Origin of the sequence: Pseudomonas izuensis (assembly GCF_009861505.1) — a bacterium.
GTDB lineage: Bacteria > Pseudomonadota > Gammaproteobacteria > Pseudomonadales > Pseudomonadaceae > Aquipseudomonas > Aquipseudomonas izuensis.
This window is the reverse complement of sequence record NZ_WTFT01000026.1, coordinates 113460-170357: the sequence shown is the minus strand read 5'-3', so window position 1 is coordinate 170357 and position 56898 is coordinate 113460. Positions and strand designations below refer to the sequence as shown.

Below are 56898 nucleotides of genomic sequence, written 5' to 3'. Positions count from 1 at the left end.
AGGAGGTGGAGCCCATGCATGCCGGTCAACAGATAGAAGAAACTGTTGGCCGGGTTACTGGCGACAAAGTAGCCCCAGGCGACAAACTGCTGCCAGACCCAAAGCTGCCCCGCCAGAAAGGCAATGGCGAATACGCCACCCAATGCAAAGCCCATCACAGTCGGACCCGGTCGAGCCTGCCGAACAGCCATCCGCGACCACTGCAATGCGATGCAGCTGCACACCAGAAAAACCGAATTCACCCAGAGTTGCCATGGATTGGCCAACGGCGCCAAGGGCTCTGTCAGGGGCAACCAGTCAGCCATTTGCGAGCGGGCGAGAAAGGCAATCAGGAAGAGAAAAAACAACGAACTCACGACGGCCAAAAACAAGCGCAGGCCTGTCTTGGCGATTTGGCTCCTGTCGGCCCCCTCGGTGGCCCGGGTCCCTTCAGGACCACGATTCCAGCTGCCACCGGGGTCAGCACCGTCGGCGTTTCTCAAAAACAACCTGTTCATGTTTTAACGTCCGCTATTTTGGTTTGGGCACTGTGTTGTCGCAGTTGCTCCAACTCCTCGGCGGAAACCGTTTGCGGCACGAAATCCTGCTCTATCCCCGGCACGCTGTAGTCATAGGCCCAGCGATGCACAACCGGCAGCTTCTCTCCCCAGTTCCCGTGCTTGGGCGGGGTGTCCGGTGTTTGCCATTCCAGGCTCGCCGCGCCCCAGGGATTACTGCCAGCGGGTTTGCCCTTGAATACGCTCCAGGCCATGTTGAACACGAACAGTAACTGGGAAACGCCAACAATCAATGCGACCACCGTAATGAAGGCATTCAAATCGTGCGCTGATTGCGGAATGAACGCGTAGTTGTCATAGGCGTAGTACCGCCGAGGCATGCCCTGGAAGCCCAGATAGTGCATGGGAAAGAAGATGGCGTAGGTGCCCAGGAAAGTTATCCAGAAATGCAACTTGCCCAGGATGTCGTTGTACATGCGCCCGGTGATTTTCGGGAACCAATGATAAATACCGCCGAACACCACCAATACTGGCGCGACACCCATGACCATATGAAAATGGGCGACGACAAAGTAGGTGTCCGAGAGCGGAATATCCACAATCACATTGCCGAGAAACAACCCCGTCAGCCCCCCCACCAGAAAGGTAACGATAAAGGCCAGGGCAAACAGCATCGGCACGGTCAAATGAATGTCACCCCGCCACAGGGTCAGCACCCAGTTGTAGACTTTCAGCGCAGTTGGCACCGCGATGATCAAAGTAGTGACAGCGAAGAAAAAGCCGAAGTACGGATTCATTCCGCTGACATACATATGGTGCGCCCAGACCACAAAGCTGAGTACGCCAATCGCAATAATCGCCCACACCATCATTCGGTAGCCGAAGATATTTTTACGCGCATGGGTGCTGATCAGGTCGGAGACCAGGCCAAACGCGGGAAGAGCGACGATGTAGACCTCCGGGTGGCCGAAGAACCAGAATAAATGCTGGAACAGTATCGGGCTGCCACCCTGGTGATCGAGCGGTTGCCCCAGCGAGATCATCGCCGGCATAAAGAAACTGGTGCCCAATAGTTTGTCGAACAGCATCATGACCGCACTGACAAACAATGCCGGGAAGGCCAGCAAGGCCATGATCGAGGCCATGAAGATGCCCCATACGGAGAGCGGCATGCGAAACAATGTCATGCCGTACGTACGTGCCTGCAGCACCGTGGTGACGTAGTTCAACCCGCCCATGGTGGCGGCGACGATAAAAATCGCCAGTGAAACGAGCATCAGCACAATGCCCCACTCCACGCCCGGTGTTCCCTGAGTAAGGGACTGTGGCGGATAGAGCGTCCAGCCTGAACCGGTGGGGCCGCCAGGGACAAAGAAACCGGCGAGCAACACCAATACCGCCACCAGGTAAAACCAGTAACTCAGCATGTTGACGTAGGGGAAGACCATGTCGCGGGCGCCCACCATCAACGGGATCAGATAGTTGCCGAAGCCCCCCAGAAACAAGGCTGTCAGTAAGTAAATGACCATGATCATGCCGTGCATGGTCATCGCCTGATAGTAAGCACTGGCGTCCATGAACGACAAACTGCCGGGGAAGCCTATCTGGATGCGCATCAAGTCAGACAGCACCACGGCGATAAGTCCCACGAACAGAGCCGTCAGGGAATATTGAATGGCTATGACCTTGTGGTCCTGGCTCCAGATGTATTTGGTCAGGAAACTCTTGGGCTCGTGCAGTGCTTGTGTTTCGGCTTGCTCCGCATAGGCCATCACGTCATCCTCCTGCCGAAGTTTCAGTGTATTTCTGGCGGCTTTACGGCTGCTTCCCTGGCTCAGCCTTGCTCGCGTCAGCGTCGGCATTCGCTTTGGATTTGATAAAGGCGATCAGGGCGTTCAACTCCTTATCGCTTGGCGCAAAGGCAGGCATGACGGGTGCGTAGCCCTTGACGATTTTGGCACCGGGATTAAGCACCGATTCTTTTACATAGCCTTCATCGACCTTTATCCCCGTACCGTCGGCAAGGGTTTCCGTCTTGCCATACAGGCCCTGCCAGGTGGGGCCGACACCCTTGTTACCATCGACACTGTGGCAGGCCAGACAGCCAAGTGATTGCGCCAGCTGTTGTCCCTGCGCCACAAGGTCCTCACCCGTGCCCGACGCTTGCGGCGCAACACCCAGTGATTTGATCAGGGCGACCAGAGCACCCAGTTCATCGTCATTGAGAGTATAGGCCACCATCACTGGCGGGTAGCCCTGTACCAGGCGGGCCTGCGGGGTAAGGATCGACTCTTTCAGGTAGGCCTCATCGACCTGCACGCTGGTGCCATCGGCCAGTTGCTCAGTGCGGCCGAAAAGCCCCTTCCATCCCGGGCCAAGGCTGGTGCTGCCATCCTGGCTATGGCAGGCACCGCAGCCATATTTTTCGGCCAACTGACGGCCTTTTTCCAGCACGCTGTCCTGACTGGGCCTGGCCGCTCTCGCCAATGTCTGCGCAAACGTCGGCTGGCCCTTTAGCCATTGATCGAAGACGTCCTGTTCTTCCACGATCATATTGCCGCGCATGTTGTAATGGCCGACGCCACAATATTCAGCACAAAGGACTTCATACTTTCCGGTTTTAGTCGGGGTAAACCAAAAGTACGACACCATCCCTGGCACCATGTCCATCTTGCTGCGAATTTGCGGCACATAGAAATCGTGCAAAGTGTCTTTAGAGCGCAGCAGAACTTTCACCGGCCGATCGAGCGGAAGGCGAACTTCATTACTCATTACCAGCACATCGTCCTGTCCTGCAGGATCCTTGGGATCAAGGCCGAGAGGATTGGTGGAATCAATAAACTTGACATCCGACTTGCCCAACTTCCCGTCTTGTCCGGGAAATCGATAGGCCCACTGCCACTGCTGGGAAATCACTTCAAGTTCATAGGCATTTTTCGGCACCCGGATGAAATCGTTGTAAACAACCAGACCGGGCGCCAGCATTGCGGCAATACCTATCGAAGTAACGACAATTAACCAGAACTCCAATTTTTTACTTTCTGGCTGGTAGTGCGCCCTGGATCCCTCCTTGTGGCGATAACGCATCACAGCGACCGCCATGAATACCGTGATGGCGACGAAAAATATTCCGCTAATGATCAGGGTAATGAACAGTGTGGTGTCTATTGATCCCCAGTTGGACGCTGCCGGAGTTGCATGCCAAGGCGCTAGTATATGAAAGAGCACTGAGCCAATAACGATTAGAATCAAGATAATTGCTATTGCCATTTTCTCTTCATCCTATTCCTGTTGCTCATTGGTCATGCGCAAGCATCGCCACTGACGTCCAGGCGGGGCAGACAAGCCACCCGAGGCGGCAAAGCCAGTGAAAGTATAGTGTCATCAGGTTGTGCCGTGAGGTCGGCGAGCGGGGCCCGGTTGCCAGCTATACTCAGTACGCATGGCAGAGTTCGGCCAGAAGCGACTGCAGAAGACGAACCCTGCCTATGCCTGATAGTCAGATAAAAAATGGCATTGAAGAGACAAGAGCCACAGAATCCAGCAGTCCGCGACGGAGATTTCGTCATGAGCGCCCTGACCATCGAAGGCTGGTGCAAAACCAGCCCCGACCAAAAGTCCACCCCAACGGGTGAAATTCACTTTTACGTCGATGGCCCCCTCCATCGGCGCCTGGAAGAAGCAGAAGAACGTTTGCAGACGACCCATGAGCGTGAAGCCATGGTCGATGTCGACATGAGCACTTTGGATTTGACCTTGCCAGGGGACTACGCCCCCTTGTCCGACTGCCAAATGCGCGTCTATCTGCACCACGAGCGTGGTCAGTTCCATTTGGTCGGACACCGTGCGAGCGATGGCAGCTTGATCTACACCAACGCCGTTTTGATTGATCAACTGATTGAGTGAAACGCTGGAAACAGAGATGGGATCGCCCGCCTTTGGCGGATTTCAAAAGGATCAGGACTCGGGATCGTCGTCTTTCCAGGGCGCCGAGAGATAGCGTGTGCGATTGAAGGTCTCCAGCCATTCCGGGCAGAACACCACCAGCGCGCTGACCACCATGCCGTTGATGAATGCCTCCGGAAATATGAGCAGCCACAGATAACCGACAAAGTCTTCGAGCCAGTACGGCATGGCGAAACGTTCGTCATACCACAGCAACGTGAGCGACAGCACCAGGCACAGCAACGCCGACAGCGCAGCCGCGAAGAAACCGGAAACGAAGATATACACGAAGGGATTACGCGGCTGCGCCCGCTCCACCGCGATCGCGCAGCACTCGGTGACCAGCACCGGCAACAGAATCAACAACCCGCCATTCACGCCCATCGCGGCCATGTCCTGACGACCGAGCAGCACCAGCCCCGTTTGCGCCACCAGCCCACCGACGATTGCCAATGGCCAGTCGAGCAACAGCGTCACCGCGGTCATGCCGATGAAGTGATAGGACACGCCAGTATCGAAATCCCGCCGCACCAGCCATAGCACGAACAGCGCGAACACCGTGCCGAACAGTAAATGCTGACGCCGGCTGTCACTGAACAGCTCAACCCAGGGTGCTCGCGCAATGGCCCAGATCAGCACCGGCACATAGATCAGCCACCCCACCGTGAGGGATTCGGGTGACAGCAACTCGGCGCCGATCATGGCGGGGTGGGCTCCTTTTTCGGGAGGGATAGGTTTTTAGTCTACACCGGGCTTTGGAAGCGCTTCGATTTTGCCGCGGCGGGGACGTGAATGAATGAAACATCTACGGCTGACACAACACCTGTAGGAGCCGGCTCGCCGGCGAAGGCGTCCTGGTTGGTCGATGCAAGGCTCAAGACCGTTTTCGCTGCGGTGCGGCGGTCCGACAAGCCAGCTCCTACAGGGGGGAATGAGCCACCGAAGGGATATGTCTCAATCACGTGATTGTTACGTTTCCTGCAACGCTGAATCAGCCTCAGGCCCCTTTATCAGCCATGTCCAAAGACTAAACTTCAAAGCATCAGAACCACCCCCGAGCCCACAAAAATGAAAACGCTGACCACCCTGCTTCTGACCCTCATCGCCACCTCGGCCATGGCCGCCACCAACGAACCGGCAGCCACGCCCTACAATCCGGCGCAGCCGCTGGACATCGCCAAGGTGGTTTCCGTGTCGAATACCGCGACCGCGTGCGGGGTCGTACCGGCGACCATGGTGTATGTCGATCATCAGGGTCAGACCCGTCGCGTGACCTACGAGGTCATGGGTGATTGCACCAGCGACCTGTGATCAGTGGCTCATAGCAGCGTCCAGGTGTAACTCAGAATCAGACGATTCTCATCGATATCACTGCGGTAGTTGGAACGCGCCATTGCATTGCGCACACGGATGCCAAGGCCTTTGAGGCTACCGCTTTGCAACACGTAACCCATATCCAGGTCACGCTCACGGTCCTTGCCCTCAAATCCCTTCCCGGTGTCGACGTTGTTGCCGGTGATGTAGCGCACGGTGCTGGTCAGCCCCGGCACGCCGAGGGCCGCAAAATCGTAGTCGTAGCGCGCCTGCCATGAACGCTCGTCGGTGAAGGCGAACTCGTAGGTCGGCACCTCGTTGCCAAGTGGGGTGATGTTGGCGAAGACCCGTGGGAAGGCGCTGTCGCCGTACATGCCCTGATAACCGACATAAAATGTGTGACCGCCGCGCTTGGCCGACAGCAGGGAAAAGAACGCCCGGTTATCGATGTTGCCCAGCAGCTTTTTGCCGTCTTCGCGCGAATCGTAGTAACCGAGATTTGCACCCAGGGTCCAGTCGCCCATCGGCTGGCTGTGCTTGAAGCCCAGGAAACGCTGGTTGTAGATATCTTCCAGTTGCCCGAACCAGGCGCTGACCGAACTGCGCTTATCGTTGAAGGCGTAATCGACTCCGACAAAATTGAAGCCGTCGCTGCTGACCTGACGTTGCGGTATGTGACCGAGCATGGCCTGCATTTTTTCGTCGCCGGCTTCGTTGCGCAGGCTGGTCGAATTCAGATGTCCGCCCTGTAGTGTCAGGCCATTGATCTCGCTGGAGCTGATGCTTGCACCCTGATAGCTGGGAGGCAGCAAGCGGATATCGCTGAATGCCAGTACCGGCAGGTTGGGTTGCAACTCACCCACCTTCAATTCGGTTTTTGAGTAACGCACCTTCAAGGCCGCCTCGATACGGCTGTAATCATTCGCCGCGCGCCCATCATCCTGCACCGGCAGCAACCCGGTATTGACCCGGTCCGGACTGCTGTCGAGCTTGAGGCCAAGCAGGCCGATCACATCTACGCCAAAACCGACGGGCCCTTGGGTATAACCGGATTTGACGTTAAGAATGAAACCCTGCGCCCACTCTTCGGCCTTCGATTGTTGATTCGCCCCGACGATGTCGGAAAAGTCCCGGCTGAAGTAGTAATTGCGCGCTTGCAAGGTGGCGGTGGTGTCTTCGATGAAGCCAGCCTCGGCGGCCGTCGCGCCGGTGGAGAAACTTGAGACGATCGCCATGGACAACGCTGAACCGGTTGCTGGAAGAATCTGTTTCATCGTTTTTTCTCTTATTTTTATTGATCGACAGGTAAAAGTGCCTTTGCCGCAGCGCTTTCGCTGCGAGGGGTGGGGCGACGGGCGTTTAACAACAGGTGGGTGACCATGCCGAAAATCAGTCCCCAAAAAGCCGCGGACAAACCCAACAGCGACATGCCCGACGCCGTGGTGAGAAAGGTCACCAGTGCGGCTTCGCGATCACTTGGCACGGACATCGCACCCGCCAGTGCCCCGGCAATCGCGGCGAACAGTGCCAGCCCGGCCAAAGCCGCGATCAGCTCTTTGGGAAACGCCGAAAACAGTGAGACCAGCGTGGCACCGAAGATGCCCAGCAGCAGGTAGCACAGGCCACCCACGACTCCGGCCACATAGCGTTTGCCGGGATCTTCGTGGGCCTCGCGGCCAGTGCATATGGCCGCGGTAATCGCCGCCAGATTCAGCCCGTGGCACCCGAAAGGCGCCAACAACGCCGTGCCCAGTGCGCTGCTGGCAATGATCGGGCCGGACGGCGTTGCATAACCGCTGGCGCGCAATACCGCCATGCCGGGAACGAACTGGCCGGTGAGTGCCACCATCACCAGCGGCAAGGCGATGTTCAGGGTTGCGCTCAGGCTGAACGCAGGCGTGATCCACACCGGCGTGGCCAAACCGATGACCAAGGCTTCGCTGTGCAGATCTCCGGCGAGAAATGCCATCGAACAACCCACCAACAGGACCATCAGCACCGCATAGCGCGGCAGCAGCCGCTTGCACACCAGGTACGTGGCAAACATCGTCAGCACCAGCAATGGCTTGCCCTGCAGCGAGACGAACAACCCGGTACCGAAGCTGAACAGAATCCCCGCCAACATCGCCGCTGCAACGGCGGCAGGCAGCTTGCCGATGATCCGGTCAAACGCCCCCGACACCCCGACCAGGAAAATGATCAGGCTGCTGACCAGATAGGCACCCACCGCTTCCGGCATGGAAATCCCCGGCAACAATGCCACCAGCAACGCCGAGCCCGGCGCCGACCACGCGATGATCACCGGGACGCGGTAACGCAGGCTCAAACCGATGCCAAGCACGGCGCTGCCGATGGAAATCGCCCAGACCCACGACGACAGCACTTCCCGCGACAGGTGTGCGGCGTTGGCGGCCTGGAAAATGATCACCAGAGGGCCTGCGTAGGAAATCACCGTGGCGATAAATCCGGCGACGGCCGCTGACAGGGAAAAATCCTGGGCTAACGCTCTCATGAAGCTTCGCCGACAGACCCGTCAACCGAAACGCGGCTAATATCCGCCACCACTTGTCGGGCGCTACGCCGACTGCTAACGGCGAACACCGTCATGGCGATGGCCGCTATCGCACCGGGCAAGGCAAACGCCATGAAGTTCAGTTGCAGTGGCAGGCTGATCCCGAGCAAGGCACCGCCCAGCAACGGACCGACGATTGCGCCGTTGCGTCCGATACCCGAGGCCCAGCCCAGGCCGGTGGAGCGAATGGTCATGGAGTAGAACTGCGCGGCGCAGGCGTACAGCAGAATCTGCGAACCGATGGTGGTGGCACCGGCAATGGCGATCAGCAGGTACAACACTGGCATCGGGCTATTGAAGCCCAGCAAGGTGATCGATACCGCCGCCAGGGCGAAGAACACCGCCAGGACGCGCGGCAAATTGAGCCTGTCCCCCAGTACGCCACCGCCAACCGCGCCGAAAATGGCGCCGAAGTTGAGCACCAACAGGAACGACAGGCTCGAACCGAGGCTGTAACCGGCGTTGGCCATCAGTTTCGGCAGCCAGGAACTCAGGGCGTAGACCATCAACAGGCAGCAGAAAAACGCCAGCCACAGCATCAGCGTGCGCAGCGCCCGGCCCTCGCGAAACAGTTGCAACACCGGCGTGCCGATTCCCTTCACTTCGCTCATTTGCAGTTGATCGCCGGTTTGCGCGATGTACGCCGGATCGACCCGCTGAAGAATGGCGCGCGCTTCTTCATTGCGCCCCTGACGCAACATGAAGCCCACGGACTCGGGCAGGAAGTACATGATCAACGGCAACAACATCAACGGCAGCACCGCCACGTAAAACACCGACTGCCAACCGAAGGCCGGAATCAACATGATACCCAGCCCCGCTGAGAGCATCCCGCCCACCGAGTAGCCGCTGAACATGATCGCCACCAGCGTGCTGCGGATTTTTTTCGGCGCGTATTCGTTCATCAGCGCCACGACATTAGGCATCACCCCGCCAATGCCCAGGCCGGCAATGAACCGGCACACGCCGAACTCGGTGGGGTTACGGGCGAAACCATTGAGCACGGTAAAACCGCTGAAGAGCATCACGCAGATCGTGATGGCTTTCTTGCGACCGATTCGGTCTGACAGCGGGCCGAAGAACAGCGCGCCGAACATCATTCCGAACAATGCATAACTGCCCAGTGCGCCGGCCTGCAGGGGACTGAGCCCCCACTCCTTCATCAGCATCGGCAGCACCACGCCGTAGATCACCAGATCGTAACCGTCGAAGATGATGATCAGGGCACACCAGAACAGCACCATCCAGTGAAAACGGTTGAATCGTGCGTTGTCGATAACCTCATGTACGTCGATCTTGCGCATGGCATCTCTCTCTTGTTGTTGTTTTTCAAGAGGCTCGCAAATGCGGCGAACGTCCCGTACAGCCGAGGGTAATGACGCCAGGCACGCGCCAATATCCGCGTTGCGCAGATCGCTATCCGTTTTGTGCAATGCTCTGGACCGGGCGCGTGTGAAGGATGGGTGCAGGGTTGTCGCTTAAGGCTTTTGCTCGTCTGCGACAAACTGTTTTCTTTGCGATCACATTTGAGCGCTAAGCTTGGGCCTATGGATGACTCAGATTATTTACGCCTGCTGACCATCGCGGCCGAGCAAGCCAACGCCTTCCTGTCCAATGCCCGCAAATGGGAGCGGGAGCGTTGGGTGTGCCAGCGCCTGCTGCAAGGCTTGAATATTCCTTATCGCGCCGATGAGTTCGCCCCCGCCGGCGAGCCACCGGACGTGCTGTTTCGCGACGCCAGTTTCGAGGTGTTCTTCGTCCTCGACGAAGGCCGGCGCCTCAACGACGAATGGCGCGACGAGCTGCAACGCCGACGTAGCGCGTTCTCCCTCAGCCAACTGGTACGGCGCGAGGCCAAGCCCCGGCGTATCCCGGCGAACGAATTCCTGCTGCGGCTGGCGCCGACCTTGCGCAAAAAAGCGCACAACTACAAAGAACGCGGCATGGATCTGGGCGAACTGGACATCATTGCCTTCGCCAGCCTCAAGCGCGAAGTGCTGGACCTCAACAGCCACTTCCCGCCCCCTACCGAATACCTGCGCCAGGGCTGGCGTTCGCTGTCACTAGTAGGACCGACCTTTGCCCGCGTGCTGTTTGCGCATCCGGAGGCGCCGGACTTTCTGCGCAGTAACCTGGGACGCAGCATTGTTTTCGACGTCGGGATCAGCCTGTGAGTCGAGTGCACCGGAACGTTACAGGCCGTGCGCGGGCATGGCGTAATCACTGCCCGAGTGATACAAAGTGGCATCATTCGCCTGGACAAGACGGTGAGCGTCGAGCCCATTGCGGACAGCGGCCAGGCTCCGTTCAACGTTCGTTAAATCCGCCTGTAGCTTCAACACATTCAGCAACGTCTACCTGACGAGGCCTTTATGACCAGCCGCCTGAACCCCGACGACCAGAAGCATGTCGAAGAGTACCTGCAACTGTCCCAGCACCGAGTCGAGCGCCGGCCTTTCCGGCCGTGGATGCTCCTGGTGCTGGTGTTGGCAGTGACCATTGGCCTGGGCTTGTTGAGCCGACTTATCAGTTACCTGACGCTATGAGCAGCATTGCGCTCGCGAGGGTAATTGCACCGATTTCCTTTAGCCTTGCGAGATATCCCCATGACTCATCGTATTGTCATCGTTGGCGGCGGCGCCGGCGGTCTGGAGTTGGCTACCCGTCTGGGTAAGACTCTGGGCAAGCGTGGCACGGCCAGTGTGATGCTGGTCGACGCGAACCTGACCCACATCTGGAAACCGCTGTTGCACGAAGTGGCGGCCGGGTCGCTGAACTCTTCCGAAGATGAACTCAACTATGTTGCCCAGGCGAAATGGAACCACTTCGAGTTCCAGCTGGGGCGCATGAGCGGGCTCGACCGGGCGCAGAAAAAAATCCAGCTGGCCGCCACGTATGATGAAGCCGGCCTGGAACTGGTACCGGCGCGGGAAGTGGCTTATGACTCGCTGGTGATTTCCGTCGGCAGTACCACCAACGATTTCGGCACCCAGGGCGCGGCGCAGCACTGCCTGTTCCTCGACACTCGCAAACAGGCCGAGCGCTTCCATCAACAATTGCTCAACCACTACCTGCGCGCCCATGCCGGGCAGACCGACGCGGTCGAGCAAATCAGCGTGGCCATCGTCGGCGCCGGTGCCACCGGAGTCGAGCTGGCCGCCGAGTTGCACAACGCCGCCCATGAACTGGCGGCCTACGGCCTGGACCGGATCAAGCCTGAAAATATGCACATCACCCTGATCGAAGCCGGGCCACGGGTGCTGCCAGCCCTGCCGGAGCGGATCGGCGGACCTGTGCATAAAACCCTGGAAAAACTCGGGGTCAACGTCATGACCAACGCGGCGGTCAGCGAAGTGACGGCCGACGCCTTGATCACCGCCGACGGCAAAGTCATCAATGCCAGCCTGAAGGTCTGGGCGGCCGGCATTCGCGCACCGGGCTTCCTCAAGGACATCGATGGCCTGGAAACCAACCGCATCAACCAGCTGCAAGTGCTGCCGACCCTGCAAACCACCCGCGACGAGAACATCTTCGCCTTCGGTGACTGCGCGGCCTGCCCGCAACCGGGCACCGACCGCAACGTGCCACCGCGCGCCCAGGCGGCTCACCAACAGGCGTCGCTGCTGGCCAAATCGCTGAAGCTGCGGATCGAAGGCAAGGCATTGCCTGAATACAAATACACCGACTACGGCTCACTGATTTCGCTGTCGCGTTTTTCCGCTGTGGGTAACTTGATGGGCAACCTCACCGGCAGCGTGATGCTTGAGGGATGGCTGGCGCGGATGTTTTACGTGTCGCTGTACCGCATGCACCAAATGGCGCTGTACGGACCGTTCCGCACGGCGATGTTGATGCTGGGCAGCAAGATCGGACGCGGGACTGAGCCGCGACTCAAACTGCACTGATACACATCCACTGTAGGAGCGAGCCTGCTCGCGACGGCGTCGGTACAGTCGACATTATTGTCATCTGGCAGACCGCTATCGCGAGCAGGCTCGCTCCTACAGTTGTTTTTGCGGTGCGCATGAGATTTTTTGGACAAAAAAAATCCCCGTATCTTTCGATACGAGGATTTTTAATATGGTCGGGGTAAGGGGATTCGAACTCCTGACATCCTGCTCCCAAAGCAGGCGCGCTACCGGACTGCGCTATACCCCGGTAAAAAAAAGGCACCTTTGAAAGGCGCCTTCTGCGAACAGAGCTTTTGGCGTCTGATCTTAAGATTCGATTCCAGCGTTAACTGGTTTCAAAAATGGTGGGTCGTGTGGGATTCGAACCTACGACCAATTGGTTAAAAGCCAACTGCTCTACCAACTGAGCTAACGACCCAAAAATGGTCGGGGTAAGGGGATTCGAACTCCTGACATCCTGCTCCCAAAGCAGGCGCGCTACCGGACTGCGCTATACCCCGGTTTGAAATTGGCTCCGTGACCAGGACTCGAACCTGGGACCCAATGATTAACAGTCATTTGCTCTACCGACTGAGCTATCACGGAACTACACATTTCAATTTACAACTTTGAAGCTTTACTGCGTTCTCTTCTACTCGTTCGCATCGCTGCGTTCGTGTGTCTGAGGCGCGCTATTCTACAATCTTCAGAACCTCTGTCAACCCCCTAAATTGCTTTCAAGTTAATGATTTGCAACTTATTTTGGATTCCTGCTTGGGGAGCGGAAACCCTGGCGGGTGACTTACTGCGGGGCGCACTTTACAAGCCTTTTCCTTTAAATTCAACAGCCTCGCGAAAAAAAGGCCTCGCAATGCGAGGCCTCCTTTTTTGTGTTGCCGTTTGGGCTCAGTTGAAAACGATTTCGTCGTTTTCCACCGTGCCTTTCGCCGTGTCTCCCGGCATGAATCGGCCGGAGAGAATCAGCTGTGCCAGCGGGTTTTCGATCCAGCGCTGGATCGCTCGCTTGAGCGGCCGTGCGCCATACACCGGGTCGTACCCGACCGCGATCAGCTTATCCATGGCCTCAGGGCTCAACTCCAGCTTCAGTTCCCGCTCGGTGAGGCGACTGCGCAGACGACTCAACTGGATCTCGGTAATGCCGGCGATCTGATCCCGCGCCAACGGCTCGAAAATCACCACTTCGTCGACCCGGTTGATGAACTCCGGCCGGAAGTGGCTGGAAATGGCATCCATTACCGCCGCACGCTGGGCCTCACGATCACCGACCAGCTCCTGGATCTGCACCGACCCCAGGTTGGAGGTCATGACAATCACGGTATTCTTGAAATCCACCGTGCGGCCATGGCTGTCAGTCAGTCGACCGTCTTCCAGCACTTGCAGCAAGATGTTGAATACATCCGGGTGCGCCTTCTCGACCTCGTCCAGCAGGATCACCGAATAAGGCTTGCGACGCACCGCCTCGGTCAGGTAACCGCCCTCTTCATAGCCTACATAGCCCGGTGGCGCGCCAATCAAGCGAGCCACGGAATGTTTTTCCATGAACTCGGACATGTCGATGCGCACCATCGCCTCTTCGGTATCAAAGAGGAACTCGGCCAGCGCCTTGCACAGCTCGGTTTTACCGACACCGGTCGGGCCGAGGAACATGAACGAACCGCTCGGACGATTCGGGTCTGCCAGCCCGGCGCGGGAACGCCGCACCGCGTTGGAAACCGCTACTACCGCTTCGTCCTGACCGATCACACGCTGGTGCAACAGGCTTTCCATCTTCATCAGTTTTTCGCGCTCGCCTTCGAGCATTTTCGACACCGGAATACCGGTCCACTTCGAAACGACTTCGGCGATCTCTTCTTCAGTCACCTTGCTGCGCAGCAACTGGTTTTCACTTTTGCCATGCTGGTCGACCATTTGCAGGCTGCGCTCCAGGTCCGGGATCACCCCGTACTGCAACTCGGCCATGCGGTTCAGGTCGCCTTTGCGGCGCGCGGCTTCCAGTTCCTGGCGGGACTGTTCGATTTTCTGCTGAATCTGTGCCGAACCCTGAACTTCGGCTTTCTCCGAGTTCCAGATTTCCTCGAGATCCGAATACTCACGCTCATGACGAGCGATTTCTTCCTGCAGCTTTTCCAGACGCTTTTTCGCCGCGTCGTCGCTTTCTTTCTTCAGCGCCTGGGACTCAACCTTCAGCTGAATCAAGCGGCGCTCCAGACGATCCAGCACTTCGGGCTTGGAGTCGATCTCCATGCGGATGCGGCTGGCGGCCTCGTCGATCAGGTCGATGGCCTTGTCCGGCAACTGACGGTCGGTGATGTAGCGATGGCTGAGCTTGGCCGCCGCAATGATCGCACCATCAGTAATCGCCACCTTGTGGTGAACCTCGTAGCGCTCTTTCAGGCCACGCAGGATCGCGATGGTGTCTTCTTCGCTGGGCTCGTCCACCAACACTTTCTGGAAGCGCCGCTCGAGGGCCGCATCCTTCTCTATATATTGGCGGTACTCGTTGAGCGTGGTCGCCCCGACGCAATGCAGCTCGCCGCGTGCCAATGCCGGTTTGAGCATGTTGCCCGCGTCCATTGAGCCTTCGCCCTTGCCGGCGCCGACCATGGTGTGCAGTTCGTCGATAAACAGAATGATCTGCCCTTCCTGCTTCGACAGTTCGTTGAGCAGAGCCTTGAGCCGCTCTTCGAACTCACCGCGATATTTGGCACCGGCAATCAACGCCCCCATGTCCAGGGACAGCAGGCGCTTGCCCTTGAGGCCGTCCGGCACTTCGCCGTTGATGATGCGCTGGGCCAGACCTTCGGCGATGGCGGTTTTACCGACACCAGGCTCACCGATCAACACCGGGTTGTTCTTGGTACGGCGTTGCAGGACCTGGATGGTCCGGCGAATTTCGTCGTCACGGCCGATCACCGGATCGAGCTTGCCGTCTTCGGCGCGCTTGGTCAGGTCGACGGTGTATTTATCCAGGGCCTGGCGCGCCTCTTCGTGGTTCGGGTCGTTGACCGCCTCGCCACCGCGCAGGTTGTTGATCGCGTTTTCCAGGGCTTTCTTGCTGACGCCTTGGCCGAGCAACAGCTTGCCGATCTTGCTGTTCTCGTCCATCGCGGCCAGCAACACCAGCTCGCTGGAAATGAATTGGTCGCCCTTCTGCTGGGCCAGGCGATCAGCCTGATTGAGCAGGCGCGCCAGATCCTGCGACATGTTGACGTCGCCGGTCGGGTTCTGGATTTTCGGCAGCTGATCGAGCTCTTTGGTCAGCTCTTTACGCAGGCTGTTGACGTCGAAGCCCACCTGCATCAACAGGGGTTTGATCGAACCGCCCTGTTGTTCGAGCAGGGCTTGCATCAAATGCGCCGGCTCGATGGCCGGATGATCAAGACCGACGGCCAGGGATTGGGCGTCGGACAAGGCTAACTGCAACTTGCTGGTTAAACGGTCTATACGCATGGGTCACCTTCCTTTTGAGCAGGCCGGACCTATAAAACATCCTGAATGAAGAAACCTGCCAGATACCACGTTAGATGTGGTCGATTCTGGGAGATTCAAGCGTCTTGACGTTGACGCAGGTCAGAGGAGTCTAGCGTTCGAGCCAGATAAGGGAGGCAAACCGACCAGTGCGAGGACTGCGGCGATAGGAGAAGAAACGAGGATCGGTCACGGTGCAAAAACCGCCACCGTAGACTGCCGTTACACCGCGAGCCGCCAGGCGCAAGCGTGCCAGCTTATAGATGTCAGCCATGAACTTGCCTTCGTTTTGACTCGGCACAAAGGCTTCGGCAGCCTCAGGCAATTGCTCGACGAAGGTTTCGCGCACTTCGGGGCCGACTTCAAAGGCTTGCGGGCCAATGGCCGGACCAAGCCAGACCAATACATCGGCGGGTGGTACAGCCAGACTGTCGAGCGTTGCTTCCAGCACACCCGCCGCCAACCCGCGCCAACCGGCATGAGCCGCCGCAACGCGAGTGCCGGCACGGTCACAAAACAGCGCTGGCAGGCAATCGGCGGTCATTGCCGCACAGGCGATCCCCGGTGTTGCCGTCCAGCTGGCATCGGCAGTGACCACCTGGCCAGGATCGGCATGGGCCACGGCAATGCCATGGACCTGCTGCAGCCAGGCCGGTTGAATGGAGAAATGATCGGTAAGACGACGACGGTTTTCGGCGACAGCCTCGGGGCTGTCGTCGACGTGATCGCCGAGATTGAGGCTGTCGAACGGCGCCAGACTGACGCCGCCCGCACGGGTGGTGACACAGGCTTTGACACCGGCCGGCGCGGGCCAGTCAGGTATCAGCCAGTCACTCATCCGATGAACGCCTCACGGTCTTGCTTGAGCAGGGTCAGCAACCAGACGAAGTCTTCCGGCAACGGCGACTCCCAGCTCATGCGTTTACCGGTGGTCGGATGATCCAGCTCCAGGAACCGCGCATGCAGTGCCTGACGCGGGAAGTTTTTCAACGACTCGACCATGGTCGGGTTGGCCGCCGGCGGGATTCGGAAACGACCGCCATAGGCAGGATCTCCGACCAACGGGTAGTTGATGTGCGCCATGTGCACGCGAATCTGGTGCGTACGACCGGTCTCCAGCTTCACCCGCACGTGAGTGTGGGAGCGGAAACGCTCGAGCACGCGGTAATGGCTGACGGCTTGCTTGCCACCCTCCATCACAGCCATGCGCTGGCGCTGCTGGCCGTGTCGACCGATCGGCGCGTTGATCTTGCCGCCGGCCGTCACTACACCAATTACGATGCATTCATAGATGCGGCTGACACTGCGGCTCTGCAACTGCGTTACAAGCTGCGTCTGCGCCTGAATGGTCTTGGCCACCACCATCAGACCGGTGGTGTCCTTGTCCAGGCGATGCACGATACCGGCGCGGGGCACATTGATGATGTCCGGCACGTGGTGCAGCAAAGCGTTGAGCAAGGTGCCATCAGCATGACCGGCGGCGGGGTGCACCACCAGGCCCGCAGGCTTGTTGATCACCAGGATGTCGTCGTCTTCATAGACGATGTCCAGGGCAATGTCTTGAGCGACCCACTCGCCCTGAGCTTCCTGCTCGGCAGTAAGTTCAAGAATGGCGCCGCCGTGAACGATGTCTCGCGGACGGATAACCGCCCCATCCACAGTCAGGCGGCCGTCTTTGATCCAGGCGGAAAGGCGCGAGCGCGAGTGCTCAGCGAATAATTGTGCGGCGACTTGATCGAGGCGTTGGCCGCCCAATTCGGACGGCACCTCTGCGCGAAGTTCAATTTTATCGGACATGCTCAGACTAGGCGTCGGCACAGCCTTTGGTTTCGGCTGCGCGCTTGTGGTTAAATACGGCGTCTTTTGCCCCGAGGCTATTCAACGGGGCGCTCATCATAACAGGACGGCCGCGCCCAAGACAGCGGCCGTCATAGGGACGCAAGCCGCCATGCAAGTGAAACACCTGCTGCTGATCGCCATCCTCGCATTGACCGCTGCTTGCTCATCGAAGGAAGTCGTAGACGAAAACCTGAGCGAAGTCGAGTTGTACCAACAGGCTCAAGCTGACCTGGACAATAACAGCTACACCAGCGCCACCGCCAAGCTGAAGGCTCTGGAATCGCGTTATCCGTTCGGTCGTTATGCCGATCAGGCTCAACTCGAACTCATCTACGCCAACTACAAGAACACCGAGCCAGAGGCTGCAAAAGCGGCTGCCGAGCGTTTCATTCGCCTGCACCCACAGCATCCGAACGTCGATTACGCCTACTACCTCAAGGGCCTGACTTCTTTCGACCAGGACGTCGGCCTGCTGTCGCGTTTCCTGCCGCTGGACATGACCAAGCGTGACCCGGGCGCCGCTCGCGACTCCTACAATGAGTTCGCCCAACTGACCAGCCGCTACCCCAACAGCCGTTACGCACCGGATGCCAAGCAGCGCATGATCTACCTGCGCAACCTGCTGGCGGCCTACGAGATTCACGTTGCCAACTACTACCTGACCCGTCAGGCCTACGTCGCCGCCGCAAACCGTGGCCGCTACGTGGTGGAAAACTTCCAGGAAACCCCTGCGGTCGGTGACGGCCTGGCGGTGATGACCGAGGCCTACCAGCGTCTGCACCTGGACGAGCTGGCCGCCACCAGCCTTGAAACCCTGAAGCTCAACTACCCGAACCACCCGAGCCTGGTGGACGGTCAGTTCGTACCGTCGGTCGCAGAAGCCGACAACCGTTCGTGGCTGAGCAAGGCCACCCTGGGCCTGATCGAATCCCGTCCGCCGCTGCCGCCGGGAGAAACCCGCGCCAACCAGGACGTGCAGAAGCAGTTCCAGGATGCCAAGGACGCGATTCCGAGCGAACTCAAGCCTAAAGACGGAAATGGCGACGTGATCAAGGAAGAAGATCATGAAGCCCAGGGCAATAACGAAGACCGCTCGTGGTTCAGCTACATGACCTTCGGCGTGTTCGACTGACACGACCGGCGGTACAGAAAGGGAGACCCTCGAGTCTCCCTTTTTTATTGCGCGATTTTTGCAGAGCGCAATTGCGCTGTGCGCCTGACATGTCCCCGGCTAAACTGCTGGTTCATCAGTCAAAAAGCAGCTCATCATGCTTCGTTTACTTTTCTGGATCGCCGTGATTGCCGCCGCCGTATGGTTCTGGCGCAAGTACAAAGGGCAGACTGCCGTGCCCAGGTCGACCGCCGAGCTGGAAGCGGCACCGATGGTCCGCTGTGCCCATTGTGGCGTGCACCTGCCCCGGGATCGCGCACTGAGGCTTCAACAGCAGTGGTATTGCAGCCAGGCTCATCTGGAGCAAGGCCCCGGCTCCAGTGATCGCTGAGACGTCCAGTCACGGCGGCAAACAGGCCCAGCGACTGCTGCGCCTTTATCACCTCTACCGATTAAGCGTCGGCATCATCCTGGTGCTGCTGATTTCCAGCGACATGGACAACCGGTTGCTGACGTCAGCCAATGACGATCTGCTGCGCAGTGGCAGCTGGTTGTACCTGGTGCTGAATATTCTTCTGGTGGTCTTCTTCGAGAACACGCGCCACCCGGCGCAACTGTTCAGCCTGGCGCTTCTCGACGTCCTGCTGCTGTGCGGCCTGCTCTACGCCGGCGGCGGCGTGGCCAGCGCCATAGGCAACCTGTTGATCGTCTCGGTGGCCATTAGCAATACGTTGTTGCGAAGGCGTATTGGCCTGCTGATTGCCGCCGTCGGCGCACTCGGCATCGTCGGTACGAGCTTCCTGTTGAACTTCAGCCATCCCTCCAGCCCCAATGATTATTTGCAGGTGGGCACCCTCGGCGCCCTGTGTTTTACCGCGGCACTGCTGGTGCAAGGCCTGATCCGACGCCTGGAAGTCAGCGAAACCCTGGCGAAGCAAAAGGCCAGTGAAGTCGTCGGCCTGGAGGCGCTCAATGCGCTGATCCTGCAACGCATGCGCACCGGTATCCTGGTACTCGACGAGCAACGACGCGTGCAACTGGCCAACCACAGCGCCCTGTCACTGCTCGGTTGCGGCCGCCTCGAAGGCTGTCTGATCGACGACCATGTCCCCGCCCTGGTGGAACGCCTGCACCTGTGGCTCAGCAATCCAACGCTGCGCCCGCAAAGCCTGAAAGTCGCCAACAGCGGCATGGAGCTGCAGCCGAGCTTCATTGCGCTGGACTCCAGTGCGCAGCACCAGACCCTGGTCTTTCTTGAAGACCTCGCACAGATCGCCCAGCAGGCCCAACAGCTGAAACTTGCCGCCCTCGGGCGCCTGACCGCCGGTATCGCCCATGAAATCCGCAACCCGTTGGGCGCCATCAGTCATGCCGCACAGCTATTGCGCGAATCCGAGGAACTGAACAGCGCGGATCAACGTCTGACGCAGATCATTCAAGACCACTCTCAGCGAATGAACCGGGTAATCGAAAACGTCCTGCAACTGTCTCGCCGCCAGCAAACCGTGCCACAAAGGCTGGACCTGAAGCCGTGGCTGCAACAGTTCGTCACCGAAATCCGCGAGGGCGCGAACGAGCGCCAGCAGATTCACCTGCACATCGCTCCCGGCGACTTCAAGACCCTTATGGACCCGAACCAGTTGAACCAGATTCTCGACAATCTGATACGCAATGCCTGGCGCCACAGCGCCCAGAGCCACGATCGGGCGCAGGTCTGGCTTGAGTTGTTTATCGCTCCCGATAGTCAGTTGCCAATCCTGGAAATCCTCGACGACGGCGCCGGTGTGCTCCCCGATCATCAAGCGCAACTGTTCGAGCCGTTCTTCACCACCAGTCACCAGGGCACTGGCCTGGGGCTCTATCTGTCCCGTGAGCTGTGCGAAAGCAATCAGGCCCGCCTAGACTTCAAACCACGCCAAGGCGGCGGCTGCTTTCGCATCACCTTTGCTCACGGACGGAAACAAGGTTGAACATGAGCCCACGGCCTAAAGTCCTGATCGTCGACGACGAACCGGACATCCGCGAACTCCTGGAAATCACCCTGGGACGGATGAAGCTCGATACCTGGAGCGCCCGCAACGCTGGCGAGGCCCTGGCCCTGCTGAAGCGCGAGACGTTCGATCTGTGCCTGACCGACATGCGCCTGCCGGACGGCACGGGCCTTGAACTGGTACAGCATATCCAGCAACGCTATCCGCAAATTCCGGTGGCCATGATCACGGCCTATGGCAATGTCGATACAGCGATCAACGCCCTCAAGGCCGGCGCCTTCGACTTCCTGACCAAACCGGTTGACCTCCCCCGCCTGCGCGAGCTGGTCACCAGCGCCCTGCTGCTGCCTTCCCCCGACGCTGCCATCGATCGCCGCCTGCTGGGCGATTCATTGCCCATGCGCAACCTGCGCAAACAAATCGATAAACTGGCGCGCAGCCAGGCCCCGGTCTACATCAGCGGCGAGTCAGGCAGCGGCAAGGAGCTGGTCGCACGCCTGATCCATGACCGCGGGCCGCGCGCCAACCACCCCTTTATTCCGGTCAATTGCGGCGCCATTCCCTCGGAACTGATGGAAAGCGAATTCTTCGGCCATCGCAAAGGCAGCTTCAGCGGCGCCATCGAAGACAAACCCGGACTGTTCCAGGCGGCCCATGGCGGCACCCTGTTCCTCGATGAAGTGGCGGACCTGCCGTTGCCGATGCAGGTCAAACTGCTTCGAGCCATCCAGGAAAAGGCCGTGCGCAGCGTCGGCGGGCAACAGGAAGTGGTGGTCGATGTGCGCATTCTTTGCGCCACCCACAAAGACCTCGCTGCCGAAATCAGCGCCGAGCGCTTTCGCCAGGACTTGTACTACCGGTTGAATGTCATCGAGCTGCGGGTTCCGCCCTTGCGTGAACGCCGCGATGACATCGAGCCGCTGGCCAGCCATATGCTCAAGCGTCTTGCCGCCAACACCGGGCAACCGCTGGCAAAGCTCCACCCGCAAGCCCTCGATGCGCTGAAAAGCTACCGCTTCCCGGGCAATGTGCGGGAACTGGAGAACATGCTCGAACGGGCGCACACGTTATGCGAGAACAAACAGATCGAAGCCAGCGACCTGCGCCTGGCCGAAGGTAACTGTGCCGCCGAAGGGGGTGTGCCGGACCTGACGCAGATCGACAATCTGGAGGCTTACCTGGAGAACGTCGAACGCCAGTTGATTCTGCAGGCGTTGGAGGAAACCCGCTGGAACCGCACGGCGGCGGCTCAGCGGTTGAATTTGTCGTTTCGGTCGATGCGCTACAGACTCAAGAAATTGGGGCTGGATTAAGGCCCCATCGCGAGCAAGCTTTGCTCCCACAGGGTTTGCATCACGACACTAATCCTGTGGGAGCAAAGCTTGCTCGCGATGGCAATCTGACAGACGCCACAAACCTTGAATCAAATCCGCCCGGTCGGCGCATACGGCGCCGGATCAATAATCGGTTCACGCCCCAGCATCACATCGGCAAACAACTGGCACGACGCCGGCGCCAGTACCAACCCATTGCGGAAATGCCCACAGTTGAGCCACAACCCATCAAACCCCGGCACCCGGCCAATGTAGGGAATGCCTTCCGGCGAGCCTGGCCTCAAGCCGGCCCAATGACCCACCACCTCGGCACTCGCCAACGCCGGAATCAACTCCACCGCCGAGGCCTTGAGGCTTTCCAGTGCCGATTCGGTTGGCGTCTTGTCGTAGCCTTCATGCTCCAGCGTACTGCCAATCAGGATGTGCCCGTCGCGCCGTGGAATCGCGTAACGCCCCTTGGCCAACACCATGCTCGGCAGAAAATCCGCTGCGCACTTGTAGAGAATCATCTGCCCTTTTACGGGTTCGACCGGCAGCTCAAGGCCCAGGGTCTTGAGCAGATCCCCGCTCCAGGCACCCGCGGTCAGGACCACTTGGTCGCCGCGGATCGCGCCCGTGGAAGTCTGCACACCGACAACTTTTTCGTCTTCGCGAATAAACCCGCTGACTTCACACTGCTCATGAATGGTCACGTTCGGCAGTGCCAGCAACGCCGCCTTGAGGGACTTCACCAGCCGCGGATTGCGCACGTTGGCTACGTCGGCCATGTAGATGGCACGGGAAAAACCGCCGCCCAACACCGGCACCGCATCGTGCGCCGCCGAGATATCCACAGCCCGCAGCGGACGCTGCTCCCGTGCGGCCCAGGCCAGCGCCTCGGCTTCATCGTCCAGATCCAGCCAATACAGGCCGGTGGTGTGCACCTCGGGATCGACCCCGGTGGCGGCGAACAAGCGCTCACCCAGTTGTGGATAAAAATCCTGGGACCAATGGGCCAGCGCGGTGACCGCCGGGTTGTAACGCCATGGATAAAGCGGCGATACGATGCCACCCCCCGCCCAGGACGACTCCTGACCGACATTCGAACGGTCCAGCAGCACAACGCTCTGCACTTCGGACGCGAGATTGAAGGCCGTCAGCAGACCGATTACCCCGCCGCCGACAATCACCACTTGCTGTTGCCTGGTCATATTCTGATCCAACCGATAAATAGACAGAGGGCGCAAAAGACGCCCGAAAAATAAAACTCAGCGACCCCAGCAATCCTTGGTGGTCAGGCCGGCGGTGGCATTGACCATGCTGCGGACACCGGTATTGGTGATCGTGAAATCACCGCACTTGTCAGCGGCCATACTGGTGCCAGCCTTACGCACCGCTGTCAGCAGGAAGGTCTGGTCGGTCAGGGTCGACGTGAGGGTGTAGTAGTCATTGCCCGCACTGAGGCCGGCGGCACCGGTGTAGACGTTTTTCTGGGAATAGAATCGCTCAAGGATTTGCGCCTGTTCGGAAAGCAGACCGGCCACTTCAGTACGGCGGCCCTTCTTCAGATACTCGGTGAAGCTCGGGGCAGCGATGGTCATGACAATCCCGATGATCGCAATCACGATCATGATTTCGATCAGGGTAAAACCGCGGTTGGATCTGTGCATGCCTCAACTCTCGCTTACTGTATTTGTCGCCACATGATGCGACGGCTGCCGCCGCCGGATTTTTCCACCAGCGTGGTGATACTGCCACTGGAATCGTTCACGATTTTGCGGGCTGCGCCATTGACGATGGCATTCAGGGTCGGAATGCCGCCGGTAAAGACCACGCCGCTGGACACTGTGTCGGTGCTATCGATTAACCCATCGCCGGTGGTGTCGAGCACTGCGTAGTTGAGCATCTTACCGCTGAACGCATCGAGTTCGACCAGTTTGCCGGTGCCGAAGCTCGCGCAGGGGTCGGTGGTGTCGATGCTGGCCGTGGTGAACACGATTCGCCCGAGCACCAGGCTGGCCTGGTTGATCACCCGCTCGCCAGTCAGCGCACTGTTATACACCAGCGGCAGATACCAGCCCTTTTCCGCGGGATAGGTCACTTCGTTCTGGCTGGTGGTGATGAATTGCCCGGAGCTTCCCGAGACCACGCCGGTCACGGCCTGGGCCTGCAAACTGGACGCAGTGATCTGTCCTGATCCGCCGTCCGCGTCCCACACCGCATAGAACGCCTGCATATCCTTGTTGGTCTTGTCCGCAGTCTCGTTGAACTTCCCGGTGCCGAAAAATACCTCTTTGCCACCCAGCGAGTTATCCGCCAGCAAGGGCTGAGCGGTAATCGGCTGGGTCGCGCCTCCGGCCGCGGTAAACAAGGGCTTGCCGGCAAACGCCACCCCCCAGCTATCGGTGCTGGTACTGCTCAGATCGAACTTCCACAAGCGACCTTTCAAATCGCCACCATAGGCCGCCTGCACCACGTTCTGCGAGTTGACCTTCAATTCCACCGAGGACAATCCGTTCGTGGTTTCAGTGCTGTCGACAACGATTTTCCTGATCAGCGAACCGTCGCGCAGGTCCACGACATACAACGCGGCCACCCCGGAATTGCTGCCATAGCCGTTGGAAATGAACGCCGCCCATCGACCGTCGGCCAAGCGTGCCACTTCCGGGCGAGCGTAGGCATAACCCAGATCATTGAAAGGACTCGCCGTACTGGCCGTGGCTGGTGCGCTGACTTCCCATAACGCCCGGGTCACGTTACCGGCCGAGGCATCGAACAGTTGCAAAGCATAGAAGGTGCGTCCGCCCGCGCCAGTCCCGCCGAGCGCGAGGGTTTTCCAGGCACCGCTGAGTTGGGCATCGAACACACCCACCTGCCCGTCCACCAGAAATTTATGGCTGACGCCGTTGATGTACGCGGTATCAGCGATATAGCGCAACGATGGCAGCACACTGGACGGCATGTAAGCGTAACGCCGCGTGCCGTTGCCGGCATTAATGACGTTTACAAAACCGTCGTTGGCGTTGACCACCAGGCTGGTGTTCATGTTGGCTGCCTTGGTGGCCAGGTAGGTACTGTAAGTGGTGTCGCCCGACTGGTCGGAGGCGGTTTTATCCGTCGGGGACGCCAGGGCCAACGGCGAGTTGATAATGTCCCCCAGCAGCGCACTGCGCACTTTCAGGCCGGTCTTGTTGGTGCCCTTGCTCCACTCCACCAAGTCACTGCCGGTAATGCCGGTGGGCAGGCCCTGGCTGAGGACAGTTTGCTGGGCCGTGGAGAAATTGGCGAAAGCCAATGTCACTGGGCTGTTGGTCTGGTTGTTCCACGATTGATAGGTCGGCGCCGTGGCACCGGGCACGATGGCCGTATCGGTGGTCCACAACACCGCACTGGTATTGACCGCGCCACTGGAGGTAAAACCAAAGGCCTTGATCGTGCCACGCCAGTCCTTCGGGTCGTAACTGGTCTGGAAGTAACGGGTGCCGCTGCTGAGAATCGTCCCGCTGGTGACCCCACTGCCGCCCGAGCCCGCCTTGGAAGTGATGTCGCTCAGGGCGGAGGACAATGCGGCGTTAAGCCCGGCACTGTCGGTGGCCTGGTAGTACTTGCCCTGACCGTAGCTGGCGGCATCCGACAACATCTGATTGGTCGCGGTAAAACCGACGGTGTAAGTGTTCATGTTCTGCTTGGGAAAGTCCGTGGCGTTCCAGCTTTTGCCCGCCAGGTCCGTCCCGGTGGAGCGCATGTCGATGTCAAAAGCGAACTTGGCGATGTCATCCAGGTACAGCGTGTCACCCTCCCCGTCACCGTTGAGATCGTCGCCATCGTTAGCGCTGTTGCCGTCCCAGTTCGGCAGCCGGGTGCCACCGAGCGGATCATTGGTGGGGAAGGTCCGGTCGTAGGTGGGCAAACCATCCGTAATCACCACGCCGTAGTTTTTCTGGCAGCGATACTGGATCGGACTGGTGTAGGTGGAGGGTGTCGAGTTGTAGTACGACGCCATGCCGCGCATGTAGCGAGTCACTTCGTAATAGGTTTCCGCCAGCGGCGTATTGGCCACGGCACTCAAGCCGTTGATCGAGGCAATCAGCGCGTTGTAGTTGGCATCCACCGACAGATCGCTGACCGCCCGGGCAATAAAGCCACCATTGCCCGGATTGTTGTTCACGGGCGGGTTGAACGTGGCCAGGCCGATACGCAACGTGCGATTGCTGGTAACCAGGTTGGTAGAAACGTCCTGTGCCACGCTGATGCGGTAATCGTTGGGGATTGCATTGACCCCCGTGGTGAAGTCCCGATTGGAACCATTGGCCAGGCCCAGCAGATAGGCCAGATAGTTGGCGGTGTAACGGGTGTTTTCATTGCCCACCGGGTCAGGCAGCTTGAGGCAAACGGGCGTCAGCCCCAGGAACCCCCGATAGAACCCGTACCAGTTGCCACTGGTCGAGCAACCACCCCTGTTCAAGCTCGACAGGGAAATATTGGTATCACTCATGTCCAGATTCTGGCCGCTTATACATGAGGTATTGGAACTGCATATGGCTATCTGCGCGCGGTTGACCGTGGGATCGAAATCCGGCGCCCAGATGATGTTATTCATGCTCCCGGAATCGTCGATCATCAACATCACGTTGGGTGCGACCGCTGCGGCACTCAGCAAGGGTGAGTCCGAAGGCGTGAAGGCATAGGCCGGGGCCGAGAGATACAACCCCAGAACGGCGCCGACCAATGACTGCCAAAGCCCCTTGCGCCGTTCAGTACTTCGCATAGATGCTCTCCACCACGCTGCGAGAGCTGCCCGCGATACCCACGGCGGTCACCCGGTACAAGGTTGCCGAGGTATTGCTCGGCACGTTCACGGCGGTGACGGCGGTGCCAATGTTTTGCACGCCGTAAAAACCATTGCCCGACGCAATCCAGGTCACTCCCGAGTTGGCATTGAAGCCGGCGGCGAGGAGGGTCGACGATTCGCCCGGCGGCGCGCATTGGGTGGTGCCGTTGCACACGGCCAATGAGTAAGTGTCCAGTTGCACTGCGCTTTCACCGACACGCAACGCTGCTTCTGCGCTCTGGAACGACTGATTACGCATGCTCACGCTACCGGCCATTTTTTCTTGCAGGGTGGCGTTCTGCATCGAGGAAAGGCCGATCAGCGTCAGCAGCAACAAAAACACCAGGCTGACCAGTAGCGCCATGCCGCGTTGAGATGCTGCCGAAGAAATACTCATCGCCCTGCCCCTCACGGCAAGCGGTTGCGAAGAGCGGCAACCACGTTGAAGGTTTGATTGCTCACCCGGTTGTTCGGGTCGCTGAGCGTCAGGCTCAGACGCACGCTGCGGATACGCGCGGGGTCCGAAGGGTTGCTGCTGTAACTGGAGGTGGCCGTATCGGTAGCGGAACTGGCGAGGCCGAAGCTGACGTTGAAGGCACTGACGTTATCCACCAGCACCTGCGGGATCGGCGCGATGCCGACACCCATTGTCAGCTGGCCGTTCTTCAGGCTGTAAACCAACCGCCGGATGGGAAACGCCAGTTGTCCCGAAGCGGGCGTGCGCAAATCAGAGTAAGCCGTCGCAGTAGTTCGACAATCGGAAAGCACGGTCCAGGTCGGCGTCCCGCCATTGCTGCCGACATCCGCTGTCACCAGGGTCAATCTCTGGTTAGCGTTATCCCAACTGATCGGCGTGACCTGAGCGGCATTGAAGCTCCCGCCCGTATTCCCATCGGTGATCGTCCCCAGGCAGCCGAACATCCCGACCATGCGGATTTCCTGAATCATTTTGCCCAGCACGAAACGCGCGTCTTCCTGCATGGCGGCAGCGCTGTTCTGGCTGACGTAAGTGTTTTTCGCGGCAATGAAAACCTGCACCACGCCCAGCACCACGATCAGGCTCAAGGCCAGGGCGATCAGCAGCTCGATCAGGCCGAACCCTCTTTGGAGGCGGCTCATGGCGTCGCCACCGGATCGGCCGTCGCACGGCTGGTGAGCACAAAACTGCGGCGGGCGTTGGCGTTGTTGGCGGCCCGGGAGTCGTCCCAGGTGATGGTGATGGTGTACACGCGCTGATAAAGGGCGATGGTGCCGGTTGCAGTAGCGCCCCCGAAATTGACGATATTGCTGGTGAAATCGTAGAGGTCCTGGTCCCGGGCGACACTCGGATTGCCCGACGTCGGCGGTGTAATAGTGTAGTCGGCGGCAGCGTTGGCGCGAATGCGGTCCATCATGTCGTAGGCGATGAAACTGGCTTGGCTGGTCATGCGCGCACTGTCGGTGTACTTCAGCGCATTCAGTTGAATCGCCGCCGCTCCCAGCAGCCCAACGCCCAGAATCAACAACGCAACCAGGACTTCAATCAGCGTCATGCCTTCCTCTGCACCCTTGCTCCCTTGCCTCATCCGCAACTTCCACCCAATAGAATTCGTCCGTTCAAACACACATTCAGCGTCCTGCTTTGCGTTCCCGACACATAACTGATCACCAACGCCGTGGACGATGACGACAAGCCGCCCAGACTATTGAAATCAATGGCGGTCACTCCTGAGGTTAGCGTCAGCGTCGCACCGTTGCTCATCGCTGGAATAACACGCAATACATTGGCCGGGGTGCCCGTGCCGTCATACACCGACAATTCACCCGTCCAGAGACTGCCGCCTGCCGTGGGGCGCACCCGCGTGGTCACCCCCCGGTCGATCGCCTCCAGACGGGCGAAGTTCAGGCCATGTTGCAGATCACCGATCTCGGTATCGGCCCTGGTGGCTTGCGTCGAACGGGTAAACGCCGGGACACCCAGCATGATCAGGACCAGAAAGACGGCTATGGCGATCAGCAACTCGATCAGCGTGAAACCTTTTGTACGATGATCCATCGATGCCCTCCGTTGCCGTCGGCTATACCTGCTCTTACACGCTAGAACATTCGACCGCCAAGGCGAGGCTGTTTCGCCATCACTCGTGTACGGATTGCACGAAGCTCAACACTCCAGGGAGGGAGATGCCATGCATCAGCAAGGCTTCAGCTTGATCGAACTGCTTATGGGACTGACGATTGCCGGGATTGTTCTGCATTTGGTCAGTCCGGCGCTTGCAGCGGTCAAGGAATCGAACTATCGCGAGGAAGCGGCGAGGTCGCTTGTCAGCGGAATGCGTAGCGCAAGAAGCGAAGCCATTGCCCGAAACCAGACCGTTGTGATTTACGGAATAAACGGCGACTGGGCTCAGGGTTGGCGGATGATTCTGGATATCAACGGCAAAGGGCATGAGGACAGCAGCAATCCGCTGCTCGTTGAGCACCAGGGCAGTGCTCGAGTGCCTGTCGTGGGTAATAGACCGGTCAGGAGTTTTGTAAGGTTCAGCGGTCTGGGCGAGCCATTGCTGCCCAGTGGCGCTTTTCAGGCGGGGACATTACACATTTGCTCAGCCCGGGAGTCCTTGAGCCAATACCAAGTGGTACTGGCCCGGACCGGCATTGTCAGCCTGCGCAGCAAAAGGACTGAACAGGCGCTTTGCGTGGGAGGAGAAGACTCAGAGGAGGGAACGAACGCGTAGCTCTTTAGGCATGGAGAACGTGATGTTCTCTTCCCGCCCAGCCAGTTCGTCTGCACCGGTGGCACCCCAGGCCTGCAATTGCTGGATCACGCCACGCACCAGGACTTCCGGAGCGGAGGCACCAGCCGTAATACCGATGCGCTCGACACCTTCGAACCAGCTCTTTTGCAGGTCTTCGGCTCCGTCGATCAGATAGGCCGGGGTGGCCATGCGCTCGGCGAGTTCTCGCAGGCGATTGGAGTTGGAGCTGTTCGGACTGCCCACCACGAGCACCACATCGCATTCGTCGGCCAGTTGCTTGACCGCGTCCTGACGGTTTTGCGTGGCGTAGCAAATATCGTCCTTGCGCGGACCGCCAATGGCCGGAAAACGCGTACGCAGGGCGTCGATGACGCGGCTGGTATCGTCCATGGACAGGGTGGTCTGGGTGACGAATGCCAGTTTTTCGGGGTTGTGCACTTGCAGTTCAGCGACGTCTTTCTCGTCTTCGACCAGATAGATCGCACCGCCGTTACTGGCATCGTACTGACCCATGGTGCCTTCCACTTCCGGGTGACCGGCATGCCCGATGAGGATGCATTCACGACCATCGCGGCTGTAGCGCGCGACTTCGATATGCACCTTGGTCACCAGCGGGCAGGTGGCATCGAACACTTTCAGGCCACGGCCTGCGGCTTCGGTGCGCACGGCCTGGGAAACGCCGTGGGCACTGAAGATCACGATCACATCGTCCGGCACCTGATCCAGCTCCTCGACGAAGATCGCACCGCGGTTGCGCAGGTCTTCGACGACGAATTTGTTGTGAACCACTTCATGGCGCACATAGATCGGCGGCCCGAAGACTTCCAGGGCGCGGTTGACGATTTCGATCGCCCGGTCCACACCGGCGCAGAAGCCACGGGGGTTGGCGAGTTTGATTTGCATGCTGAGCCTCGTGTCTTGCGCGCGAAAATTGATCGTAAACCCGTAGGAGCAAAGCTTGCTCGCGATAGCGGTGGATCAGTCAACGGTGATATTGACTGAAATGACGCTATCGCGAGCAAGCTTTGCTCCTACAGATGACCCTATGAGGTCATTTACAACGCTTTGACGGAGATGATTTCCACGTCAAAGGTCAGTGTCTTGCCAGCCAGCGGGTGGTTGAAGTCGATGGTCACTTGCGCATCATCGAATTCTTTCACCACGCCCGGCAATTCAGTATTGGCCGCATCGTTGAAGATCACCAGCAAACCGGGCGACAGGTCCATGTTCTGGAACTGCGAGCGCGGGATGATCTGCACGTTTTGCGGATTCGGCTGGCCGAAAGCGTTTTCCGGCTCGATGCTCAGCGTACGCTTGTCACCCGCCTTGAAACCGAACAGCGCTGCTTCGAAACCTGGCAACAGGTTGCCGTCACCGACCTTGAAGGTCGCCGGGGCTTTGTCGAAGGTGCTGTCCACCGTGTCGCCGTTCTCCAGGCGCAATGCGAAATGCAAGGTGACTTCCGTGTTCTGGCCGATGCGTTGTTCAGCCAATACCTGTTCAGTCATGAACGGCTTCTCCGGTCTTTTTACTTTTGAACATGTCCAGTGCCAGCATGACTGCGCCTACAGTGATAGCACTGTCGGCAAAGTTGAACGCCGGGAAGTACCAGCGGTTCTGCCAGTGCACCAGAATAAAATCGATCACATGGCCCAAGGCAATGCGGTCATACAGATTGCCCAGCGCGCCACCCAGCACCAGTGCCAGGGCGACTGCCAGCCAGGTATCGTTGCGCCCCAGGCGCTTGAGCCACACCACCAGCACCGCACTGACCACGACCGCGATCAAGGCAAACAACCAGCGCTGCCAGCCTGAGCTATCGGCCAGGAAGCTGAATGCCGCACCAGTGTTGTAGGCCAGGGTCCAGCTGAAGTAATCGGGGATCACCACAATTTGCTGGTACATCGCTAGCTTGCCTTCGAAGTAGAACTTGCTGGCCTGGTCGATGACCAGGACCAGCAAACTCAACCAGAGCCAGCCCAGCCGTCCGAAACGGCCAACGGCATTAGGCATAGTGGCGAACCTCGCCGGCGCCGCTGATGTTGTCGACGCAACGACCGCAAATTTCCGGATGCTCCGGGTTCACGCCGACGTCTTCACGGCAGTGCCAGCAACGGGCGCACTTGGCGTGGGCCGATTTGACGATCTTCAGCTTCAGGCCGCTGACTTCGGTGACCACGGCGTCGGCCGGTGCCTGCACAAACGGTGCAACACTGGCGGTGGACGTGATCAGGACGAAGCGCAGTTCGTTGCTCAGCTTGGCCAGGTCGGCGCTCAGCGCGTCTTCGGCGAACAGCGTCACTTCGGCCTGCAGATTGCCACCGACGGCCTTGGCCGCGCGCTGGATTTCCATTTCCTTGTTGACCGCCACCTTGACCGCCATGATCCGGTCCCAGTAAGCACGATCCAGCTCGAAGCCTTCCGGCAGCTCGCTCAGGCCTTCGTACCAGGTGTTGAGCATGACCGACTCGTTGCGCTCGCCCGGCAGGTATTGCCACAGTTCGTCGGCGGTGAACGCCAGGATCGGAGCAATCCAGCGAACCAATGCTTCGGAGATGTGGAACAACGCGGTCTGGCACGAACGACGGGCCTTGCTGTCAGCGCCAGTGGTGTACTGACGGTCCTTGATGATGTCCAGGTAGAAACCGCCCAGCTCCTGCACGCAGAAGTTGTGGATCTTGGAGTAGACGTTCCAGAAGCGGTATTCGCCGTAGTGCTCTTGCAATTCGCGTTGCAGCAGCAGGGTGCGGTCCACGGCCCAACGGTCCAGCGCGAGCATTTCTTCGGCCGGCAGCAGGTCGGTGGCCGGGTTGAAGCCGGTCAGGTTCGAAAGCAGGAAGCGCGCCGTGTTACGGATACGCCGGTAGGCGTCCGCACTGCGTTGCAGGATCTGCTCGGAAACCGCCATTTCGCCCGAATAGTCAGTCGAAGCGACCCACAGACGCATGATATCGGCGCCCAGGGTGTCGTTGACCTTTTGCGGCGCAATCACGTTGCCCAACGACTTGGACATCTTGCGGCCGGACTCGTCGACGGTAAAACCGTGGGTCAGCAGCTCACGGTACGGCGCGTGGTTGTCGATGGCGCAACCGGTCAGCAGGGACGAGTGGAACCAGCCACGGTGCTGGTCCGAACCTTCCAGGTACAGGTCGGCACGGGGGCCGGACTCGTGACCCATCGGGTGTGAACCGCGCAGAACGTGCCAGTGCGTGGTGCCCGAGTCGAACCATACGTCCAGCGTATCGCTGATCTTGTCGTACTGCGGCGCTTCATCGCCCAGCAGCTCAGCGGCGTCCAGCTTGAACCAGGCTTCGATGCCTTCGACTTCGACGCGCTTGGCGACTTCTTCCATCAGTTCGACGGTACGCGGGTGCAGCTCGCCGCTTTCCTTGTTCAGGAAGAACGGGATCGGCACGCCCCAGTTGCGCTGACGGGAGATGCACCAGTCCGGACGGTTGGCGATCATCGAGTGCAGGCGCGCCTGGCCCCAGGCCGGAACGAATTTGGTGTCTTCAATGGCTTTGAGCGAACGCTGGCGCAGGGTGTCGCCTGTGGTCGGCTGCTTGTCCATGCCGATGAACCACTGCGCGGTGGCGCGGTAGATCAGCGGGGTCTTGTGGCGCCAGCAGTGCATGTAGCTGTGTTCGATGACGGTGGTGTGCAGCAGAGCACCGACTTCGGTCAGCTTGTCGACGATAGCCGGGTTGGCCTTCCAGATGAACTGGCCGCCGAAGAACTCCAGCGAGGGCACGTAGACGCCATTGCTTTGAACCGGATTGAGGATGTCGTCATTGACCATGCCGTACTTCTTGCAGGTCACGAAGTCGTCTACGCCGTAGGCTGGCGAGGAGTGAACCACACCGGTGCCGGCACCCAGTTCGACGTAGTCGGCCAGATAAACCGGCGACAGACGGTCGTAGAACGGGTGGCGGAAGTTGATCAGTTCCAGTGCTTTACCGGTGGCGGTCGCGATGACCGAGCCTTGCAGGCTGTAACGGGACAGGCACGACTCGACCAGCTCCTCGGCCAGCACCAGCAGTTTGTCGCCGACGTCGACCAGGGCGTAGTTGAATTCCGGGTGAACGTTCAGCGCCTGGTTGGCCGGAATGGTCCACGGGGTGGTGGTCCAGATCACGATCGAAGCAGGCTTGGCCAGCGATGGCAGGCCAAATGCAGCCGCCAGTTTGGCTTCATCGGCAATCGGGAACGCCACGTCGATGGTCGAGGACTTCTTGTTCTCGTACTCGACTTCCGCTTCAGCCAGGGCCGAACCGCAGTCGAAGCACCAGTTCACGGGTTTGAGGCCCTTGAACACGAAACCGCCCTTGACGATTTCCGCCAGGGCACGGATTTCACCGGCCTCGTTCTTGAAGTCCATGGTCTTGTACGGGTTGGCGAAGTCGCCCAACACGCCCAGACGGATGAATTCGGATTTCTGGCCTTCGATCTGCTCGGTGGCGTAGGCGCGGCACAGTTCGCGGGTCTTGTCCGCGCCCAGGTTTTTGCCGTGGGTCACTTCGACCTTGTGCTCGATCGGCAGGCCGTGGCAATCCCAGCCCGGAACATAAGGTGCGTCGAAGCCCGACAGGGTCTTCGAGCGGATGATCATGTCCTTGAGAATCTTGTTCAGTGCATGACCGATGTGAATCGTGCCGTTGGCGTACGGAGGACCGTCGTGCAGGACGAACTTCGGACGATCCTTGCCAATCTCGCGCAACTTTCCGTACAGGCCAATGCTGTCCCAGCGCTGCAGAATCTGCGGTTCGCGCTGAGGCAGGCCGGCCTTCATTGGGAAGGCGGTGTCCGGAAGGTTTAGCGTGGCTTTATAGTCGGTCATTTAAGGCTCTTCATTAGCGATGGGCGCTAGGTGCGGCTAGTGCACGGGCGGCGGCGACATCCGCGTTGATCGCCGTTTTCAACGCCTCCAGAGAGGCGAAACGCTGCTCTTCACGCAGCTTGTGGTGGAAAACCACCGTTAAACGCCGGTCGTACAAATCGCCGGCAAAATCTAAAAGATGCACTTCCAGGTGGGCTTTGCCATCACCTTGGACCGTAGGCCGTACGCCGATGTTGGCGACGCCGGGCCAGGTCTTGCCGTCGATCTCGACGTTGACCAGGTAGACCCCGGTGAACGGCACGCGACGGCGCTTGAGTTGTATGTTGGCGGTGGGCGTACCCAGCTGCCGCGCGAGCTTCTGGCCGTGCAGCACGCGACCGGCAATCCGGTACGGGCGGCCGAGCAGGCGTTCGGCGAGGGTAAAGTCGGCAGCCGCCAGCGCATTACGCACCTGGGTGCTGCTGACGCGAATCCCGTCGAGCTCGACGGTCTGCGCCGCTTCGACGGTAAAACCCTGCACGACGCCGGCCTGTTGCAGGAAATCGAAATCCCCTACCCGGTCACAGCCGAAGCGGAAGTCGTCGCCGACTTCAAGATGCTGTACGCCGAGGCCGTCCACCAGGATGGTATCGACGAACGCCTTGGCGCTGAGTTTGCTCAGACGTTGATTGAACGCCAGGCACAGGACCCTGTCGACACCTTCGGCGGCCAGCAATTGCAGTTTATCCCGCAGACGGGCCAGACGCGCCGGCGCCGTGTCCGGAGCGAAGAACTCCCGCGGCTGCGGCTCGAAAATCACCACGCAGCTGGGAACGCCCAACTCGAGCGCACGCTCACGCAACCGCGCCAGGATAGCCTGGTGGCCACGGTGTACACCGTCAAAGTTGCCAATAGTGGCGACACAGCCCCGATGCTGGGGGCGCAGATTGTGGAGGCCTCGAACCAGCTGCATAACGCGCTTCTTGCTCATAAAGTGGTCGATTATAACCACACCCGGCGGCCGACGACAGGCAACACCGTATTCCAAAGTCATCGAGCCGACAAAAATGCCGGCCCGCCCATGTTTTTCGAAGTTTTTCCCTTAGCCCAGCGCTTTGCGATTGAAATCGCGCAAACGGAAACCCATCAACACTAACATGCCGAAATAGGCCACCACACCCGCAATCACCAGGGCGCCCAGGCGCAGGAAGCGCTCAAGCATCTGCCCCTCACCCCAGGCTGGCATAAAGTGCATCCCGGCCAGCAGCACGCCAGACATCACAGAAACCGCGACCACCAGCTTGAAGCCGAACTTCGCCCAACCCGGCTGTGGCTGGTACATCTGCTGCTTGCGCAACTGATAAAAGAGCAGCCCGGCATTCAGACAGGCCCCGGCACTGATGGCAAGCGCCAGGCCGGCGTGAGCCAGCGGACCGATCAGCACCAAGTTGAACAACTGCGTGACGATCAGGGTAAAAATCGCAATTTTTACCGGCGTACGGATGTTCTGTTGCGCATAAAAGCCCGGAGCTAGCACTTTAATCACAATAATCCCGAGCAGACCGACCGAATAGGCGATCAGCGCTCGCTGGGTCATGGCGGCATCAAATGCATTGAATTGACCGTACTGGAACAGTGAAACCGTCAGCGGCTCGGCCAAAATCCCCAATGCCAGGGAGCAAGGCAATACCAGCATGAAGCACAGGCGCAGGCCCCAGTCGAGGATGCGCGAATATTCGAGGCGATCCTTATTGGCGTAAGTCTTGGCCAGGGTCGGCAGCAGGATCGTTCCCAACGCCACGCCCAGTACGCCGGACGGTAACTCCATCAAGCGGTCGGCGTAGTACATCCAGGATACGGAGCCGGCCACCAGGAACGAGGCGAAGATGGTATTGATGATCAGCGAAATCTGACTGACCGATACCCCGAGAATCGCTGGCAGCATCTGTTTCATCACTCGCCACACGCCACTGTCGCGCAGGTTCAGGCGCGGCAGCACCAGCATGCCGATCTTTTTCAGGTGGGGCAGCTGATAGAGCAACTGCGCCAGCCCGCCGACCAGTACCGCCCAGCCCAGCGCCATTACCGGCGGATGGAAATACGGCGTCAGGAACACCGCGAAGACGATCATGCTGACGTTAAGCAGCGTTGGCACGAAGGCTGGTACCGAAAAGCGGTTCCACGTGTTAAGGATCGCGCCAGCCAATGAAGACAGGGAAATCAACAAAATATAGGGAAAGGTCACCCGCAACAGGCTGGCGGTCAGCTCGAACTTCTCCGGAGAATCGACGAAACCCGGTGCAGTCACCCAAATGACCCATGGCGCGGCTATCATGCCCAACGTCGTGACTAGCGCCAGCACCAGCGTCAACAGACCCGAAACGTAGGCAATAAACGTTTTTGTAGCTTCTTCACCCTGCTGGGTTTTGTACTCGGCAAGAATCGGCACGAATGCCTGGGAAAACGCCCCTTCGGCAAAGATGCGTCGCAACAGGTTGGGCAGTTTAAAGGCGATAAAGAAGGCGTCGGTCGCCATTCCCGCACCGAATGTGCGCGCAATGAGGGTGTCACGAACGAATCCCAGAATCCGGGAAAGCATTGTGATAGAGCTGACGGCGGCCAACGATTTGAGCAGATTCATTGAAAGAGTTTGTGCCTGTCGATAAACAGCAGGCGAACTACGCGCCTACTTGTGCGATACTCCGCGCCGCAACAGCACAGAGCCAAAGCTCGCGAGTTTACAGGTCACACGCCGGAAAGAAATATCCCGCGCAGACGACCTCATGAAAACGTGACGAGCGAAGGCAAGACAAGGCGAAAGCAGGCGAGAAAGCGGAGTTGACGAACGTCAATGAGCATTTCAAGCCTGCTTTCAACGCTGTATTGCCGAGCGCAGTAGTTTTCATGGGGTCGGGGCCGACCACTTAGCGGAACGTTTCTTCCGCCCTTGACAAGACTTCAACTCATCGGCATGATTCGCGGCCTATTTTGTTTGCTATTTCCTAAAAAGTCTTTCGAGGAGCTCGACGGTGGCCAACTCACCTTCCGCCAAAAAACGTGCAAAACAGGCTGAGAAGCGTCGCAGCCACAACGCCAGCCTGCGTTCCATGGTCCGTACCTACATCAAGAACGTAGTTAAGGCCATCGACGCAAAAGACGCTGCTAAAGCTCAAGCTGCTTACGTTCTGGCTGTGCCAGTTATCGACCGTATGGCCGATAAAGGCATCATCCACAAGAACAAGGCCGCTCGTCATAAGAGCCGCCTGAATGGCCACGTCAAGGCCCTGAACGTTGCCGCTGCTGCCTAAGCGACACGTTCATTAAAAAACCGACCTCAGGGTCGGTTTTTTATTGCCTGCGATATGGCGAACGCGACGCAAAAAAAATGTAGGAGTGAGCCAGCTCGCGATGATGGTGTTCCAGTCGAGATCAAAACTGACTGATACACCGCCATCGCGAGCAGGCTCACTCCTACAATTGGTTTTGCGTCGTTATTACTGGACGGGCGCCCACGGCAAAATCGGAATCGCCGTCACCGCATTCTGCGGACCGCCTTCGATCAAGCGATCGCTGTAGACCAGATAAACCAGCGTATTGCGCTTCTTGTCGAGAAAGCGCACCACCTGCATGGTCTTGAATACCAGCGAGGTGCGCTCCTTGAACACCTCCTCGCCATCCTTGAGCTCACCCTTGAAGCTGATCGGCCCGACCTGGCGACAGGCAATTGAAGCCTCGGCGCGGTCTTCAGCCAGACCCAAACCACCCTTCACGCCACCGGTCTTGGCACGTGACAGATAGCAGGTCACACCTGCGACCTTCGGATCATCAAACGCCTCGACAACGATCCGGTCGTTCGGGCCGACGAACTTGAACACCGTCGATACCTGGCCAATTTCCTCGGCCGAAGCCAGCAGCGGCATCGCCAGCAGCAGCCCCAACAATCCTTTTGCCACACGCATTCAGGTATTCCCTCAGACCAGAATCAGATTATCGCGATGAACCAGCTCTGGCTCCGCCATATAACCCAACAAACCGACTATCGCATCAGACGACTGACCGATGATTTTTTGCGCTTCAAGCGCACTGTAGTTGGCCAGGCCACGAGCAATCTCTCGACCGTCCGGCGCGACGCACACCACCATTTCGCCGCGGCGGAAGCTGCCCTGAACCAATTTCACACCCACCGGCAACAAACTCTTGTTGCCCTGGGACAACGCCGTCACCGCTCCCGCATCCAGTACCAGCGTGCCACGGGTTTGCAGGTGCCCGGCCAACCATTGCTTGCGCGCCGCCAGCATGCCGCGCTCAGGCGAGAGCAAGGTGCCAATGCGCTCGCCCGCCTTGAGGCGATCCAGCACACGCTCAATGCGCCCACCCACGATGATCGTATGCGCCCCGGAACGCGCGGCCAGGCGCGCAGCGCGCAATTTCGTCTGCATGCCACCACGCCCCAATGCACCACCGGTACCACCCGCCACCGCATCAAGCGCCGGATCATCGGCACGCGCTTCGTAAATCAACTGAGCATCGGGATTGTTGCGCGGATCGGCGTCGAACATGCCATCGCGATCCGTCAGGATCACCAGCAAATCAGCCTCGACCAGGTTAGCCACCAGCGCCGCCAGGGTATCGTTATCGCCGAAACGGATTTCGTCGGTGACCACGGTGTCATTCTCGTTGATCACCGGAATCACCTTCAGCTCGACCAACGCGCGCAAGGTGCTACGGGCATTCAGGTAGCGCTTGCGGTCTGACAGGTCATCATGGGTCAGCAGAATCTGCGCGGTGTGCCGGCCATGCTCGGCAAAGCTTGACTCCCAGGCCTGCACCAAGCCCATCTGACCGATTGCAGCCGCGGCCTGGAGCTCGTGCATTGCACTGGGTCGGACAGTCCAGCCCAGACGGCTCATACCGGCCGCTACCGCCCCGGAGGACACCAGCACCAGCTCGACACCCGCCTCATGCAGAGCCACCATCTGCTCTACCCAGACACCCATTGCCGCGCGATCCAGGCCTTTGCCGTCCGCCGTCAGCAAAGCGCTGCCGATTTTCACGACCCAACGCTGCGCACCTGTCACCTTGCTCCGCATCATCTTCAACCTTAGCTTGAGGACAGCGCGACCCAGCGCTGCCCGTGACGTTATTCGTGAGTTCCGATTTCCAGATACCAAAACGCCGCTCGATTGAGCGGCGCTTAAGTTTACTGCAACGAATCAGTCGCGCACGTAAATGATTTCCGGTCCGTCTTCATCATCCACATCTTCTTCATCCCAATCATCGTCGCCGATGTCGTGGACCGACTTCACGCCGCTGCGACGCAGGGCACGCTGGTCGTCCAGCGCCTGCAATTGCGCACGGGCTTCATCTTCGATGCGCTGATCAAGCTCAGCCAACTCTTCCTTGTAGGCTGGGTCGTTAGCCAGGCGATCGGCACGATCTTCCAGGTAACGCATGATGTCGTGGCACAGACGCTCGGTGTTCTGCTTGGCAATGGCCGAGATCACATAAACCGGGCCGGTCCACTCCAGACGATCAACGATCTCCTTGACGCGGGCATCGTGCTCTTCGTCGAGGATCTGGTCGCACTTGTTCAGGATCAACCAGCGATCACGCTCAGCCAGGGACGGGCTGAATTTGGTCAGCTCGCTGACGATGACTTCAGCCGCATCCGGCGCACTGGTGTCATCCAGTGGCGCCATGTCCACGAGATGCAACAGCAGGCGCGTACGCGACAAGTGCTTGAGGAAGCGAATCCCCAGGCCCGCACCATCGGAAGCACCCTCGATCAGCCCCGGAATGTCCGCAACCACGAAGCTTTTCCAGCGATCGACGCTGACCACACCCAGGTTCGGCACCAGCGTGGTGAACGGGTAGTCGGCAACTTTCGGCTTGGCGGCCGACACCGAACGGATAAAGGTACTTTTACCGGCGTTCGGCAAACCCAGCAGACCCACGTCCGCCAGCACCTTCATTTCCAGCTTGAGATCACGCTGATCACCCGGCTTGCCCGGCGTGGTCTGGCGTGGCGCACGGTTGGTACTGGATTTGAAACGGGTGTTGCCCAGACCGTGCCAGCCGCCATGGGCAACCAGCAGCTTCTGGCCGGCCTTGGTCAGGTCGCCGATCACTTCCTGAGTGGCCGAGTCGATCACCGTAGTGCCCACAGGCACACGCAGGACCAGATCCTCACCCTTCTTGCCGGTGCAGTCGGTGCTGCCGCCGTTGGAGCCACGCTCGGCATCGAAGTGCCGGGTGTAACGGTAGTCGACCAGGGTGTTGAGGTTTTCGTCGGCCATCATGTAGATGGAACCGCCATCACCACCATCACCACCGTTAGGACCGCCGTTCTCGATGAATTTTTCGCGACGGAAGCTCATGCAACCGTTGCCGCCGTCACCGGCCTTTACTCGAATCGATACTTCGTCAACAAACTTCATTACACAACGCCTCTCGCCATACGGACGAGCCGAAAAACACTAAGACATAAGACTCTTGCAAAAATGAGCGCAGCGACCTCAATCAACGACCGCACAGTCCAGCGCGCCGACAGCCCATACAAACAGTTTTGCAAGAGACTCACCCCACAAACGAAAAAGCCCCGTCGCAAGACAGGGCTTCTCCAGCATTCTCGCAGTTAGGCTGCGACAACGCTCACGTAACGACGACCGAAGGCGCCTTTTACTTCGAACTTGATCACGCCTTCGACTTTAGCGAAGAGAGTGTGATCTTTACCCATGCCTACGCCGTAGCCAGCGTGGAATTGGGTGCCGCGCTGACGCACGATGATGTTGCCTGCTTTGATAGCCTGGCCGCCATACATCTTCACGCCAAGGCGTTTGGCTTCTGAGTCGCGACCGTTACGGGTACTACCACCAGCTTTTTTGTGTGCCATGAGTTCAATTCTCCTAGTGAGGAATTAGGCTGAAATTAAGCCTGAATACCGGTGATTTTGATCTCGGTGTACCACTGGCGGTGGCCCATACGCTTCATGTGGTGCTTACGGCGACGGAACTTGATGATGCGGACTTTATCGTGACGACCTTGGGAGATCACTTCAGCCACAACGGTAGCGCCAGCAACAACTGGAGCGCCGATATTCACGTCGTCGCCATTGGCAACCAACAGAACGCGATCAAAGGTAACGGATTCGCCGGTAGCGACTTCCAGTTTTTCGATCTTCAGGTATTCACCTGGGGCGACTTTGTACTGCTTGCCGCCAGTAACGATTACTGCATAAGACATGGTATTTCTCCGATAATCCTGCTCACCCAGCTCTTTATAAGAAGAGGTATTGGCTGGCATGGCTGCATTTGGCTGGAGGCCGCTTGCAATTGCGTAAGGCAGGTGCTGCCCAGGAAGTTCAGGGTGCGCGATTGTACGCAAGGCACGAGCGCCTTGCAATAGGCCGTCCATCGCGCCTTGACAGGCCCGGACGTGGGTCCTAGCATGCCGCGCAACCCTTCTGGAGCGACTGTCGCTGATGCAACCCCAAGCTTTCTACCGCGCGGTCGCGGACGATTTTAGCGCCGTCGACGGCATCATCAAGAAGCAGCTGACTTCCCGAGTCCCGCTGGTATCGAAAATCGGCGACTACATCACCTCGGCCGGCGGCAAACGCCTTCGACCTTTATTAGTGTTGCTGTGTGGCAAGGCCCTGGGCCGCGAAGGCGATGACCTGCGCCTGCTCGCCGCGACCATCGAGTTCCTGCACACCGCGACCCTGCTGCACGACGACGTGGTCGACATGTCCGGCATGCGCCGTGGCCGCTCGACCGCCAACGCCATGTGGGGCAATGCGCCAAGCGTGCTGGTGGGCGACTTCCTGTATTCACGCTCCTTCGAAATGATGGTCGAACTGGGCTCCATGCCGGTGATGAAAATTCTTTCGCAAGCCACGCGCATCATCGCCGAAGGCGAAGTGTTGCAGCTGTCGAAGGTCCGTGACGCCAGCACCACCGAAGAAACCTACATGGAAGTCATCCGCGGCAAGACCGCAATGCTCTTCGAAGCCTCGACCCACAGCGCTGCGGCCCTGGCTGGTGCAACATCCGAACAGAGCGAAGCGCTGCGCACCTTCGGCGACCACCTGGGCGTGGCGTTCCAGCTGGTCGACGATTTGCTGGACTACAAAGGCGACGCCGAAACCCTGGGCAAGAACGTCGGTGACGATCTGGCCGAAGGCAAGCCGACCCTGCCGCTGATCTACACCATGCGCGAAGGTACGCCGGAGCAGGCAGCCCTGGTGCGCAAGGCGATCCAGAAAGGTGGCATCGAAGACCTGGAAAGCATCCGTGCAGCCGTGGAAGCCTCAGGCTCACTGGAGTACACCGCACAACTCGCCCGCGATTACGTGGCCCGTGCGATCAAGTGCCTTGAAGCGTTGCCCGCCAGCGAGTATCGCGATGCGCTGGTCGAATTGAGCGAGTTTGCGGTCGCCCGCACGCACTGATTTCCGCTGTTCTGTAGGAGCGAGCCTGCTCGCGATGGACGTTAACGACAACGCGGGTATCCAGGATAAACGCGGTGTCCTTGAGTTCTTCGCGAGCAGGCTCGCTCCTACAGGTTCCGGCACTCCCCCCTCTCCCGCCTAAAACCCTATACAATGTGCGCTTTTTAGCGATCCTGAATCCAAGGAGCCTTAGTGAGCACATTGCCACCCTGCCCGAAATGCAATTCCGAATACACCTACGAAGACGGCGCGCAGCTGATCTGCCCCGAGTGCGCTCACGAATGGTCCGCCAGCGGCGAAGCCGAAGCGGTGTCCAATGACGCGGTGAAAAAGGATTCGGTCGGCAACGTCCTGCAGGACGGCGACACCATTACCGTGATCAAGGACCTCAAGGTCAAAGGCACGTCGCTGGTGGTCAAGGTCGGCACCAAGGTCAAGAACATCCGCCTGTGCGACGGCGATCACGACATCGACTGCAAGATCGACGGCATCGGCCCAATGAAACTCAAATCCGAGTTCGTCAGAAAAGTCTGATTTTGCCGTACCCCATCCCGCGCCCGTCGTGGGATGGTGCTTTGCCCTCCCCTTACGCCAGTTGCTTTGACCCAGCGCAATCCTTACCCGGAAAAACCCACAATCAGCCAATAGACCCTTGCTATTTAGCGAATAAGAATTATTCTCATTGAATCCCAATCAATGGAGATGAGAGATGACTTATTTGATCGATGCCTGGCTGGACCGCCCACACCCGTACCTGAGAATCCTCCACCGGGAAACCGGGGAAGTCTGTGCGGTGCTTGAAGAGGAAGCGCTGAGTGAACTGCAGGATCAGGGTGACCTGGATCTCAATGGCTTGAATTCCAGCGAACCCGTGGTGCTCAAGGAGGTGGTGAGAAATCTGTTTCTGTTCTGCTATGCCCGGGCGTTGCGCCCGACCAGTGAGTTGCATCACAAGATCGAAATATGAGAAACGCAAAACCCTGTGGGAGCAAAGCTTGCTCGCGATGCAGGCAACTCGGTATCGCCTTGAAACCGAGCTGATGCCATCGCGGGCAAGCCTTGCTCCCACAAGATCAAAAGCTTACAGAACGTCGAGCAGCTCGACGTCGAATACCAGAACGCTGTGCGGCGGGATGCTGCCAACGCCTTGAGCGCCGTAAGCCAGTTCGCTCGGCACGTACAGGCGCCATTTGCTGCCGGCATTCATCAGTTGCAGGGCTTCGGTCCAACCGGCGATCACGCCGCCAACCGGAAATTCCGCAGGCTGGCCGCGCTCGTAGGAGCTGTCGAACACAGTGCCGTCGATCAGGGTGCCGTGGTAGTGAGTACGCACGGTGTCTTCACGGGATGGTTTGGCGCCTTCACCGGCAGTCAGTACTTCGAACTGCAGGCCGGACGCCAGGGTGGTGATGCCGTCACGCTTGGCGTTTTCAGCCAGGAAGGCCAGGCCTTCGCCAGCGGCCGCTTCAGCCTTGGCAGCCGCTTCGGCTTGCATGATTTCGCGGATCACCTTGAAGCTGGCGGACATTTCTTCCTGACCAACGCGGCTTGGCAGACCTGCGAATGCGTCGGTCAGACCTGCCAGGATCGCGTCCAGGCTAACGCCCGGTGGCGGGTTGTCGCGCAGTTGGTCGCCCAACTGACGGCCAATACCGTAGCTGACGCGGGTTTCGTCGGTGGACAGATTTACTTCGGACATGACACTGCTCCGCTGTGCGGACGGCCCGGGAACTTGCCGTGCACGCACAGCGCGTCCCGGAACGCCCGGAACCAAAAGGGCCAGCAGACTAGCACAGATGCCATCGTGTTGATCAGAGCCGTCAGCGCTGCGGTGTGGAACGCTGATCGATCGGCACCTTCAGACTTTCATCGATACCACCGAGCCCGCACATCTCGTCATGCACCAGATGATGCACAAGGTTGAAGTTCAACCTGGGAAAGGAGCGCAGCACATCGCGGGCATGCTCCACGGAACGCAGGTGCATCATGTGGCCGTGAGTGTCGCTCAATGGATAGGCTGCGCCATGCATCCGCGCCTCCAGCAGGTAGATCCCGCCTTCCATCGAGATCAGATTCAGCTCATCGACCTTTCCGGCGACGGCATAAGCATTCAACTCTTGCAGGTTCATGAACGCACCTCATGCGGCGAGCCATTACCTTTACAGGGATATGCCTCGCCGCATCAAAGTACAAGCCACAAACGCCACCGTCTGTCTGTTTCAGTGCTTGGTCACTTTATCCAGGTAACCCATGGCGAACGCCGACACTACGAACGTCATGTGAATGATCACGTACCACTGCAGGTGCTCAGGATCGACGTTCTTGGCGTCCATGAAGATTCGAAGCAAATGGATGGAGGAAATCGCCACGATGGAAGCCGCCACCTTCATCTTCAGGGAAGACGAGTCCATGGTGCCCAGCCAGTTGAGCTTTTCCTTGCTGTCGTCGATGTCCAGTTGGGAAACGAAGTTTTCGTAACCGGAGATCATTACCATCACCAGCAAACCACCCACCAGCGCCATGTCGATCAACGACAGCAACACCAGGATCAGGTCCGATTCGGCCATGGAAAAGACATTGGGGATGACGTGGAAGACTTCCTGGAAGAACTTCAGTGCCAGGGCCAGCAGCCCAAGGGACAGGCCGAAGTAGATAGGCGCCAGCAGCCAGCGGGAGGCGTACATTGTGTTTTCGATAAAGCGTTCCATTGAATCTCACACGTGTTTGAAAATGGCCGCGAGTATAACAGCCGCCTGTTGCCCCCAGAAACCGTCGGGAAATCCGTCACCTGCGCGTGTGTGTCAAAGTTTTTCTGCTAGTGTCCAAACCATTGACAGCTCAGTGATATCGGACAGGAAAACTGGAAATGGATCTGCGTTTGCCTTTAACCAGTGCCGGAGTCTGCCTGGCTCTGCTGATGAGCGCTTGCTCACCCAGCGACGAGAAGCGCGAGGTCAGCCTTGAGGAGAAAACGGCGCAGTTCGAAAAATCGCTGGATACCATTGCAGATCCGAAACTCAAGGATGCCGTGGCCGAACTCGGTGGCTCGCTGTTATTGCTCGAACGGGCGCAACTCAAGCTCGACAGCAAACCGGTAGTGACCGAATACGGTGAAGACGCCCTCGCCATTCTCAAGCACTACCCCTCACCACAAGCCCTGGTCGACACTTACATCAACGGCCTGTTCGTGCTGCATAAGGACTCCAGTTCCGACTACCTGACCGACCTGCAACCGGTGTTTCCCTTCAACTTCAGCGCGCCGGCCGCGTTTCTTTTTCCCCATGGGCTGGAATGGCAGTCGGTCACCCTGAGCAATAAACGCGTCATTGCCTTCCAGCCGGAATGGTCGGAAACCGATCCCGGTATCCAGCTGAGCCCTTCGAGCTCCAACCTGACCAATCCCGATGACCTGACCGTGGCCTACCCGTTCATCGAAGGCCTCGATGTCGACATCAAGAAGCAGCCGCAACCGGTCAGCCTGCAAGGCAAGGTGGAAGTCATTGCGCCGCGCCGGCTCTACAGCTTCGACCTGACAAAAAAGGATGTCGGCCAGACTCGCACGAACGACAATCTCAGCGTCACCCTGCTGAAACTGGGCAATAACTACGCGGAAATCGAATTCAACAACAGCGCACCTCAGGCTCCGGAGATCGGGGAAACACCCCTGAATCCGCTGATCATCCAGGCCCGGGACGCCACCGGGCAATTTCTCTCGCGTTCAGGCTCGATCAACGAAACGGCTGCGCAGATTGCCTTCTATCAGCAGCAGCTGGCAAAAATGCAGCAACAAAAGGCCTGGAGCGAGGGATTCGAAAAACAGCTCGATGAAGAACAGCGCACCTTCGAGAAGCAACAATCCCACCGGTATTCGAAGGTGTATTTCAACGGACCGATCGACACCCTCGAAGTCAGCCTGCTGGACTTTTCAGCCGTCACGGTCACCCGCAAGGACCTGGACCTGCCAGTCCGTCGTTTCGACCGCCACACCACACAGAAAACCATCCAGCCCCTGAACCTGCCCGTGGTGGTGTATGACGACCAGGCGCCGAACTGGCTCAAGGGTGCGACGTTGACCGAGGATCAACTGAAAAAGGCTGTCAGCATCAGCCAATCGGTGGAGGACCCGAGCGCTGCGCGAGTCGAGTTCACTCACCTCAGAAGCTTCAATGACGAACTGCTCGGCACCTCCTTCAATCCAGGTGAAAGCCCGGTCAGCTTTTTCACCGAGGATGGCAAGGGTAAACGTTATGAGCCGATCGAACTGCCACCGGAGGCGTATCAGGTCGACCCCCTGCGCGGCACCATCACTTATGACTTGAACCTGTTTCCGGAAACACCGGCGTACGTGGTGGGCTCCATACCGCTGTTCCTGGCCACCGTCGACAAACAGAGCATCGACGCCCGCCAACTGCCCAAAGGCCTGGATCTCAAAGGCAACGCACTGGTGGTGGATCTGAAGGTGTTTCCCGAGCAGGATTGGCGGTTTTACGCCAAGGACGACAGCGGTCATTACCTCAAGGAAATTCTTGCGGTCAACCATGATGCAAGCCCGGAAGGCCCCGGGCTGTTTGCCGTGCATTACTTCTATGGGCAACCCACGCGCCTGGAAGCCTATCAGCGAACCGACCTCGCCACCGTGCAATATGGTTACGAGGTCAAGCTCGACAAGGCTGACATGTCCAAGCTGGCCCAATAGCGCGAATCAATGCTCTGGACGGAACTCGAAGCCACCCACGCTGCGGCAACGGCCACCATTGATTTCCCGCAGCTGGGCTTGCAGATGCAGGCACCAGATTTGCGGATCGTCGGCCAGCTCGTAACCGTGCAGGGTCAGGCTTTCAACAATGGTGTCGAGGATGGACTCAGCCACGAAAGGGCCATGAAACGGGCCTTGGGCTTTGATGGCTGAAGGTTGCTCACCGGCCATTCCGGCGGCGAACAGTAAGGTCCACATGCCCGTATCACCAGCCAGGGGCTTGATGGCGCATTCGATACGGGTCACAAGACCCAGACATTGACGGGTGAGGCAGAGGTTGCGCGACATGGCGGCGACCCTCGGTAGATCCGGTATTCAGCCTTTACGCAAAGGCTGTCTCGATCCAGTGATTACTGTCCATATCCTTGTGCTGATAATAGAGGAAAAGTTTGACTGGCACGCCAGGTGAGACCAGAAGGCGCCGAATGGTCATTGTGTGAATATTGACGCCAGAGTGATGGCACTTTTGAGTTTCAGCAACACCCAAAAAATCTGTGGGAGCAATGCTTGCTCGCGATAGCGGTCGGTCATTCAAAAGATTTGTTGAATGTCAGTCCGTCATCGCGAGCAAGCTTTGCTCCCACAAGGGTCGGTGCTTTAGGCCGGTTTGGTTTCAGCCAACGCTTCCTGGGCCAATTCCTTCTCGGCTTCTTTCAGGTCTTCCTCGCTGATCATTTCCGCGATGACCCGCAAGCGCTCCACCACTCGCGCGTTGACGCTGCCTTCAGGAAACTCGCCATTCTCGTCGGGCTCGCCTGCCGGCTCGCCGACCAACAGGCTCAGCGCCTCGTCGGCCTGGCGTACCGCATAGACATGGAACTGCCCCGCGCGCACCGCGGCCAGCACTTTCTCGTCGAGCATCAGCGTGGCCACGTTCGCGTGCGGAATGATCGCCCCCTGCTCCCCGGTCAGCCCACGGGCCTCGCAGAGCCGGAAGAAACCTTCGATCTTCTCGTTGACCCCGCCCACCGCCTGCACTTCACCGAACTGGTTGATCGAGCCGGTGATGGCAAAGCACTGCTTGAGCGGTGTTTTCGACAGGGCCGAAATCAAGGTGCATGCCTCGCCCAGTGACGCACTGTCGCCATCCACGTAACCGTAGGATTGTTCCAGCGCGATACTCGCGGAAATCGCCAAGGGGAATTCCTGGGCGTAACGGCTGCCCAGATACCCGGTCAGAATCATCACGCCTTTGGAGTGGATCGGTTGACCGAGGTTGACCTCACGCTCGATGTCGACGATGCCGCTGCCGCCCGGGTACACCGTGGCGGAAATGCGCGCCGGTATCCCGAAGGCTGAATCGCCGACCTCCAGCACCGTCAAGCCGTTGCACTTGCCGACGGCGGCGCCATCGGTATCGATCAGGATGATCCCCGCCAGCATGTCATCGAGAATCCGCGCCGACACACGCCCCGTGCGGGTGGCCTTGGCCTTGAGTGCCCGCTCGATGTGACCGGCGTCGGTCATTTCGTCAGAGGCCAGGTGACGAATGAAATCCGCCTCGCTGACCAGTTGGAACAGATCCCCGATCCGCGCCGACAACCGCCCCTGATGTTCGGCCAGACGTGCGCTGTACGTTGCCAGACGCGCCACCGCATCGGCGGTCAACGGCGCCATGCCCTCTTCGGAGGTACGGGTTTTCAGCAACTGGGCGAATTGCTCCAGGCTCTCGTCGACCATCGGGATGTCTTCATCGAAATCCACCAGGACGCGGAACATTTCCTGGAAGTCCGGATCGAGGTCCTGCAGCGTGTAATAGAGCGAACGGGCGCCGATGATGACGACTTTGACCTGCAACGGAATGTGCTGCGGCGTCAGGGTCACGGTGGCGAAGCGGCCCATCTCGCCCAGCGGTGATTCCATTTTCAGCTTGCGCGATTGCAGGGCGCGCTTCAGCGCGTCCCACACGAACGGCTCGCTGAGCATCTTTTCCGCTTCAAGGATCAGAAAACCGCCGTTGGCCCGGTGCAGCGCACCCGGCCGCAGCTGCCGGTAGGTGGTGTACAGCGCGCCCTGATCGGTGCTGTATTCGATGCGGCCAAACAGGTTTTCGTAAGTCGGGTGCGGCTCGAACACCACGGGCGCACCGCCACTGGCCGAATGACCGACCACCAGGCTTGGTGCGTATTGCTCTTCCAGCAGTTTACGGGCGACAGCGTCGGTCTTGCTGTCGTCGACCAGTTGCTCGACCACGGTTTTGAGCAAGTACACCTGCATGGCTTGCAGGTAGCCGCAGACCGCCGCGTTCTCGGCGTATTTCTCCGACAACGGCGACAGCAATGGCTGCAAGGCCAGTGTGATGGTTTCTTCGTTGAGATGGCGCAGTTGATTGCTCGACTCACGCTTCCATTGCGGCAGGCTGGCGAGTTCTTCGTTCAGGCGCTCTTCGAGGTTGGAAATATCCTCGTGGAAGCGCTCGCGATCGACTTCCGGTAACTGGGCGAATTCCGCCTCATCCAGTGCCTTGCCTTCGAGCATCGGGGTAAATGCGATGTTGCTGCTGTCGCGGTAGAGCGCGACGTCTTTCTCCAGGGCCAGGCGCTCGATCACGTCCAGCGCCTTGTCGTAGCGCTGGTTGAAGGCGCGGTCGATGGCACTTTTTTTCTGCTGGTAGGACGGGTGTTCGAACACGGCTGGAAAGGTGGCCAGCAAGTTATCGATCAAACCGTTGATGTCACCGATGAAGGCGCCAGCGGTGCCCGACGGCAACTCCAGCGCGCGCGGCTCGCGTGGCTCATCGAAATTATTGACGTAGACCCAGTCCGCCGGGGTCTGCAGGCGCTTGCCTTCGGCCTTCAGGTAGCGTTTGACGAACGAAAACCGGCCGGTGCCGGGCTCGCCCATGACGAATACGTTGTAACCGGGGCGTGGCATGGCCACACCGAACTGCAAGGCTTCGACCGCTCGTTCCTGGCCAAGCACACCGCGAAAGGGCTCCAGATCATTGGTGGTAGAGAAGCTGAACTGTTCAGCGGAAAACGGACGGGTCAGCGCTTCGGGCGCTAGACGCAAGCTGGCAGCAACAGGATCAGGCATCGGGCTTCCTTACATCAGGCGGGGCAGATAGCGGCATTCTGGCGCCGCCCGTGCCTGACTGGCAAGGAGCGCCTCAGGCCAAAGCATAGACAAGCCGAAACCCCGGCGTTGAGCGGCGCAAAATCACTGCTTTCCTCGAATGTTTTGCAAAAAATCACGGAACCGCGCGATCGTGCCTAAACTCCAAACTGCGCGGCTGGACTGATAACCGGCCCAAATGGCGCCGTTGGGTCTGTACGAACCTCGCAGTTTGCGTACAGAGCCGGGCCAGACCCTTGTTCATTGGTACGCACATAAAGAGAACAAAGCTATGAAACGGATTCTTCTCGGTACTCTCTTCACCGCTGTATCCATCAACGCTATGGCTCAGGCGCCAGGCGGCCCGGATTGCGGTTGGGGCAACATGCTGTTCGAAGGTCAGCGTGGTACTCCGGCTCACTTCCTGGCATCCACCACCAACGGCACCTCCGGCAACGCAACCTTCGGCATGACGTCTGGCACCAACGGCTGCGCCACCAACGCGGCGCTGACCTATGGCGGCAAATCCTGGTTTGCCATGAATGGCATGATGAACGAGCTGTCCGAAGACATGGCCAAGGGTCAGGGCGAAGCGTTGACCACTTACGCCGTGGTACTGGGCGTGGCGCCGGAAGACCGTGCGCACTTCGCTGCCGTCACTCACGAACACTTCCAGCAGATCTTCAGCAAGGCGGATGTGACCGCGGAAGATGTGCATACCAATACCCTCGCTGTTCTGAAGAACGATCCACGTCTGGCCAAGTACGCCACTCAAGCATAAGCTCGACCCGCCCGCCTCTCTTCGGGAAGCGGGCTTTATTTTTTGGACCTGCCCAATGCCAATCAACTGTAGGAGCTGGCTTGCCAGCGAAGCTTTTTGGCGTCTGTACAGACGCCTTCGCTGGCAAGCCAGCTCCTACAGTCAGCTCCTACAGGCAAACGGCATCAACCGCGTTGGGCCTTCATTTTCCTGTTTAAGTTGCTGACTATGCTCAAACGCCTTGCCTGGCTGGCGCTCTGTGTCTGCGCCCCGCTGTCCGCCGCGCCTCACATTGACAATCAACGTTTGCAGCAACTGGCCAACGACCCTTTCTGGATTTCCCTGGGTCACTACGAAACCGCCAAGCTCGGTGGCTGGCGCAGCTACGTCAGCGACAAGAAGTTTTTCCTCGCCGTCGATGGCAATGAACACCCTGACCATGAACTGGCGGCTACCGTACAAGCGCTATACGCCCCGGCCAGCGCTGGTGAACGACATGCGCAATGCGTTTACCCGGCGCGCACCCGCTGGCTGAAAGCGCAGCTCAACCTGACCGGTCTGCCGACGCCGGATTGCGCCGAGTTCAAGCAGTGGTTCAAGGACGTCTCGCCCCATAGTGCAGTGATGATTTTCCCGGCGGCCTACCTCAACAGCCCGTCCTCCATGTTCGGCCATACCCTGTTGCGCATCGATCAGGCTGATGTGCAGAGTGACAAGACTTCGCTGCTCAGTTACGCGATCAACTTCGGCGCATACATCGAAGGCTCGGACAACAGCATCCTCTACGCCTGGAAAGGCCTGATGGGTGGCTATCCCGGCCTGTTTGCCCTTGTGCCCTATCAGGAAAAACTCTCGGAATACCGCAGCCTGGAAAACCGCGACCTGTGGGAATACCGCCTGAACCTGACTCAGGCCGAAACCGAGCGCATGGTCGAGCACGTCTGGGAGTTGAAGCAGATCAAATTCGATTACTTCTTCTTCGACGAAAACTGCTCCTATCGCCTGCTGGAACTGCTGCAAGTGGCGCGTCCGAGCCTGCGTCTGACCGAACAATTCCCGCTCACCGCCATTCCCACCGACACCGTCAAAGCCGTCAAGGAGGCCGGGCTGGTGGAGTCCATTCAATACCGCCCTTCCCGCGAACGGGAATTGCTGAGTCGCGCCGAGTCCCTGACCGAAGAAGAACAACAGTGGGTACTGAAAGTCAGCGCCGACCAGAAACAACTACAAACCCCGGCGTTCCAGGAACAACCCGGTGACCGCCAGGCGCTGATCATCGACGCAGCCTATCGCCTGGAACGCTACCGCGCCAACGGTCAGGAACGAGACCCGCAACGGGCGCAACGCAGTTTCGAATTGCTGCGGGCAATCAACCGGAACCCGGCGCCGGAGCTGGACATCCCGCAACCCGGCCTGCCCGAGGACGGCCACGAATCCCGCACCTGGCAGGTCGGCCTCGGCACCCGTGGCGACCGCGCGTTTGGCGAATATGGCCTGCGCATGGCCTATCACGACCTCAACGACAACGCCGAAAGCTTCCCCCTCGGCGCGCAGATCGAAATCCTGCAACTGAAACTGCGTCAGTACGAAGGCAATGATTGGCAAGTGCAGCAACTGGACCTGGCGACCATTCGCTCCCTGACTCCGCGCAATGAGCTGCTGCAACCACTGTCGTGGCAAGTCACGGGTGGCCTGGAGCGGGTACCGGGCAAGCATGACGATGAGAACCTGGTCAGCCACGTCAATGGCGGGGGCGGCGGCACCTGGCAACTGGGCGACGACATGCTGGGTTTCGCCCTGGGTACCGTGCGCGTGGAGCACAACAATGATTTCGCCGGATTTATCGCGCCGGCGGCAGGTTTCAACACGGGCCTGTTGTGGAAAAACCCGCTGGGCAACCTCAGTCTGGAAACCAGGGGTGATTTTTTCACCAATGGCGAAGTGCGCCGCAGCGTCAGCCTGAATCAGCAGTGGGAATGGTCACGCAACCTGGGCGTGCGCCTGAGTGCCCAGCGTGAATTCAGTCACCTGGCCTCGCCCGAGAATGAAGTGATGCTTGAGGTGAAGTGGTATCACTATTGACGGCCAAAACTCGCAAGAGCAAAGCTTGCACGATGGCCCAACCCCACTATCGGGAGAACACCATGAGTCGCGCCTTCGTCAATGAAGACAACGCTGCCGCGCAAACCGATCAGCCGGTCGAACGGCAGGTCAGCGGGCAGCCCAATTACGTCACGCCCGCCGGCCTGAGCCTGTTGCAAGACAAGGTTGCCGAGTTGCAAGTGCTGCACGGCGAGCAATCGGCACTCGGCGATCAGGCGGACAAACAACGGATGGCCAACCTTGAACGCGACTTACGCTACTTCCATCAACGCCTGCAAAGTGCCCAGGTCGTGCCGCCCGCGACGTCAACCACAAAGGTCCAGATCGGCAGCCGGGTCACCTACGCCGATGAACAGGGTACCGAGCACCGCGTACAACTGGTCGGTGAAGACCAGGCCGCTGCCGCCAAAGGCCTGATCAATTGGGGCTCGCCGCTGGGTCGGGCGTTACTCGGGGCGCACCCCGGTGACGAGGTGCTGTGGCAACGCCCGGCCGGCGATCAACGGATCGAAATCATCCGCATCGAACCGGCTTAGACGACGCCCTGGGCCAGCATGGCATCGGCAACCTTGACGAAACCGGCGATGTTCGCGCCCTTGACGTAGTTGACCTGGCCGTTCTCTTCACCGTAATGCACGCAAGCGTGGTGGATCGACTGCATGATTGCGTGCAGCTTGCTGTCCACTTCACCACCGGTCCACAGCAGGCGCATGGCGTTCTGCGACATCTCCAGCCCGCTCACGGCAACTCCGCCGGCGTTGGACGCCTTGCCCGGTGCGAACAGAATCCCCGCCTCGATGAACAGGTCCACCGCTTCAAGGGTGGTCGGCATGTTTGCGCCTTCCGCCACACACATACAGCCGTTGCGCAGCAGCGTGCGAGCGGCATCGGCATCCAGTTCGTTTTGGGTGGCGCACGGCAGCGCGATGTCGCAGCTCAGGCCCCACGGGTGCTGGCCGGCGAGGAACTCCAGACCGAAACGGCTGGCCAGTTCGCTGATCCGCCCGCGCTGGACGTTTTTCAGTTCCAGCAGTGCTTGCCATTGTGCTTCGGTCAAACCGCTTTCGCAGTACAACGTGCCTTCGGAATCCGACAGCGAAATCACTTTACCGCCCAGGTCCATGACCTTGCGTGCCGCGTACTGCGCAACGTTGCCGGAACCGGAAATCGCCACGCGCTTGCCTTCGACTGCCAGGCCGCGACGCTTGAGCATTTCCTCGGCGAAGTACACGCAGCCGAAGCCGGTGGCCTCCGGGCGAATGAGGCTGCCGCCGTAGCTCGGGCCCTTGCCGGTCAGAACGCTGGTGAACTGGTTGCTCAGACGCTTGTACTGACCGAACAGGAAACCGATCTCGCGGGCGCCGACACCGATATCACCCGCCGGCACATCCACGTCGGCACCAATGTGACGGTACAGCTCGCTCATGAAGGCCTGGCAGAAACGCATGACTTCCGCATCGCTTTTGCCTTTCGGATCGAAGTCCGAACCACCCTTGCCACCACCCATGGGCAACGACGTCAGCGAGTTTTTGAAGGTCTGCTCGAAAGTGAGAAACTTCAACACACCCAGGTTCACCGAAGGGTGGAAGCGCAAACCACCCTTGTACGGACCGATGGCGCTGTTCATCTGGATGCGGAATCCGCGATTGACCTGCACCTTGCCATGATCGTCGACCCAGGAAACCCGAAACACGATTGCCCGCTCCGGCTCGCAAATCCGCTCCAGAATGCCTGAAGTCAGATAGTGCGGATTGGCCTCGAGAAAAGGCCACAAACTGCGCAGAACCTCTTCGACAGCCTGGTGAAATTCAGGCTGGTCCGGGTCGCGTTTTTTCAGGCGGGCAAGGAAGGATTCGACGGATTCGATCATGGAAAGGTCTCGGCAAATTTATTGTCGTTGGAAGAAATTGAGCCGGACTGTAACAAACGATTCGCGCACAGGAACAGAGCAAAGTGTCGCCTTTATGAAATTAAATGGTGCACAGGATATAAATTAGTCCTGTTTTCCAGGTATTTTTGCACCTCAATAGGGAGGTCATCCTTGAGTTATGCACCAACAGTTACACCGCCATAGCGAGCAAGCTTTGCTCCTACAGTTGTGTGGGAGCAAAGCTTGCTCGCGATCGACTCACTGCGACATCACTGAAAAACCGCGCAAAAAAACGGAGCCCAAAGGCTCCGTTCTTTTTTCATGCAACCAACCCCAAATCAGGCCAGTTTCTTGTGCCGTACACGATGTGGCTGGGCAGCCGCTTCGCCGAGACGCTTTTTACGATCGGCTTCGTACTCGGTGTAGTTGCCTTCGAAGAACACCGCTTGCGAGTCGTCTTCGTACGCCAGGATGTGAGTCGCGACGCGGTCAAGGAACCACCGATCGTGGGAGATCACAATGGCGGCGCCCGGGAAGTCCAGCAGGGCTTCTTCCAGGGAACGCAGGGTTTCAACGTCGAGGTCGTTGGACGGTTCGTCGAGCAGCAGGACGTTGCCGCCCTCCTTCAGGGTCAGGGCCAGGTGCAAGCGACCGCGCTCACCACCAGACAGGTCCTTGACGAACTTCTGCTGGTCGCCGCCCTTGAAGTTGAAGCGACCGACATAGGTACGCGACGGGATCTCGTAGTTGCCGATGCGGATCTGGTCGGAACCGTCGGAGATCTGCTGGAACACGGTCTTGCTGCCGTCCAGGTCTTCACGGCTCTGATCCACGCAAGCGAGCTGTACGGTTTCGCCGACTTCGATGCTGCCCGAATCCGGAGTTTCCTTGCCCATCAGCATGCGGAACAGCGTGGATTTACCCGCGCCGTTACCGCCGATCACGCCGACGATGGCGCCTTTAGGCATGGAGAACGACAGGTTGTCGATCAACACGCGATCGCCGTAGCCCTTGGTGACGTTCTTGAATTCGATGACCTTGTCGCCCAGGCGCGGACCGGCCGGGATGTAGATCTCGTTGGTTTCGCTGCGCTTCTGGAATTCCTGCGATTGCATTTCTTCGAAGCGTTGCAGACGGGCCTTGGATTTCGACTGGCGAGCCTTGGCGCCTTTGCGCACCCACTCCAGTTCTTCCTTCATAGCCTTTTCGTGAGCCGACTGTTGCTTGGATTCCTGGGCCAGACGATCGGACTTGGCTTCCAGCCAACCCGAGTAGTTGCCCTCGTATGGAATGCCCGCGCCGCGGTCGAGTTCCAGGATCCAGCCTGCGACGTTGTCCAGGAAGTAACGGTCGTGCGTGATCGCGACCACGGTGCCCGGGAAATCGTGCAGGAAGTGCTCAAGCCAGGCGACGGAATCGGCGTCCAGGTGGTTGGTCGGCTCGTCGAGCAGCAGCATGTCGGGGGCGGACAGCAGCAGGCGGCACAGGGCCACGCGACGCTTTTCACCACCGGAAAGGTGTTCGACCTTGGCCTCCCAGGCCGGCAGGCGCAGCGCATCGGCG

General features: G+C 59.0%; 53 protein-coding genes, 4 tRNA genes and 1 pseudogene (2 of these 58 running past the window's edge). 19 read left to right on the top strand and 39 right to left on the bottom strand.

Features of this window, described 5'->3' with window-relative positions; translation table 11 throughout:
- The 3 genes in view from GPL81_RS21770 to GPL81_RS21760 are tightly spaced (at most 43 nt apart) and all read right to left on the bottom strand, a layout consistent with a single transcriptional unit that may run on beyond the window.
- Nucleotides 1-497: the 5' portion of a cytochrome c oxidase subunit 3 gene (locus tag GPL81_RS21770; protein WP_160108394.1), read on the bottom strand. Its footprint begins 196 nt before the window's first position; only the first 497 of its 693 coding nucleotides appear in the window; the start codon lies at nt 495-497; its stop codon lies beyond the left edge, outside the window.
- Complete coding sequence (gene ctaD, locus GPL81_RS21765) at nt 494-2269, bottom strand: cytochrome c oxidase subunit I (protein WP_160108420.1); 1776 nt, start codon at nt 2267-2269, stop codon at nt 494-496. Before ctaD ends, GPL81_RS21770 begins: the two co-directional genes overlap by 4 nt.
- Nucleotides 2270-2312: 43 nt before the next feature.
- Nucleotides 2313-3767: a cytochrome c oxidase subunit II gene (locus GPL81_RS21760; RefSeq protein ID WP_160108393.1), complete on the bottom strand. Its 1455-nt coding sequence runs from the start codon at nt 3765-3767 to the stop codon at nt 2313-2315.
- Between the two features lie 297 nt (nt 3768-4064).
- On the opposite strand from GPL81_RS21760, the gene GPL81_RS21755 reads away from it, so the two are divergent.
- Nucleotides 4065-4403 (top strand): hypothetical protein, encoded by a 339-nt coding sequence (locus GPL81_RS21755; protein WP_096515118.1) that lies wholly within the window; start codon nt 4065-4067, stop codon nt 4401-4403.
- A 51-nt stretch (nt 4404-4454) separates the two neighbouring features.
- Here the strand turns inward: GPL81_RS21755 and GPL81_RS21750 are convergent, their stop codons facing one another.
- A complete protein-coding gene (locus GPL81_RS21750) occupies nt 4455-5144 on the bottom strand; it encodes an energy-coupling factor ABC transporter permease (protein ID WP_160108392.1) in 690 nt (229 codons plus the stop codon).
- Nucleotides 5145-5510: 366 nt separating this feature from the next.
- On the opposite strand from GPL81_RS21750, the gene GPL81_RS21745 reads away from it, so the two are divergent.
- Nucleotides 5511-5753, top strand: a complete 243-nt coding sequence (locus tag GPL81_RS21745; protein WP_160108391.1) for a DUF2790 domain-containing protein — start codon at nt 5511-5513, stop codon at nt 5751-5753.
- A gap of 8 nt (nt 5754-5761) precedes the next feature.
- On the opposite strand, the gene GPL81_RS21740 is transcribed toward GPL81_RS21745, so the two are convergent.
- The 3 genes from GPL81_RS21740 to GPL81_RS21730 are packed head-to-tail and all read right to left on the bottom strand — an operon-like array spanning nt 5762 to nt 9632.
- On the bottom strand, nt 5762-7030 hold the full coding sequence (locus GPL81_RS21740) for an OprD family porin (protein ID WP_160108390.1): 1269 nt from the start codon (nt 7028-7030) through the stop codon (nt 5762-5764).
- Between the two features lie 17 nt (nt 7031-7047).
- A complete protein-coding gene (locus GPL81_RS21735; protein ID WP_160108389.1) occupies nt 7048-8268 on the bottom strand; it encodes a benzoate/H(+) symporter BenE family transporter in 1221 nt (406 codons plus the stop codon).
- Entirely contained in the window at nt 8265-9632 is a 1368-nt protein-coding gene (locus GPL81_RS21730; RefSeq protein ID WP_160108388.1) for an aromatic acid/H+ symport family MFS transporter, read from the bottom strand. The genes GPL81_RS21735 and GPL81_RS21730 overlap by 4 nt, the downstream gene beginning before the upstream one ends.
- A 243-nt stretch (nt 9633-9875) precedes the next feature.
- Here GPL81_RS21730 and GPL81_RS21725 point away from each other — a divergent pair, with 243 nt between their 5' ends.
- The 4 genes and pseudogenes from GPL81_RS21725 to GPL81_RS21710 all read left to right on the top strand — a co-directional run bounded on the left by GPL81_RS21725 (nt 9876) and on the right by GPL81_RS21710 (nt 12233).
- Entirely contained in the window at nt 9876-10502 is a 627-nt protein-coding gene (locus tag GPL81_RS21725) for a DUF1780 domain-containing protein (RefSeq protein ID WP_116581801.1), read from the top strand.
- 12 nt (nt 10503-10514) lie between these two features.
- A pseudogene (locus tag GPL81_RS21720) lies at nt 10515-10649 on the top strand (MOSC domain-containing protein); the annotation flags it as partial.
- Nucleotides 10650-10700: 51 nt separating this feature from the next.
- Nucleotides 10701-10874, top strand: a complete 174-nt coding sequence (locus GPL81_RS21715) for a DUF3094 family protein (RefSeq protein WP_007996394.1) — start codon at nt 10701-10703, stop codon at nt 10872-10874.
- Nucleotides 10875-10934: 60 nt separating this feature from the next.
- Entirely contained in the window at nt 10935-12233 is a 1299-nt protein-coding gene (locus GPL81_RS21710; RefSeq protein ID WP_160108387.1) for an NAD(P)/FAD-dependent oxidoreductase, read from the top strand.
- Between the two features lie 176 nt (nt 12234-12409).
- Here the strand turns inward: GPL81_RS21710 and GPL81_RS21705 are convergent.
- The 7 genes from GPL81_RS21705 to rluD all read right to left on the bottom strand — a co-directional run bounded on the left by GPL81_RS21705 (nt 12410) and on the right by rluD (nt 17504).
- Nucleotides 12410-12486, bottom strand: a tRNA-Pro gene (locus tag GPL81_RS21705).
- Nucleotides 12487-12581: 95 nt separating this feature from the next.
- Nucleotides 12582-12657 (bottom strand) — tRNA-Lys (locus GPL81_RS21700).
- A gap of 5 nt (nt 12658-12662) precedes the next feature.
- Nucleotides 12663-12739 (bottom strand) — tRNA-Pro (locus tag GPL81_RS21695).
- Between the two features lie 9 nt (nt 12740-12748).
- Nucleotides 12749-12824, bottom strand: a tRNA-Asn gene (locus GPL81_RS21690).
- A gap of 300 nt (nt 12825-13124) precedes the next feature.
- Nucleotides 13125-15689, bottom strand: a complete 2565-nt coding sequence (gene clpB, locus GPL81_RS21685) for an ATP-dependent chaperone ClpB (RefSeq protein ID WP_121105707.1) — start codon at nt 15687-15689, stop codon at nt 13125-13127.
- A gap of 130 nt (nt 15690-15819) precedes the next feature.
- Nucleotides 15820-16545 carry a peptidoglycan editing factor PgeF gene (gene pgeF, locus GPL81_RS21680; RefSeq protein ID WP_160108386.1) on the bottom strand — a complete coding sequence of 242 codons (726 nt, stop codon included), beginning with the start codon at nt 16543-16545 and terminating at the stop codon, nt 15820-15822.
- Nucleotides 16542-17504, bottom strand: coding sequence for a 23S rRNA pseudouridine(1911/1915/1917) synthase RluD (gene rluD, locus GPL81_RS21675; RefSeq protein ID WP_007990414.1), 963 nt, complete (start codon nt 17502-17504; stop codon nt 16542-16544). The genes pgeF and rluD overlap by 4 nt, the downstream gene beginning before the upstream one ends.
- 151 nt (nt 17505-17655) lie before the next feature.
- Here rluD and GPL81_RS21670 point away from each other — a divergent pair, with 151 nt between their 5' ends.
- From GPL81_RS21670 to GPL81_RS21655, 4 genes are all read left to right on the top strand, one after another.
- Nucleotides 17656-18678 (top strand): outer membrane protein assembly factor BamD, encoded by a 1023-nt coding sequence (locus GPL81_RS21670; RefSeq protein WP_160108385.1) that lies wholly within the window; start codon nt 17656-17658, stop codon nt 18676-18678.
- A 136-nt stretch (nt 18679-18814) separates the two neighbouring features.
- A complete protein-coding gene (locus GPL81_RS21665) occupies nt 18815-19048 on the top strand; it encodes a PP0621 family protein (RefSeq protein ID WP_160108384.1) in 234 nt (77 codons plus the stop codon).
- Nucleotides 19038-20627 (top strand): sensor histidine kinase, encoded by a 1590-nt coding sequence (locus GPL81_RS21660; RefSeq protein WP_160108383.1) that lies wholly within the window; start codon nt 19038-19040, stop codon nt 20625-20627. Before GPL81_RS21665 ends, GPL81_RS21660 begins: the two co-directional genes overlap by 11 nt.
- A 2-nt stretch (nt 20628-20629) precedes the next feature.
- Nucleotides 20630-21961: a sigma-54-dependent transcriptional regulator gene (locus GPL81_RS21655; protein WP_160108382.1), complete on the top strand. Its 1332-nt coding sequence runs from the start codon at nt 20630-20632 to the stop codon at nt 21959-21961.
- A gap of 110 nt (nt 21962-22071) precedes the next feature.
- On the opposite strand, the gene thiO is transcribed toward GPL81_RS21655, so the two are convergent.
- From thiO to GPL81_RS21620, 7 genes are read right to left on the bottom strand one after another with little or no spacing between them, the layout of a single operon-like run.
- Nucleotides 22072-23172: a glycine oxidase ThiO gene (gene thiO / locus GPL81_RS21650; protein ID WP_160108381.1), complete on the bottom strand. Its 1101-nt coding sequence runs from the start codon at nt 23170-23172 to the stop codon at nt 22072-22074.
- A 57-nt stretch (nt 23173-23229) separates the two neighbouring features.
- Entirely contained in the window at nt 23230-23631 is a 402-nt protein-coding gene (locus GPL81_RS21645; RefSeq protein ID WP_160108380.1) for a type IV pilin protein, read from the bottom strand.
- A 14-nt stretch (nt 23632-23645) separates the two neighbouring features.
- On the bottom strand, nt 23646-26729 hold the full coding sequence (locus GPL81_RS21640; protein WP_160108379.1) for a pilus assembly protein: 3084 nt from the start codon (nt 26727-26729) through the stop codon (nt 23646-23648).
- Nucleotides 26716-27189, bottom strand: a complete 474-nt coding sequence (locus GPL81_RS21635; RefSeq protein ID WP_160108378.1) for a pilus assembly PilX family protein — start codon at nt 27187-27189, stop codon at nt 26716-26718. Before GPL81_RS21635 ends, GPL81_RS21640 begins: the two co-directional genes overlap by 14 nt.
- A gap of 11 nt (nt 27190-27200) precedes the next feature.
- Nucleotides 27201-27911, bottom strand: a complete 711-nt coding sequence (locus GPL81_RS21630) for a PilW family protein (protein ID WP_160108377.1) — start codon at nt 27909-27911, stop codon at nt 27201-27203.
- Nucleotides 27908-28357: a type IV pilus modification protein PilV gene (gene pilV / locus GPL81_RS21625; RefSeq protein ID WP_160108376.1), complete on the bottom strand. Its 450-nt coding sequence runs from the start codon at nt 28355-28357 to the stop codon at nt 27908-27910. Before pilV ends, GPL81_RS21630 begins: the two co-directional genes overlap by 4 nt.
- Nucleotides 28354-28827 (bottom strand): GspH/FimT family pseudopilin, encoded by a 474-nt coding sequence (locus GPL81_RS21620; RefSeq protein WP_160108375.1) that lies wholly within the window; start codon nt 28825-28827, stop codon nt 28354-28356. The genes pilV and GPL81_RS21620 overlap by 4 nt, the downstream gene beginning before the upstream one ends.
- Nucleotides 28828-28957: 130 nt before the next feature.
- On the opposite strand from GPL81_RS21620, the gene GPL81_RS21615 reads away from it, so the two are divergent.
- Nucleotides 28958-29506: a GspH/FimT family pseudopilin gene (locus GPL81_RS21615; protein WP_160108374.1), complete on the top strand. Its 549-nt coding sequence runs from the start codon at nt 28958-28960 to the stop codon at nt 29504-29506.
- Here GPL81_RS21615 and ispH read toward each other — a convergent pair.
- The 6 genes from ispH to murJ form a co-directional block, all read right to left on the bottom strand.
- Nucleotides 29483-30430: a 4-hydroxy-3-methylbut-2-enyl diphosphate reductase gene (ispH, locus tag GPL81_RS21610; protein WP_096515076.1), complete on the bottom strand. Its 948-nt coding sequence runs from the start codon at nt 30428-30430 to the stop codon at nt 29483-29485. The genes GPL81_RS21615 and ispH overlap by 24 nt on opposite strands.
- Nucleotides 30431-30582: 152 nt before the next feature.
- Entirely contained in the window at nt 30583-31020 is a 438-nt protein-coding gene (gene fkpB, locus GPL81_RS21605) for an FKBP-type peptidyl-prolyl cis-trans isomerase (protein WP_170948729.1), read from the bottom strand.
- A gap of 7 nt (nt 31021-31027) precedes the next feature.
- Complete coding sequence (gene lspA, locus GPL81_RS21600) at nt 31028-31540, bottom strand: signal peptidase II (protein ID WP_160108373.1); 513 nt, start codon at nt 31538-31540, stop codon at nt 31028-31030.
- Nucleotides 31533-34364, bottom strand: a complete 2832-nt coding sequence (gene ileS / locus GPL81_RS21595; RefSeq protein WP_160108372.1) for an isoleucine--tRNA ligase — start codon at nt 34362-34364, stop codon at nt 31533-31535. Before ileS ends, lspA begins: the two co-directional genes overlap by 8 nt.
- Before the next feature lie 13 nt (nt 34365-34377).
- Entirely contained in the window at nt 34378-35316 is a 939-nt protein-coding gene (ribF, locus tag GPL81_RS21590) for a bifunctional riboflavin kinase/FAD synthetase (RefSeq protein ID WP_172901647.1), read from the bottom strand.
- A gap of 129 nt (nt 35317-35445) precedes the next feature.
- On the bottom strand, nt 35446-36984 hold the full coding sequence (murJ, locus tag GPL81_RS21585) for a murein biosynthesis integral membrane protein MurJ (RefSeq protein WP_160108371.1): 1539 nt from the start codon (nt 36982-36984) through the stop codon (nt 35446-35448).
- Between the two features lie 388 nt (nt 36985-37372).
- Here murJ and rpsT point away from each other — a divergent pair, with 388 nt between their 5' ends.
- Nucleotides 37373-37651 (top strand): 30S ribosomal protein S20, encoded by a 279-nt coding sequence (gene rpsT, locus GPL81_RS21580; protein ID WP_007970922.1) that lies wholly within the window; start codon nt 37373-37375, stop codon nt 37649-37651.
- A gap of 186 nt (nt 37652-37837) precedes the next feature.
- Here rpsT and GPL81_RS21575 read toward each other — a convergent pair whose 3' ends face one another.
- From GPL81_RS21575 to rplU, 5 genes are all read right to left on the bottom strand, one after another.
- On the bottom strand, nt 37838-38302 hold the full coding sequence (locus GPL81_RS21575; protein ID WP_160108370.1) for a CreA family protein: 465 nt from the start codon (nt 38300-38302) through the stop codon (nt 37838-37840).
- A 12-nt stretch (nt 38303-38314) separates the two neighbouring features.
- Nucleotides 38315-39433: a glutamate 5-kinase gene (proB, locus tag GPL81_RS21570; RefSeq protein WP_160108419.1), complete on the bottom strand. Its 1119-nt coding sequence runs from the start codon at nt 39431-39433 to the stop codon at nt 38315-38317.
- 123 nt (nt 39434-39556) lie between these two features.
- Nucleotides 39557-40780 (bottom strand): Obg family GTPase CgtA, encoded by a 1224-nt coding sequence (gene cgtA / locus GPL81_RS21565; protein WP_160108369.1) that lies wholly within the window; start codon nt 40778-40780, stop codon nt 39557-39559.
- Nucleotides 40781-40977: 197 nt separating this feature from the next.
- A complete protein-coding gene (gene rpmA, locus GPL81_RS21560) occupies nt 40978-41235 on the bottom strand; it encodes a 50S ribosomal protein L27 (protein WP_003281574.1) in 258 nt (85 codons plus the stop codon).
- 35 nt (nt 41236-41270) lie between these two features.
- Nucleotides 41271-41585, bottom strand: a complete 315-nt coding sequence (gene rplU / locus GPL81_RS21555) for a 50S ribosomal protein L21 (RefSeq protein WP_007950961.1) — start codon at nt 41583-41585, stop codon at nt 41271-41273.
- Between the two features lie 238 nt (nt 41586-41823).
- Between rplU and GPL81_RS21550 the strand changes: the two genes are divergently transcribed.
- The 3 genes from GPL81_RS21550 to GPL81_RS21540 all read left to right on the top strand — a co-directional run bounded on the left by GPL81_RS21550 (nt 41824) and on the right by GPL81_RS21540 (nt 43759).
- On the top strand, nt 41824-42792 hold the full coding sequence (locus GPL81_RS21550; protein WP_096515060.1) for a polyprenyl synthetase family protein: 969 nt from the start codon (nt 41824-41826) through the stop codon (nt 42790-42792).
- Between the two features lie 192 nt (nt 42793-42984).
- Nucleotides 42985-43326, top strand: a complete 342-nt coding sequence (locus GPL81_RS21545; RefSeq protein WP_096515059.1) for a zinc ribbon domain-containing protein YjdM — start codon at nt 42985-42987, stop codon at nt 43324-43326.
- A 175-nt stretch (nt 43327-43501) separates the two neighbouring features.
- Nucleotides 43502-43759, top strand: a complete 258-nt coding sequence (locus GPL81_RS21540; protein ID WP_160108368.1) for a PA4570 family protein — start codon at nt 43502-43504, stop codon at nt 43757-43759.
- A gap of 114 nt (nt 43760-43873) precedes the next feature.
- On the opposite strand, the gene bamJ is transcribed toward GPL81_RS21540, so the two are convergent.
- The 3 genes from bamJ to GPL81_RS21525 all read right to left on the bottom strand — a co-directional run bounded on the left by bamJ (nt 43874) and on the right by GPL81_RS21525 (nt 45500).
- Entirely contained in the window at nt 43874-44491 is a 618-nt protein-coding gene (gene bamJ / locus GPL81_RS21535; RefSeq protein ID WP_056855672.1) for a BamJ family beta-barrel-assembly machinery protein, read from the bottom strand.
- Nucleotides 44492-44612: 121 nt separating this feature from the next.
- A complete protein-coding gene (locus GPL81_RS21530; protein WP_096515055.1) occupies nt 44613-44921 on the bottom strand; it encodes a DUF6482 family protein in 309 nt (102 codons plus the stop codon).
- A gap of 90 nt (nt 44922-45011) precedes the next feature.
- Nucleotides 45012-45500: a TIGR00645 family protein gene (locus GPL81_RS21525; protein ID WP_007990463.1), complete on the bottom strand. Its 489-nt coding sequence runs from the start codon at nt 45498-45500 to the stop codon at nt 45012-45014.
- Between the two features lie 158 nt (nt 45501-45658).
- On the opposite strand from GPL81_RS21525, the gene GPL81_RS21520 reads away from it, so the two are divergent.
- Nucleotides 45659-47488: a hypothetical protein gene (locus GPL81_RS21520; protein ID WP_160108367.1), complete on the top strand. Its 1830-nt coding sequence runs from the start codon at nt 45659-45661 to the stop codon at nt 47486-47488.
- A 6-nt stretch (nt 47489-47494) separates the two neighbouring features.
- On the opposite strand, the gene GPL81_RS21515 is transcribed toward GPL81_RS21520, so the two are convergent.
- Nucleotides 47495-47836 carry a PA4575 family protein gene (locus GPL81_RS21515; protein WP_047533476.1) on the bottom strand — a complete coding sequence of 114 codons (342 nt, stop codon included), beginning with the start codon at nt 47834-47836 and terminating at the stop codon, nt 47495-47497.
- 309 nt (nt 47837-48145) lie between these two features.
- Complete coding sequence (locus tag GPL81_RS21510) at nt 48146-50584, bottom strand: Lon protease family protein (protein WP_160108366.1); 2439 nt, start codon at nt 50582-50584, stop codon at nt 48146-48148.
- A gap of 310 nt (nt 50585-50894) precedes the next feature.
- On the opposite strand from GPL81_RS21510, the gene GPL81_RS21505 reads away from it, so the two are divergent.
- The 3 genes from GPL81_RS21505 (at nt 50895) to GPL81_RS21495 (ending at nt 54001) form a co-directional block, all read left to right on the top strand.
- Nucleotides 50895-51383, top strand: coding sequence for a DUF3015 domain-containing protein (locus GPL81_RS21505; RefSeq protein WP_096515049.1), 489 nt, complete (start codon nt 50895-50897; stop codon nt 51381-51383).
- 207 nt (nt 51384-51590) lie between these two features.
- Nucleotides 51591-53444, top strand: a complete 1854-nt coding sequence (locus GPL81_RS21500; protein ID WP_160108365.1) for an Lnb N-terminal periplasmic domain-containing protein — start codon at nt 51591-51593, stop codon at nt 53442-53444.
- A 62-nt stretch (nt 53445-53506) separates the two neighbouring features.
- On the top strand, nt 53507-54001 hold the full coding sequence (locus GPL81_RS21495; protein WP_160108364.1) for a GreA/GreB family elongation factor: 495 nt from the start codon (nt 53507-53509) through the stop codon (nt 53999-54001).
- Here the strand turns inward: GPL81_RS21495 and gdhA are convergent.
- Both gdhA and ettA read right to left on the bottom strand, forming a co-directional pair.
- Complete coding sequence (gene gdhA / locus GPL81_RS21490; RefSeq protein WP_160108363.1) at nt 53998-55335, bottom strand: NADP-specific glutamate dehydrogenase; 1338 nt, start codon at nt 55333-55335, stop codon at nt 53998-54000. The two genes, GPL81_RS21495 and gdhA, sit on opposite strands and share 4 nt — an antisense overlap.
- 338 nt (nt 55336-55673) lie before the next feature.
- Nucleotides 55674-56898 carry the 3' portion of an energy-dependent translational throttle protein EttA gene (gene ettA, locus GPL81_RS21485; protein ID WP_096515042.1) on the bottom strand. It continues 440 nt past the right edge of the window, so 1225 of the gene's 1665 nt are visible here — the last part of the coding sequence; its start codon lies beyond the right edge, outside the window — the gene reads right to left on this strand; the stop codon is at nt 55674-55676.

Coding starts and splice junctions, on each gene's coding strand:
- ctaD (WP_160108420.1), bottom strand. CDS start 2,269: ATGGCCTATGCGGAGCAAGCCGAAACACAAGCACTGCACGAGCCCAAG.
- GPL81_RS21760 (WP_160108393.1), bottom strand. CDS start 3,767: ATGGCAATAGCAATTATCTTGATTCTAATCGTTATTGGCTCAGTGCTC.
- GPL81_RS21755 (WP_096515118.1), top strand. CDS start 4,065: ATGAGCGCCCTGACCATCGAAGGCTGGTGCAAAACCAGCCCCGACCAA.
- GPL81_RS21750 (WP_160108392.1), bottom strand. CDS start 5,144: ATGATCGGCGCCGAGTTGCTGTCACCCGAATCCCTCACGGTGGGGTGG.
- GPL81_RS21745 (WP_160108391.1), top strand. CDS start 5,511: ATGAAAACGCTGACCACCCTGCTTCTGACCCTCATCGCCACCTCGGCC.
- GPL81_RS21740 (WP_160108390.1), bottom strand. CDS start 7,030: ATGAAACAGATTCTTCCAGCAACCGGTTCAGCGTTGTCCATGGCGATC.
- GPL81_RS21735 (WP_160108389.1), bottom strand. CDS start 8,268: ATGAGAGCGTTAGCCCAGGATTTTTCCCTGTCAGCGGCCGTCGCCGGA.
- GPL81_RS21730 (WP_160108388.1), bottom strand. CDS start 9,632: ATGCGCAAGATCGACGTACATGAGGTTATCGACAACGCACGATTCAAC.
- GPL81_RS21725 (WP_116581801.1), top strand. CDS start 9,876: ATGGATGACTCAGATTATTTACGCCTGCTGACCATCGCGGCCGAGCAA.
- GPL81_RS21715 (WP_007996394.1), top strand. CDS start 10,701: ATGACCAGCCGCCTGAACCCCGACGACCAGAAGCATGTCGAAGAGTAC.
- GPL81_RS21710 (WP_160108387.1), top strand. CDS start 10,935: ATGACTCATCGTATTGTCATCGTTGGCGGCGGCGCCGGCGGTCTGGAG.
- clpB (WP_121105707.1), bottom strand. CDS start 15,689: ATGCGTATAGACCGTTTAACCAGCAAGTTGCAGTTAGCCTTGTCCGAC.
- pgeF (WP_160108386.1), bottom strand. CDS start 16,545: ATGAGTGACTGGCTGATACCTGACTGGCCCGCGCCGGCCGGTGTCAAA.
- rluD (WP_007990414.1), bottom strand. CDS start 17,504: ATGTCCGATAAAATTGAACTTCGCGCAGAGGTGCCGTCCGAATTGGGC.
- GPL81_RS21670 (WP_160108385.1), top strand. CDS start 17,656: ATGCAAGTGAAACACCTGCTGCTGATCGCCATCCTCGCATTGACCGCT.
- GPL81_RS21665 (WP_160108384.1), top strand. CDS start 18,815: ATGCTTCGTTTACTTTTCTGGATCGCCGTGATTGCCGCCGCCGTATGG.
- GPL81_RS21655 (WP_160108382.1), top strand. CDS start 20,630: ATGAGCCCACGGCCTAAAGTCCTGATCGTCGACGACGAACCGGACATC.
- thiO (WP_160108381.1), bottom strand. CDS start 23,172: ATGACCAGGCAACAGCAAGTGGTGATTGTCGGCGGCGGGGTAATCGGT.
- GPL81_RS21645 (WP_160108380.1), bottom strand. CDS start 23,631: ATGCACAGATCCAACCGCGGTTTTACCCTGATCGAAATCATGATCGTG.
- GPL81_RS21640 (WP_160108379.1), bottom strand. CDS start 26,729: ATGCGAAGTACTGAACGGCGCAAGGGGCTTTGGCAGTCATTGGTCGGC.
- GPL81_RS21635 (WP_160108378.1), bottom strand. CDS start 27,189: ATGAGTATTTCTTCGGCAGCATCTCAACGCGGCATGGCGCTACTGGTC.
- GPL81_RS21630 (WP_160108377.1), bottom strand. CDS start 27,911: ATGAGCCGCCTCCAAAGAGGGTTCGGCCTGATCGAGCTGCTGATCGCC.
- pilV (WP_160108376.1), bottom strand. CDS start 28,357: ATGAGGCAAGGGAGCAAGGGTGCAGAGGAAGGCATGACGCTGATTGAA.
- GPL81_RS21620 (WP_160108375.1), bottom strand. CDS start 28,827: ATGGATCATCGTACAAAAGGTTTCACGCTGATCGAGTTGCTGATCGCC.
- GPL81_RS21615 (WP_160108374.1), top strand. CDS start 28,958: ATGCATCAGCAAGGCTTCAGCTTGATCGAACTGCTTATGGGACTGACG.
- ispH (WP_096515076.1), bottom strand. CDS start 30,430: ATGCAAATCAAACTCGCCAACCCCCGTGGCTTCTGCGCCGGTGTGGAC.
- lspA (WP_160108373.1), bottom strand. CDS start 31,540: ATGCCTAATGCCGTTGGCCGTTTCGGACGGCTGGGCTGGCTCTGGTTG.
- ileS (WP_160108372.1), bottom strand. CDS start 34,364: ATGACCGACTATAAAGCCACGCTAAACCTTCCGGACACCGCCTTCCCA.
- ribF (WP_172901647.1), bottom strand. CDS start 35,316: ATGCAGCTGGTTCGAGGCCTCCACAATCTGCGCCCCCAGCATCGGGGC.
- murJ (WP_160108371.1), bottom strand. CDS start 36,984: ATGAATCTGCTCAAATCGTTGGCCGCCGTCAGCTCTATCACAATGCTT.
- GPL81_RS21575 (WP_160108370.1), bottom strand. CDS start 38,302: ATGCGTGTGGCAAAAGGATTGTTGGGGCTGCTGCTGGCGATGCCGCTG.
- proB (WP_160108419.1), bottom strand. CDS start 39,433: ATGCGGAGCAAGGTGACAGGTGCGCAGCGTTGGGTCGTGAAAATCGGC.
- cgtA (WP_160108369.1), bottom strand. CDS start 40,780: ATGAAGTTTGTTGACGAAGTATCGATTCGAGTAAAGGCCGGTGACGGC.
- rpmA (WP_003281574.1), bottom strand. CDS start 41,235: ATGGCACACAAAAAAGCTGGTGGTAGTACCCGTAACGGTCGCGACTCA.
- rplU (WP_007950961.1), bottom strand. CDS start 41,585: ATGTCTTATGCAGTAATCGTTACTGGCGGCAAGCAGTACAAAGTCGCC.
- GPL81_RS21550 (WP_096515060.1), top strand. CDS start 41,824: ATGCAACCCCAAGCTTTCTACCGCGCGGTCGCGGACGATTTTAGCGCC.
- GPL81_RS21540 (WP_160108368.1), top strand. CDS start 43,502: ATGACTTATTTGATCGATGCCTGGCTGGACCGCCCACACCCGTACCTG.
- bamJ (WP_056855672.1), bottom strand. CDS start 44,491: ATGTCCGAAGTAAATCTGTCCACCGACGAAACCCGCGTCAGCTACGGT.
- GPL81_RS21530 (WP_096515055.1), bottom strand. CDS start 44,921: ATGAACCTGCAAGAGTTGAATGCTTATGCCGTCGCCGGAAAGGTCGAT.
- GPL81_RS21525 (WP_007990463.1), bottom strand. CDS start 45,500: ATGGAACGCTTTATCGAAAACACAATGTACGCCTCCCGCTGGCTGCTG.
- GPL81_RS21520 (WP_160108367.1), top strand. CDS start 45,659: ATGGATCTGCGTTTGCCTTTAACCAGTGCCGGAGTCTGCCTGGCTCTG.
- GPL81_RS21515 (WP_047533476.1), bottom strand. CDS start 47,836: ATGTCGCGCAACCTCTGCCTCACCCGTCAATGTCTGGGTCTTGTGACC.
- GPL81_RS21510 (WP_160108366.1), bottom strand. CDS start 50,584: ATGCCTGATCCTGTTGCTGCCAGCTTGCGTCTAGCGCCCGAAGCGCTG.
- GPL81_RS21505 (WP_096515049.1), top strand. CDS start 50,895: ATGAAACGGATTCTTCTCGGTACTCTCTTCACCGCTGTATCCATCAAC.
- GPL81_RS21500 (WP_160108365.1), top strand. CDS start 51,591: ATGCTCAAACGCCTTGCCTGGCTGGCGCTCTGTGTCTGCGCCCCGCTG.
- GPL81_RS21495 (WP_160108364.1), top strand. CDS start 53,507: ATGAGTCGCGCCTTCGTCAATGAAGACAACGCTGCCGCGCAAACCGAT.
- gdhA (WP_160108363.1), bottom strand. CDS start 55,335: ATGATCGAATCCGTCGAATCCTTCCTTGCCCGCCTGAAAAAACGCGAC.